The following is a 57,671-nucleotide window of genomic DNA, read 5'->3' as shown; positions in this document are numbered from 1 at the left end:
GCATAGACGGTGGCGGACCAGCGCTGCTTTGGCGACCCGAAGGTCAGGAAGCTGTTGACCAGGAAATAGGCCGGTGCCCGATAGATGCCACCATCACCAATATGCTGCGGCTGGGTCTGCGCGCCGCGGTAGCTATAATCGACATCGAACGTCATCTGATAGTCACGCAGCACACGCCATGTATAGGTTGCCGCCCCGCTCAGGGTCAGGTTGGCCAGACCCATGGAGTAGTTGTCGTAATTGGTGTTGATTGCCGACCACACGCCTGTCTGTGCGAACTGCGCGGTCGTGGCCGTACGGTTCAGTGACTGGAACTGCGTATAGACGCCATGCTGGTAACCAAAATTCTGATTCAGTGACAGCCCGTGGATCGGATGGGCTTCCACATCGAATTCCGCACCGTAGATATAGGAGCGCGGTGCATTCACATACCCCGCCAGCGCGCCAAAGGGCGGCGCAAGCACGGTGCCGACAATCTGCTGGTCGCGATAGTCGTAATAGAAACCGGCAGCATTGAATCGCAGCTTGTTCCTGAAGAACGTTGTCTTGAACCCGCCTTCATAGGTCAGGACCTGTTCGGGCTTGAAGGGTTTGATCTGCTCGGGCGTCTCGGTAATGTTGGCGCTGAACCCGCCGGGCTTGAAGCCACGGCTGAACATGACATAACCCATGATGTTGGGCCGGAACTGATACTGTGCGCCAACACGGCCCGAGAACTCATTGGCCAGCGCCCCTGCATCACCAAAATTGGTGGGTGTACCGATAATCTGCCCGGTGTTCAGGTCGTAATTCGTGCTGGTCACGTTACGGATGTGCCGGTCATCGGATTCATGGGTGATGGCGCCGATCAGGCGCAGCTTGGGCAGGATGCGGTAGGACAGTTCCACATACTGGTTAAAGGTCTGCATACCTTCGGTATAGGATGTCTTGTTGAGCGGCGTCGTGCCCGGACGGTCAGATGAATCGTACCAGAAATTCTGCGCCTGTTCGGTGCGGCTGTAATACATGCCCGCCGTCCAGTGGAAACGTGCGGACGGATTGAGGGATTCCAGTTTGACTTCCTGGGAGAACACATTGCTCTGGTTATTACGGAACATGTTGCCATAGGACTGGACAGAGTCCGTCTGGTTGGACAGTTCATGTTCATCAATGGCTTCATAGGCGCTGATCGTGCTCAAACGGCCCCAGCTGAAGTCCTTGGTAAAGCGCACGTTGGCGCCCCAGAACATGTTGTCTTCACGCGGCTTGGTGTTCTTGCCATCGATGCCGATAATCTTGGCAAAACGCGGGTCGAGGCCCCAGTTGGTCTCCATGAGATCGGATGTGATCGGAACGCCGTAGCTGTTGTACAGGTTGTGCCCCGACGCGGCTTCCGACTGGTCGGTCGTCCAGTGGCCGCCAATATCAAGATGCGTGGTGTCGTCAATGTTCCAGCGCAGTTTGGCACGCAGCGCGCCCAGGTTGGCGTTGCCGAATTTCTCGCCCGATGCGCTGTGCTGGTAACCGCCGCCCGTCATGGACTGGCCCGAGATCCGGAACAGCACGGAACGTGAAATGGGGCCGGACACAAAGCCGGTTACGCGGTTGCGATCGTAGCTGGCAATATCTTCCGTAATGCCGGCATGGAACTGCTCGGTCGGGGCGGCGGTGTTGAAGTTGATTTCACCCCCCGTCACCATCTGCCCATGGTTGTAGCCAGACGGCCCGGGGTTGACGGAAATGCTGTCCATATCGAACAGCATGCCCGATGTCATGATGCTGATGGGGTAGGCCACACCATCCACATAGGGCATGACGGAAGGTGTATTGTTCTGCGTAAAGTCCATAAGCCCGATGCCGCGCAGGGCAAAGTTGAGCCCGGCACTGCCGAAGGAAGGCTGGATGGTCAGGTTGGGGGCCACGCGCACGATATCCGTCAACTGGCGGACATTGCGGTTGACGAGTTCCTGATGGTCGATATGCGTTGCCGAATCCGCCACATGCTGCTGGCGTATGAAATGCATATGCTGCGTGGAGACATGGATGCTTTCCGGCGCGGCAGGCTTGGCATGAGGCTGCACGGCGGGATGTGCCGCCGGATTGTTGCGTGTGGTATGCGCGGAATGTGCTGAACTGGCTGTAACGTTATCGGCAGCCATGGCTGCGGTTGGAGAGGTCAGCATGACCAGGGATGTATGAAGGATCAGGCGCCGACGGCCTGACAGCGCGAAACAGGACAGCATTGTCAAAACCTATATTGTTCAGGATGTTGCATCGTTTTGTTATCAAAATTATTTAGGTAACAAGCGATTGCCTGTTTCCTTGGACGGCAGTTTCATGGACCTGACTTCTCCAGAATTATTCAATTTCCAGACCCTTCAGGATATTTCAGGCAGCCACACTCATTTTTTGTCTATGTTGGTTTCAACAAGGAAATACATACGTATATTTGCCAAGTTGCGTTACGGTATGAATTTTACACAAGGTATTTATTGCGAATAACCAGACAGAAAGAGGTATGGCGGCACGTGATGTTTTTGTCACAAACGGCGTTAGGCCCGTTACTTAAATATCTACATTCAACCGGACCGAAACAATACGAAAATGCAACAAAATGGAAATTACACGATTCTGGTGCAAAAAAGACACAAGTTATAGTTTTAGGGAATTTGCAGATACGTTATGACGAAGAAGTTCAGGATAACATTCACCATATTACCCTGAAATATTTTATATTAATTTTAAAAATAAGTGTGCGTATGCCGCCTTATGCCACTTTTTCAGGCTCCTTTACACCAACCTGCCCGGTAATGCGGGAATACCATTCGGGGCGGCGGTGGGCCTCGAAATTGAACATTTTTGTCTTGCCCTGCAGGCACAGATCCAGATCGCAATCGGCGGTGATGATTTCATCATCCAGCGTTCGGGCCTGGGCAACAATCAGGCCGTTGGGATCGACAATGCAACTGCCGCCAATCAGCCCGGAACCATCTTCATTCCCCGCTTTTGCAACAGCAACGGCCCAGCAGGCATTCATATAGGCATTGGCCTGAACGACCAGTTGTGCATGGAACGTGCGCAGTTCGGCACTTTCCCTATCGCCACCATTGGGGTCATAGGCGGCCGAGTTGTAACCGACGCACAGCAATTCCATGCCCTGAAGGGCGAGGGAACGCCAGGCTTCCGGCCAGCGGCGGTCGTTGCAGATCAGCATGCCGACAATGGCGTCCTTCCACTCAGCACCAGTACGGAAAGCGGGGAAGCCGAGATCGCCATATTCGAAATAACGCTTTTCCAACTGCTGATAGACCGCGCCCGCACGCGGTTCCACCGAACCCGGCAGGTGTATCTTGCGATATTTCCCGACAATCTGCCCATCCGGGGCAACAAGTATTGCGGTGTTGAAGTTCTGCCCCTCAGGGGTGCGTTCCCCATAGCCAACATAAAACCCGACCTTCAGTTCTGCCGCACGGTCAAACAGCGGCTGCACATCGGGGTTGGGCATTGCGGTTTCAAAATATGAATCCAGCTCTTCCCCATCCAGCAGCCAGCGCGGAAAGAAAGTCGTGAACGCCAGTTCGGGAAACACCACCAGGGCGGCCCCCTGACGCGCACCTTCTTCCAGCAGAGCAATCATACGCTGCAAAATTTCCGAACGAGATGATGATTTCTGGTTCGGTCCCATCTGAGCAGCGGCAACCCGTATAACTCGACTCATCTAGTCCTCGTGATTTCACAGTTTTCTATGTGGGAACGATTTTCTGAAAATATCATTGCCCGTTCAAAATTATTGATTCAATATTTTTTCGATAAGTTTTCCGCTCTCTCTATTCATCGGATTTATAGATGAACCTACGGCAAATCGAGATTCTGCGCGCCCTGATCCGTTATAATACAACCGTGGCGGCAGCCCAGGCACTGGGGCTGTCACAGCCGGCCATAAGCAATGCCATCAAGGTCATGGAGGATCAGGCCGGTTTTTCCCTGTTTGAACGGCACAACAACCGTCTTTACCCCACATCCGAGACCCGGCTCCTGCTGGAGGATGTGGAGGCCATCTTTGATCTGCACGAACGCTTTGAGTCCCGCATCAAGGATCTACGTGAAAGCCGTGCCGGACAGCTACGGGTGGTGGCGACGCCGCCCATTGGCCATGGCCTGCTGACCCGGACAATCGGCAGGATGCAGTTCCTGCGCCCGCGCGTGCGTACCTATTTCGATATTCGCAGGTATGAGGGCGTGCTGCTGGCCATTGAACGCCATCAGGCCGAACTGGGCTTCCTGCTGGGCTATACGGGGCATCCCGGCATTGCCAGCGAAGAACTGCTGGCGGGCGAGATGGTCTGTGTCATGCATCCGGACCATCCACTGGCCCAGCACACCGTTATTGAACCGGCTGACCTGCGCACACACCGGCTGATTGCGCTGGAACGCGGCACGAAGCTGGGCGATGGGGTCCGTAACGCGTATGAGCAGTGCAACGAACCGTTCAATTTTTCCTGTGAGGTGCGATACAGCAACTCGGCATGCGCGCTTGCTGAATCCAATGTCGGGGTCGCCATTGTTGACCCGCTGACCGCACGTTCCGGCCATTTCAATGTTGCAGTCGTGCCGTTCCGCCCGGCCATTGCTGTCAGGGCCTATGCCGTATGGTCGGATAACCGTTCCCTGTCACGACTGGGGCGTTACTTCATGGACCAGATACGCCAGAGTATCCTGAACGGCACCGACTTCACCAAGGGATGATCTGCCCACATATTAGCGGGCTTTATACCGTAAAACTGTCACCGACAGGTGAGGGAAGGGCGCAAGCCTGCGCAACTTCCATGGCTATGGCCATTCCATCCTGTTCATACAACCGGAATACGTGTCATTTCTTTATAATAACATTTGTATGATGCTACCCGTTAATCCGGCCCTTACGTGGAACGGTTATATGTCATCAGGCCGTTCTGATCCGTTACAAGCGTTGTGCCCATATCCGCCGAGAGGCGTGTAAACTGCTCGGCAATTGCGAGGGCATGCTGACCAGACGCCAGAAAGGGAACACCACGCCGGTGCAGCCCCCGGCGCTGGCCAAGACTGACGGGATGGATCTGTATGGATTTCAGCCCGCTTTCATCGAATTCACACATAGGCACGATCGTTTCCCAGAACCGTGCTTCGGCAGGGAAGCCCTTGGTGTCGTTTGCGGTGCGCTGCTGGTACACCTGTGCAGGGGTCTTTTCAAGGCTGGCGCGGAAACGCAGATAGGAATCATGCGGCAGGCGAGGCACCAGACCATTCTGGCCGATAAAATTACCAAGGCTATAGAAAATGGGCCTGTCACGATAGATTTCCAGACCCCGGAGCAGATGCGGACCATGCCCGGCAATGATATCAGCCCCGGCGTCAATCATGGCATGGGCGAATTTCCGCACAAAATCAGCCGGTATTTCTGAATCGAGCTGACCTTTTTTGTTATATCCGACCTCATGGGCGTGAATACTGACAATAACGACGTCAGCAACAAGCCGGGCCTCCCTGACCCAGCGCGCCATGTCAAGCATATCCTGCCCGTTGGGTTCCGTCGTAATCCCGACCTGCTCCCCTACCTGAAAGTTCAGGTTACCCAGAGGCAGGATGGAGGCATCCTTGGGCGGAAAGGCAAATCCAAGCTGGATCATGCGCTCACGTAATGTTTCCAGCCCAAGGGTGACCGCTACATCACGCAGCGCATCCATCTGGGAGGCCGAGATGGTGTGCATCGTTTCAAAATGCAGTCCGTTGGGACCGGGACGCCCCTGCATGCCGCTGATCTGGGCACCGGCTTCCTGCCCCTTGGCGAAGCTGGATGTGCACGAAAGCATCGCAACCGTACCCTGCGGCCGGGTGCAATAGGTTGGCCGACGTGCCTCCTCCAGACAGGTGCCGACACCAGCATAAAGCACTTCACGCGCCTCCATCGCCTCGATCGCGGCGCGCAGGCCGGAAATGCTGTAATCAAGGCTATGGTTGGTTGCGGTGGCAAACAGGTTGAAACCAGCATCGCATAATTCATCAATTACCCATGACGGCGCGCCAAAATGCGATCCGCCACTTTCCAGTGCCGGGTCCCCACGAAAATCGTTGGGCAGCACCTCCAGGTTGGTAAAGGCAACATCCGCATCCCGGATCAGATCAAACAGGGGAAGAATGGTCTGATCTTCGAGACTGTTGAGCCGACGGAGAAGAATACTGTCTCCCGTAAGAGCAATGCGCATGATGTGGAATGATCCTCTTGATGAAAGACCGTGAAACGGTTCCGTATGGGCGTCAGGCTGTCAGTTCTTTCTGTTTGCGAATATTGCCCCTGTTCAGGAAATGGGATTTCCACTTGTCACTTATGAGTAATGATAAAATTTCCCTGTTACCCGATAGGGGACAGGTTTCTTATGTAGTCTGCATAAAGATCCTGGCACTGGCGTGTGACCACCCCACGCTGGCCATTGCCGATCGTGCGGCCATCAATGCGGATAACGGGCGTTACCAGATAGGTGGCGCTGGTAACAAACACCTCCTGCGCGGCAAAAAGCTGGTCCTGGGTAATGACCTGCTCCCGGACATCCAATCCGGCCTCACGCGCCAGTTTGATGATGCGGTCACGCGTGCATCCGGGCAGCAGGCTATGTGACAGGGGACGGGTCAGGATGACCTTATCGTCCATGACGGCAAAAACATTGGAGGATGCGCCCTCGGTCACCCCCTCATCGTCATAGAAAATGGCGTCCTTGTTGCCATGCGCCATGGCGGCCTTCTTTGCCATGACCTGCGGCAGCAGCATGATGGTCTTGATATCACGCCTGAGCCAGCGAATATCGGGCACCAGATCAACGCAAATTCCTTCGGACTGGGAGATGGCACCAGGGAAATCCTTTTCCTGCGCCATGATCAGCAGGGTCGGGCGGCCCGTCGCCGTGCCCGTGAAGCTGCGCTCACCCGCGCCGGACGTAACCTGCAGATAGATAAAGCCATTGGTGACGTTATTGAGGCACACCATCTTTTCAAGGATCGCAACCAGTTCCGCACGTTCCAGCGGAACCGGGATACCGCTTTCGCGCAGCGAGCGGTCAAGCCGCTTCAGGTGACTTTCCAGATCAACCAGACGGCGTTCGACAACCAGCCAGACCTCGTAAATGCCTTCACCAAACAGGAAACCCCGGTCCATCACAGATACGCTTGCCTGATCCGGCGGCAGGTAACGACCATTTAGAAATAATGTACCCGACATGGTTGAACTCCTGTTTTTTCAGAACTTACCGTATGGGGCGCGTATCAAAAAAATTAAGATATGACCGAATGTATTTGTCATTTTTATAGTCTGGGCCAAATTCCTGCCCCGGCCCCCTGAAAGAGTACGGGACATGCAGCATATCCCCCTATAACATGATCGGTACTGATAAATAACGATTAAGGGATATGTCCGGTCTGAATGTGCTGTACGTATATGGTCCAGAATTTGCATTTCATTCCGGAACTTCCGGCGGAAGACGGCTGCGCCGACATGCTTCCTTAAATAGAAAAATATACATCATGCAACCAGGGATATTGATAATGAAAAAACGGTAGGCCGTTTGTGTGTATTTCGCGCAAAAATACAAACAACTGCTCAAGGGTAGGTCCATTCATGTCATCATTACCAAAAGAACCTGTGGTCGATTCCATACCCGACCGCGCAATCACGCTGAAGCGCCTTTACCAGAAGGTCGATATGCGGATTGTCAGTATCCTGATGCTGGCCTACCTGCTGGATTCCATAGATCGGATGAATATCGGCTTTGCCCGCCAGCAGATCTCCGAACGGATGTCCCTGACCAGCGCGGATTACGGAACGGCCGCCGGAATCTTTTTCATCGGGTACGTGCTGTTTGAAATTCCATCCAACCTTATCCTGCCGCGCGTTGGCGCACGCCGTACGTTTGCCCGCATCATGGTCCTATGGGGCCTGACATCAGCCTGCATGGGGTTCCTGCACGACAGGAACATGTTCTATATCCTGCGCTTCATGCTTGGCTTGTTTGAGGCAGGCTTTGCACCCGCCTGCATGTTCTATCTGGCCAGATGGTATCCACCCACCCGTGTGGCGACGGCCGTGTCAGTACAGCAGACCGCCGCTCCCCTGGCCGGGGTCATTTCCGGGCCCATGTCAGGCTGGATCATATCTTCCATGGATCATGTGGGGGGACTGGATGGATGGCGCTGGATGTTCTTTATAGAAGGCGTTCCCTCCATCCTTATGGGCATAGCCGTCTATTTCCTTTTGCCCGACCGCATGGAAGACGCAAAATGGCTGAATGATAGCGAACGGGCCCTGCTGAAGACGCAGTATGTTGATGTGCCCACCGCGGTCAATTACGGCAGTTTCAGACAGGTCATGGCCGACCCCAAGATATACGTGATGTCCATGGCCTATTTCTGCCTGATCTGCGGCATATATACCGTCAATTTCTGGTTGCCGAACATCATACACAATACCGGTGTGAAGTCAGAAATGCAGACTGGAATGCTGGCGGCAATCCCCTATATCTTCTGCACGATAGCAATCATTGTCTGGGCAAGGAAATCAGATCAGGCACGCGAGCGGCGCTGGCATAGTGTCGTCCCGGCTGCAAGTGGCGCCCTAGCGCTGCTGGCGATCCCGTTTTTGCACAATAACCTTCCGCTCTCCCTAGCCATGATGTCCATAACCATTTCGGTTGTCTATTCGGCCTACATCATCTTCTGGTCCGTACCGTGTGAAATGCTGAAGGGAAGGGGAGCCGCTGGCGGCTTTGCACTGATCAATACAATCGGCATGCTTGGTGGTTTCTGTAGCCCCATTATTATTGGCCATCTTACAGATTGGACCGGGAATCTGAATGCCGGCCTGCTCTGCATGAGCATGATCGTGTTTATTGGAAGCATTATTCTTTTCTTCATTGTTCCGGGCAGGAAAGATACTGAAGAAAATTCTGCTGTCAGATCGGGATACAGCGTCTGAGTATCAATGCTGATGTAGCTTCCATTCGTGATGTTGTCAGGGATCACGTGATGCATATCTGAGCACCAAAGATGTCATTCAGGTTGTCAACGAGAAAAGTTTTCTGAAAAAGGCTGTAGCCGATCGACATTCAGGATTTTCGAGATGCTGACGGCTAATCGGGACAATCAGTATCTGATGTCCGATTCAACGATCGTTCGCGCCCCTCAGAAGGATGCAAATGGAAAAGGGGGAGCAAGGACCAGACGCTGGGGCGCTCCAGAGGTGATCTGACGACCAAGATCCATAATATGCTGGCCGCCCCGCTGCACTTCATTATTACAACCGGACAGGTTGCCGATATCACCCATGCGCAGGCTCTGCTCGCGGATCAGAAGGGAGCTTCTGTTATTGTCGGCAAGACCTATGACAGCAATGCATTACGCGCCCTTGTCACTCAGATGGGCGCAGAATCTGTCATACCTTGCAATCGCACCCGCAAGATTATCATCCCGCACGATACCAGAGCCTACAAGCTGCGCAATTGTATCGAGCGGCGCTTCAACCGCCTCAAGCACTTCAGACGCTTCGCTACCCGATATGACCGACGTACCATCCATTTCCTTGGCTTTGTTCACCTCGTCTCAGCCATGATCTGGATGACCTAAATGTCGATCGGACCCTGATCTTTCAACCGTGGCATGAATGACAGCATGAGAAAAATGTTTTGACATCGCATTGTTCCGGGTGCACATAAACAGCAGTCAGGTTTCCTGAAAAGCGCGTTCATCAATGGCGGTGAACGATGCGGAAATGGCACAAACGATCACGACGACACCCGGACGGCCAACGATGGTCTCCGTGCCTGAAAAAGGCGTCTCCATCCTATCTGATGGATGGGGGCTGGATGCGATGACGTGGACAAAGGATTCCTCAAAGCCGGAAACCCGCGTACCCTTCTTGCGGCGTTCCTGTACTTCGATGTCTCGTTCATGGTGTGGGTCCTGCTTGGCCCGCTGGGAATTTCGATTGCTCACGACCTGCATCTGAATGCTGGTCAGAAGGGGCTACTGGTCGCGACCCCGGTTCTGGCGGGTGCCCTCCTGCGTGTGCTCGCTGGCGCGCTGGTCGATCACTTCGGGCCGCGCCGGGTCGCTATAGGCGCCCAGATTCTTGTGATCGCCGGGTTGCTCCTGACATGGTTGAGCGCGCCACACAGTTATGGCGCACTGTTCGGGGTAGCACTTGTGCTTGGTGTTGCCGGGGCGTCGTTTGCTATTGCGCTGCCGCTCGCCTCTGCATGGTATCCGCCACAATATCAGGGCACGGCGCTGGGCATTGCCGGGGCCGGCAATTCGGGCACGGCGCTCGCTTCGCTGTTCGCGCCCGGCCTGGCCGTGCTTTATGGCTGGGTCAATGTGCTGGGGCTGGCAACGCTACCGCTGACCGCCGTGTTGGTCGCCTTTGTGTTCCTGGCCAGTGAACCGCCGCGGCACCGATCCAGCGGGGGGCTGGTGGCCTGGCTGCCTGTCCTGCATAGCGGCGACTGCTGGATGCTGATGTTCTTTTATGGCGTGACATTCGGCGGTTTTGTGGGGCTTGCCTCGTTCCTGACCATCTATTTCAACGACCAGTACGGCCTGCCACCCGCCATTGCCGGAAGTTGCACGGCGCTGGTCGTGTTTGTCGGGTCCTTCGTACGTCCGCTGGGGGGCGCCATGGCTGACCGGATCGGGGGCGAGCGCGCCCTGAGCATCCTGTTCGCGCTTGCCGTCACCATCTTTGCCGTGATCGGCTTCGGCCTGCCTACGATCTGGCTGGCTTTCCCGGCCTTTTTCCTGGGCATGGTCGTGCTTGGTCTGGGCAATGGCGCGGTCTTCCAGCTTGTGCCCACGCGTTTTCCCAGCCGGGTCGGTATCCTGACCGGGCTGGTGGGTATGAGCGGCGGGGTGGGCGGGTTCTATCTCGCATCATCGCTGGGGGCCGCGCGGCAGGCCACGGGCTCTTACGGTCCCGGCTTCCTGGGCTTTGCCGCGGTTGCGCTGGTAGCGTTTGCCTGTGTTGGCGTGTGCCGCCGCCGCTGGGCGACTGAACGACCCCGGATATCGGCTGAAGCCGATGCGGCCACCTCTTCATAATATCAGATCAGGAACGTATCCCGTGACCTGTATTTCCGACGTGCTCCGGCCCGCTTCGCTGACGGTCGGCTTCACCACCATTCTTGCCAGCCTGTGTACCGGGCATGCAGCCCATGCCGACACTGCGCCCGCTGCGGGTGTCATGGCAACCAGTATCCGCCCGACCTCGTCCCGCCCGCCTGAAAAGGCGGCCGTCCACCGCGTGACACTGCCACACAGCCCTGACTGGGGTGTCTTCAACGCAGGCAAAGGAGCCGCAGCCGGGTTCGGCACCGTGGGTGGTTTTGGTCAGGCACGCTGGGCCGAGGACTGGAGCGACATTGTCAATACGCCGCCTGAACAGCGACGAAACGACTGGTTCAACCGCCTGAAATACATTCCCCTGACAGATAAAGGCGATATCTGGCTGTCCATTAACGGAGAAGAACGGCTGCGCTATGCTTTTGAAAGCCAGCCGCTGATGGGAACCGCAGGCAAGACCAATGCCAGCCGCATTCTGCTGCGCAGCCAGTATGGCGCTGACCTGCATCTGGGTGAGCATGTCCGCGCCTATGCCGAGTTCCTGTGGGGTGAAGCAGGGGGATCGAACTACTACGGCTACCAGACCGGGGTGCAGCGCGAACGGCTGGATCTCCAGCAGGGTATTCTGGAGATGAAAGGCAGGATGCTGGGGGCGCGGATGGGCGTGATCGGTGGTCGCCAGATCTTTCTCGATGCCCCCGTCGCCATGCAGTCCGCGCGCGACCTGACCAATGCACAGCAGTCATGGGATGGATTTCGTGGCTATGCGGTATGGAAATCCTTCCGGCTCGATCTGTTTGACTTCATGCAGACCAACAAGCTGCCGCGCAATGTCTTTGCCGATGGCACGAACTACAACGCCCGGATGTATGGTATCTATACATCGACGCCGCTGCCGAAGTTTTCGGTCATGGGGCAGAAAAGCCAGATTTTTGCCGATGTGTTCTTTATTGGCTACCTGTTCAACGGTGCCTCGGCGGCGCTCGCCACCACAACGGGTACGCAGGTCGGATCGACCCGCCGCGACAATATCGGCGCACGCGTGTGGGGGAATGTCGGTCCCTTCGATATCAGCCTGACGGGCGTGTTTCAGGGCGGCGAATTCCGTCCTGCTGACGGGGGCGCAACGCGCCCGGTACGGGCCTATGCCGTCAACGGGACACTGGGATGGACGGCAAAGGGCCTGAAGGCGAAACCATCCATCGCACTGCAGGGCGACCTGTTTTCAGGCGGGTCGTATCACAGCAGCGACGGCGCGGTCGGCACGTTTTCCACGCCCTATTTCCCGCTGCCGTATTATAATGACGTAACACTGGCCCTGACATCACAGAACCTGGTCGGCATCGGGCCGGTCATTACGGCAGCGCCACTGGCGAACCTGCATCTCAAGCTGCATGTCCCCGTTTTCTGGCGCGAAAGCACACAGGACGCGGTGTATGGCACCGGCAAGATCTATGGCTGGCGCAACGGCCTGTCGGGCGGGTTCATTGGCACCACACCCCAGACACAGCTTGCATGGAATTTTGCGCCCCACTGGACATGGACGCACGATATCGCAGGCTTCGTCGCATCGCAGGGCATGCACCGTGCGGGGGCGAAGAACGGGGCTTTCTACATGCAGACCATGGAATTCAAATTCTGACTGCCGCGCGTATGACAGGAGAAACGAACATGACCGGAACGGGAAACATCGTCATCATCGGCAACGGTATGGTTGGCCATTACTGTGCCGAACAGCTTGTAGCGCATGGTCTGCATGAGGACTGCGCGATTCATATTTTTGGTGACGAACTCCACGATGCCTATGACCGCGTACACCTGACCGAATACATGAGCGGACGCGACGCGCTGGCGCTACGCCTGCATGTGGATGATTTCCATGCCCATCACGGCCTGACCCTGCACCGTGGCGTCAGGGTGACACGTATCGACCGCGCGGCCCGGATGGTGGAAAGTGCTGAAGGCGCGCTGCCTTACGACACGCTGATCCTGGCTACCGGTTCCACGCCCTTCGTGCCGCCGGTTCCGGGCAATACGGGCACGGCGGGGCTGGTCTACCGCACGCTGGATGATCTGGACATGATCCGGGCCGCAGCAGAGGGCGCATCGCACGGCGTGGTCATTGGCGGCGGCCTGCTGGGGCTGGAGGCGGCCAACGCGCTGGCGGGGCTGGGCCTGTCCACGGCCGTTGTCGAATTCGCGCCGCGCCTCATGCCGGTGCAGCTTGATGATGATGGTGGTCAGGCCCTGAAGCAGCGGATCGAGGCACTGGGGATCGAGGTGCTTACATCCCACGCTACGCAGCAGATCACCGCAGGTGAGACACACCGCCACCGTCTTGTCTTTGCCGATGGCACATTCCTTGAAACCGATCTGGTGGTCTTTTCCGCCGGCATCCGCGCACAGGACAGGCTGGCGCGTGACTGCGGGCTTGCCATCGGGCCACGCGGCGGCGTCGTGATCGACGGGCAATGCCGTACGTCCGACCCGGCAATCTATGCAATCGGTGAATGTGCGTGCTGGAACGGGCAGGTGTTCGGACTGGTGGCACCGGGCTACACCATGGCGCGCACGCTCGCATGCACCCTGGTGGGGGAAGAAGCCGCCTTTACCGGGGCGGACATGTCCACCAAGCTCAAGCTGCTGGGGGTGGATGTCGGCTCGATCGGCGATGCACATGGCGCGACACCCGGCAGCCGGAGCTACCGCTTCATCGGGGAAGTGGACGGGTCCTACCGCCGCCTTGTGCTCTCGGCAGATGGAAGCCGTGTGCTCGGGGCCGTATTGGTGGGGGATAACGCCTATTACGACACAATCCTGCAATATGTACAGAACGCCATCAAACCCCCGGCAGATCCGGCAGTACTGATCCTGCCGCGCGGGGAGGGGGCAGACCTGCTTGGCGCTGATGCACTGCCCGATACGGCCATGATCTGCTCGTGCCACAATGTAACGAAAGGGGCGATCTGCGCTTCCATTGAGGAAGGTTGTACGGATATTGCCGCCCTGAAGCAGTCGACAAAGGCCAGCACGGGCTGTGGCGGCTGTTCAGGGCTGCTTAAAAACGTGTTCGAGACCGAACTCGAAGCGCGTGGCATTACTGTGGATCACAGCCTGTGCGAACATTTTTCCTACACGCGGCAGGAACTGTATTCCCTTGTCCGCGTGCATGGCATCCAGACTTTTGAAGACCTGATGGCCCGGTACGGCAATGGTGGACTGGGCTGCGATATCTGCAAGCCCGCTGTCGGTTCCATCCTGGCATCAGCGTGGAACAAGCCGATTACGGACCCGCTCTATATTCCGCTACAGGACACGAACGACACGTTCATGGCCAACATGCAGAAAAACGGTACCTATTCGGTCGTGCCCCGCATTGCGGGTGGCGAGATCACACCGGACAAACTGATCGTCCTGGGCCAGGTGGCAAAGAAATACGGTCTCTATACCAAGATCACTGGCGGCCAGCGTATCGATCTGTTCGGTGCGCAACTGGACCAGTTGCCCGAAATCTGGGCCGAACTGCTGGAAGCAGGGTTCGAGACCGGGCAGGCCTATGGCAAATCCACCCGGACCGTAAAATCCTGCGTGGGCAGCACATGGTGCCGCTATGGCGTGCAGGACAGCGTGGGCAAGGCGCTCGATCTGGAAAACCGTTACAAGGGCCTGCGCTCCCCGCACAAGCTCAAATTCGCCGTATCCGGCTGCACCCGCGAATGTGCAGAGGCACAGAGCAAGGATGTGGGGGTGATCGCCACCGAGAATGGCTGGAATCTGTACGTTTGCGGCAATGGCGGCATGCGCCCGCGCCATGCGGAACTGTTTGCGACCGATCTCGACGCTGAAACGCTGGTGAAATATATCGACCGCTTCCTGATGTTCTATATCCGGACGGCGGACAAGCTGCAGCGTACCTCCGTCTGGCGTGAAAACCTTGAAGGCGGACTGGATTACCTCAAGGATGTGATCATAAACGACAGCCTTGGCATCTGCGCGGAACTGGAACGGCAGATGCAGATGGTGGTGGACCACTATCACTGCGAATGGCGCGATGCGCTGACGGACCGTGAAAAACTCAAGCGGTTCCGCACCTTCGTCAATGACAGCCGCCCCGATCCGAACATCCGCACCACACCGGAGCGCGATCAGGTCCGTCCGGCCGAAAACCTGCCCGAAACCATGGCCCCGGCCGGCCCGCAGGACTGGACCGAACTGTGCGGACTTGATGATCTGGTGGCAAAATCGGGGGTGGTGGCCTGGCATGATGGCAGCCAGATTGCCCTGTTCTACCTGCCCGCAACACAGGACGCGCCTGCGCAGGTCTATGCGATCGACAACCATGACCCATTCTCGAACGCCAATGTGATCGGGCGCGGCATCATGGGCGACCTAAAGGGGCAGGTGGTGGTGGCTTCGCCGCTGTACAAGCAGCATTTCCGCCTGGAGGACGGGCAGTGTCTGGAGGACCCCACCGTCCGGCTGCGGACATGGGACGCCCGCCTGGAAAACGGCAAGGTTGCGATCCGGGCCCGATCGGCTACATCCACGCCGGAACCCGTATCGGCCTGATCCCATGGCGCGGGAGGACATCCGCACGGTCTGCCCCTATTGCGGGGTGGGCTGTGGGGTCATACTGGAAGTGGAAGACGGCCGCATTGCCAAGGTGCGGGGTGATGGTGCACATCCCGCAAATGGCGGACGCCTGTGCACCAAGGGCAGTTCGTGCGACCGGCCACTCCTGTCCGACCAGCGCCTGCGCCATGCCGCCATCCGCCCCCGGCGCGGGGAAGCGGCTGCGCCTGCGGGCATGCAGCAGGCCATCGACGCCACGGCGGCACGGCTGCGCGCCATCCTTGATGAACATGGACCCGACGCCATCGCCTTTTACGTATCGGGGCAGATGTCGCTGGAAGCACAGTACCTGATCAACAAACTGGCCAAGGGGTTTGTCCGCAGCCAGCATATCGAGTCCAATTCCCGCCTGTGCATGGCCGCGGCGGGCACTGGCTACAAGCTGTCCCTTGGTGCCGACGCGCCGCCGGGCAGCTATGAGGATTTCGACTGCACCGACCTGTTTTTCGTCATTGGCGCCAACATGGCCGACTGCCACCCGATCCTGTTCCTGCGCCTGATGGACCGCAAGCGGGCAGGGGCGCGGCTGATCGTGGTCGATCCACGCCGGACGGCCACGGCGGAAAAGGCCGACCTGTACCTACCCATCCGCCCCGGCACGGATCTGGCGCTGCTCAACGGCCTGCTCCATCTCCTGATCAAAAACGATGCGATAGACAGGGACTTCATCGCCCGGAACACAACGGGGTGGGAGGCAATGGAACCCTTTGTGGATGAATACGCCCCCCGGACCGTGGCCGAAATCACCGGCCTGCCGGTCGAGGATATCCTGACCGCCGCGCGCTGGATTGCGGAGGCCGGGGAGTGGATGAGCCTGTGGACCATGGGCCTGAACCAGAGCGTTGCCGGCACATGGAACACCAACGCGCTGTGTAACCTGCACCTTGCCACCGGTGCCATCTGCCGCCCCGGCAGCGGGCCGTTTTCACTGACCGGGCAGCCCAATGCCATGGGTGGGCGCGAAATGGGCTATATGGGGCCGGGCCTGCCGGGGCAGCGCAGCACGCTGGTGGCGGCTGATCGTGCCTTTACGGAAGAACAGTGGTCTCTCCCTCCCGGCACCCTGCGTGACGCGGGGGGCAACGGCGTAATTGCCATGTTCGAGGCAATGGAACGCGGTGACATCCGGGCATGCTGGGTCATCTGCACCAACCCCGTCGCCACCGTTGCCAATCGGCGCCATGTGGTCCGGGCGCTGGAAGCCGCCGAATGCGTGATCGTGCAGGATGCGTTCGTGGATAGCGAGACGACGCGCTTTGCCGATATCGTGCTGCCCGCCGCCCTGTGGGCCGAAGGGGACGGCGTACAGGTCAATTCCGACCGCACCATGACACTGGCCCGCAAGGCCGTCCCACCGCCGGGTGAAGCGCTGCCCGACTGGGACATCATCGCCCGCGTGGCGCGCGCCATGGGGTATGGGAAGGATTTTGCCTTCACATCCGCCGCCGAAGTGTTTGCCGAGGCCAGCCGGTTCAGCAACCCGAAAACCGGCTATGACATTGCAGGCGTCAGCCACGCGCGGCTGCGCAACGGGCCGGTGCAGTGGCCCGCGCCTGCCGGCGATACGCAGGACCGGCACCCGATCCGTTACCTGTCTCCTGACGGGACCGGCCCTGTCTTCGCCACGTCGGACGGGAAGGGGGTCTTTTTTGCCCGGCCATGGATGCGGCCCGATGAATGGCCGGACGAGGATTTTCCCTTCGTGCTGAACAGCGGCCGACTGCAGCACCAGTGGCATACGCTGACCAAGACCGGGCGCGTGGACAGCCTGAACCGCCTGAACCCCGGCCCATTTGTGGAAATTGCCCCGCCTGACGCCCATGCGCTTGGCCTGGCGCAGGATGATCGCGTAAGGATCACGTCACGGCGGGGGCAGATCATCCTGCCGGTTCAGATCTCCGCGCGGGTAAGGCCCGGAACCTGCTTTGCCCCGTTCCACTGGAATGACCGCTTCGGGCCGGACCTTACGGTCAATTCCGTCACACCAGATGCTGTTGACCCGATTTCGCTACAACCCGGCTTCAAACTCTGCGCGGTGGCGCTGGAGCAGGTAGAACAGGCTGCAGGCCGGGCCGCCGATGATGAGGAACCAGTCAGGAAAGGAGAGTCCGCCATGATGCTGCGCGCCCTTACCAGCCATCTCGGTCTGGAGCCGCCGGGGCAGTCCGTTGCCGCAACCCTGTCCGATGAGGGACGGGCATGGCTGTCCGGGTTCCTCGACGGTCTGGAAATGGCCCCGCCGGGTGCGGGTGAGGTACCCGTGCTGCCCGCATCGGCACCGCTGCCAGCACAGGCGCACGCGCGCATCAGCGGTATCCTGGCAGGCCTGTACAGCCGCATACAGCCGGGAGAGGGAACCGGGGCCTCACCCGCTGCCGCCACGCCGGGTATCAACGTATGGTGGGCATCCCAGACAGGGCGTGCGGAAGGTCTGGCGGCCACGATCGTTGGCTGGCTGCGCGAGGCAGGCCATACGGCAGAGGGAAAATGCCTTGACGCATTTGATGCGGACACACCTATTGCGGGTCCGGCGCTGTTCGTGGTGTCCACTTTCGGTGATGGCGACCCGCCAGACTGTGCTGCTCCATTCTGGAACATGCTGCGCGAACGTCAGGCCCCCATGCCCGACCTGACATTCGCCGTGCTGGCGCTGGGGGATTCCTCGTATGCCAGTTTCTGCGGCTTCGGCCGCGCGCTGGATGGACGCCTGCGGGAACTGGGGGCAACGCCATTCGTGGAACGCGTGGATTGCGAACCTGATTTTGAGGATACAGTGGAAGCATGGCGGGGCCCCATGCTGGCAGCCCTTGCGCAGATAAAAAGCGGTGGTCAGGCTGCAATGCCCGCCCCGCCCGCGCTGGTGGGTACATCATCGCCCCCGGTTTGCGGAACGCGGGAGGCCCCCGTCATGGCCCGCCTGTCCATCAACGAACGCCTGTGCGCCGCAGGCTACGACAGGGACACACGGCGCATCGGTCTGGATGTAAGCAAAACGGAACTGAACTGGGTTCCCGGGGACGCACTGGGCATATGGCCCAGCAACCCGGCAGCCCATGTGGAGTTGGCCCTGCGCGCGCTGCGCCTGCCGGAAGATACGCCCATCGTGCTGCGCGGCTGCGGAACGGTGGGGCTGCACGAAGCCCTCACACGCCATTTTGACCTGAGCCGCCCCAACCCGGCCATGCTGCAGGCACTGGGGGGCTGCGCGCCGGGTTTCCTGCCTGACCTGCTGAAAGACGCATCCCTTTCGGTCTCCGCGCAGGACATACCGGGGCTGTTCCGGCGCATGCAGCCGCGGCTTTACTCGATTGCGTCCTCGCCACAGGCATCCGGGCGGGTGGTGGAACTGACAGTAGGGGTCAGCCTTACGCCATGGCCGGGCATATGCTCGAACTGGCTGGCAGGGCTGGACAATGGGGCAGACGTGCCGGTTTTCATCCAGCCCACGACGCATTTCCGGCTACCGGCGGATGATGGTGCCGCCATGATCATGATCGGCCCCGGCACTGGCATCGCGCCATTCCGCGGGTTCCTGCAGGAACGCGCAGCGCGGCAGTCTACGGGTCGGAACTGGCTGTTTTTCGGCGAACGCCACGCGGCGGAAGGCTTCTACTATCATGATGAACTGCATGCCTTCCTGTCCGACGGGGTGCTGACGCGCCTCGATACTGCCTTTTCACGCGATCAGTCCGAGCGGGTGTACGTGCAGGACCGGATGGAAGCCGCAGGGAGCGAATTGTGGGACTGGCTGCGCGATGGGGCCTATGTCTATGTATGCGGGGATGCGACCCGTATGGCGCGGGATGTCGATGCGGCACTACGCCGGATTGTTGCCCGTCACGGCGACCTGTCATCCGGCGATGCAGATGCATTCGTAAGTAACCTCACTCGTGAAGGCCGCTATCTGCGTGATGTCTACTGATGCGTGAGGACATGGCTCCCGGTACGCGCCTGAGAGTACTGGTCGCGGACGAAAATCCCCGCCGGGGCCATGCCCTGTCGGAGACACTGCACGCCGATGCGTCGCTGGATGTCCTGACCGTTCCCCCCGGCACGGCGCTGGTCGATGCCGTGCGGGCCTGTCGGCCCGATGTCGTGCTGGTCGACATGAACAGGGCCGACCGTGACGCACTGGACAGCATTCGTGCCCTGTCCTGTTCGGCGCAGGAACGGCCGGTCGCCCTGTTTGTGGATGAGGACGATGTTGAACTGATGGAAACGGCCTTCGATACGGGCATATGTTCCTACAACGTGCTTGAGGCGCTGCCCCGGGATGTCAAGCCACTGCTGCGTGCCGCCATCGCGCTGTATGCCCGCTTCCGCCGTACTCGCGACGAACTGACTGAAGCGCAGCGTGTCCTTGCCGAGCGGAAGATTATCGATCAGGCCAAGAGATGTTTCATGAAAAATGAAAAAACCAGCGAAGCGCAGGCCTATAGATGGCTCCAGCGCCGGGCCATGCAGACATCGCGTCGCATTGCGGCTGTTGCCGGGGAGTATCTGGCATCGCAGAAAAAGGATGAGACACCATGAATACACCGTTACGGATTGGCGTGCTGAAGCTGGCTGACAGCGCACCGGTAATCATGGGGCGGCAGCAGGGTATTTTTGCCCGTCATGGTCTGGAAATCGAGATCGTCGTTTCTCCATCCTGGGCCAACATCGCCGATGGTCTGGCATGGAACCGGCTGGATGCCGCCGTCATTTTCGCGCCGCTGGCCATGATGACCGCGCTCGGGCGGCGCGGGCATGATACGGGGCTACGTGCGCTGGGCCGGATCAGCCGGGGTGGCAATACGATCATGCTGCGCGGTGTCAACCCGGTGGAAGGGGCGTGGAATGCCGGCTCCCACGGGCGGCAGGCCTTTGACCAGTGGTCCACGACCATCGGGCGGAAGCCGCGTCTCGCCATCGTGCATATGTATTCCACCCATCTCCTCATCCTCCGGCGTTTCCTCAAGATGATTGACGTCAGCATGGAGGACGAAATCGACCTGTCCGTCATGCCCCCGACCGACATGATCCATGCGCTGGCGGAAAACGCGATTGATGGCGGCTGTGTCGGGCCGCCATGGGGCACCGAGGCGGAACAACTCGGGCTTGCCTTTCGCGTGGGCGGATCAGCCACTGTCCTGCCCGGTCATGTCGAAAAGATCATTGTCGCATCGGGAAAACTGCTGGCATGCGATGCGACGGTCCGCCGCATGTCGCACGCCCTGCGGGATGCGATTGCATTCTGCCAGCAGCCGGACCACCGTGCGGATATTGCGCGCGTGCTGGCAACCCCCGTTGCGGAAGGCGGGCTGGCACTCCCCCTTGCGGCGACGGACGCCATCCTGCCCGGTGGGGATGCCCGCGAATGCGTGACCTTTGCGGGGGGCTGCCTGCTGCCGTCTGACCTTGACTGGATCATAAACGATATGACGGCGCTGGGATGGGTGGACACTGCCGAACACCAGATGCTCATGCGCTGGATCGGTCCCATGCCCGCCGATCCTTCTTCTGCCTGCGCACGGTCTCAGTGAACCGCGCAGGGGAGGGGAACCATGCTGTTCAATTTCGAAATGGATTTTGCCCTGTCGTTACGCTGCGTTCCTATGATCGTACGCATGAAACTGGACCTGTGCGGCGTAAAACTCAGCCTGCGCCAGTGGAGCCGTTTCACCCCGCACGACAGGCAGGCCCTGGTGAACCGTCCCGCCACCACGCCACCGGAACAGGCGGCGTACCAGTCGTTCCTCCTACACCTGATCAGGACCCGGGCAGGGGAAGAGCCAAAACTACTTCCACCCGCCCGAACCGAACCATGGCAACTGGCTGGTGGCGTGCCCGATGCGATCAGGCTGAAAGCGCAATCCTGTAGGGTAGAGGCACCCACGCCCGAACAATGGGGACATCTGTCGGCCCTACAGCGCTTCGCGCTCCTTAAGCTTACCAGGCCCGGACACGAAAATCAGAATTTTGAACCGGCCCTGCGGGAATTTCTCGTTGAAATGCATGATTAAGGCAACGAACTCGAAATATTCATTTTATGATATTCAGATTTAAATAGATTTCATGTCGTAATATACTAAATACTTTCAGAATATGAGACCGACAAAGGAAAAATAAAGGAAACGTGGCAGACTGTTTCGACAGGACTTTTTCTACCTACGCCATAGCGCGTTGCCCGCCGCCTGAAGGGAGTCCTGTTATTGGAGAGGCGGCCAGAACGCTTCTCATGCCGTCCAGCAGGTCCGCAATTACGCACGCGCCCTGGAGCAATACCTTCCCCTGACCCATATTGAGGAGCCGCCATGTTCCACCTACCAGTTACCAGTCACGCTGGCGCTACATCAGGCGGTCAGGCGATGGTAGATATGGAGTATAGGAATGAATATGCGATTGTACCGTGTGGTGCTCTCCGTTGCTATGATCTCTTCAATGACATCGCCTGCAAAAGCTGCCAGTTTGACCGAACAGGCACGAGATGCATTCCAACCCGTGATGAAGGAATACGACATACCCGGCCTTATTGTCGGCATCACCCGAAACGGCAAACATGACTTTTATGCCGCTGGAGTAGCATCACGAGCCGATAACCGCCTTGTGACGCCTGACACTCTGTTTGAGCTTGGCTCAATGAGTAAAATTTTCAATGTGACGCTTGCAGCATTGGCAGAGGATCGCGGTAAACTCAGCCTCGATGACACTGTGGCACATCATGTCTGTGCGGACACCTGCTCAATAGGTGACCGACTGACCCTCATGGATCTGGCAACGCACCATTCGGGAGGACTGCCCTTGCAGGTGCCAGACAGCATAACCGACGTCAATGGACTGGTTAGTTGGCTGAAGAACTGGCGCCCGCTGCAACCGGGAACACGAAGCTATTCCAACATCAGCATCGGAATGCTCGGCTACATCACTGGTAAGGCCATGGGCTCGGACTATAAGCAGGTCGTGCAAAACGTGCTTTTTTCCTGCGTTCGGGCTACGGCATACGTGGATTGATGTGCCACCGAGCGAAATGGCTCACTACGCCTGGGGATACGACCGAAAGACCAATGCACCAATCCGCATGAACCCTGGCGTTTTGGCCGAGGAAGCCTATGGCGTAAAATCGAGCGCCAGCGACATACTTAAGGTTCTCGACGTGGAAATGGGGTGCGGGAAAGCCTCGGAAGAATTGCATAAGGCAGTCACCAGAACCCATGAAGGGCAGTACACAACAGCATTTTTCACGCAGGATATGATATGGGAACAGTACGACTGGCCTGCCAGCTTACAGAAGATAACACTGGGCAATGGCTATGATTTCATTATGAAACCACAGCCAGAAAAGAAGTTGAGCCCGGCCCTTGCCCCACAGAAAAATGTTCTCCTGAACAAGACCGGCTCGACGAACGGGTTTGGTGGCTATATTGCGATGCTACCCAGTAAAAATATCGGCATAGTTGTCCTGGCCAACAAAAATCATCCGAATGAAGCCCGGGTGAAGGCGGTCTATTCGCTCATCGAGTCACTGAACTCCGAGCCATAGCCTCAACTGGCGAAGACGTCTGAGGTCGAAAGAAACTGCCGAAAAACCGGACATTCCGTTGGCCCCCGTGACTGTCATTCCATATGACGAGCTATTTCAACACTTATCAATGTCATTGAGAAAGTGACGGCTATCTTCGGCTGGCCGCACCTAATGTCCATGTTCGGCAGGAAGAAGCGGGGTGATCAATCTGATAGATCGCCGTGCGCCCTGTCCACTTCACCGTATCTACAGCTTCAGGGCGCTGGTGAATCAGATTTCAGGCCAGACTTACGGCGGCCAGAAAGGATAGGGGCGTGAGCGTACAGGGTTACAGTGCTGATCCAATGAACGTCGAGCAATTCCCATACAGGATCCAGACATGGAAATCTTCCTTCTTTCTGCCGGAAAGCGAACAGTCTGAAGAACATCCATATCAGGCCAGCATCACTTGCCTGAAAGGGGAGGCTCCGATAGATAGAAGATAATAACTGTTCGCAACTCATCCTCATGAAATGAGTCTGGCGGAACACCAGGAAGACGGACGGTCAGGATCATGAACATCCGGCCGAAGGGATACGGGCGTCATGTCGAGCAACCTTTTCATACTGAATAATATCTTCGCAGCCGAACGTAATGCCTTGACCCGTCTGTTCCAGAAAATGAACCGGACCATGGCAGCAGAAGATCTGCTGCAGATGCTCTGGCTGCGTATCCAGCGCGTGGGTGACAATCCGCCAATCCATAACGGACGGGCCTATCTGTACCGCCTTGCGTCCAATCTGGCGGTCGATCAGGGGCGCGCTAATGCCCGTATCGAACGCCTACAGGCTGAAGCGCGGTTGATCCTGTATGGAGATGAAAGCACGCCGGATGTGGAACGGGCGTTTCTGGCGCGTGAGGAACTGGAACGCGTCATGGCCGCAGCCGAACGCCTGTCGGAACCGACGCGCACCATTTTCTGGCTCAACCGCATGAAGGATGTGCCGTTGCGCGATGTGGCGGTCATGCTGGGGATTTCGCGTACGACCGTCGAAAAGCATATAAAGCGTGCAATCACCCTGTTGGGAGATGCGCGTAACAGTCAGGATATTTCCCGTTACGGATAAGGGGATGCGGGGCTTCGGAATGTCCCTGTCCCGCCGGGTCGGCCATAAACCCTTCCGAAAGCAGATATGACTGGTTTTAACGTATGTCTGATCGCACAACGACACAGGAAGCCCGGCACTGGATCGCCCGGCTGACGTCGGGTGATATTACCGAACCCGAAATGGCGGCTTACAGGCGCTGGGTTGTGGATGTGCATCATCATGCAGTCTTTCAGCACGAACTGCAATTATGGCGTAGCCTTGACCAGATCGGGAAGCAACTTGCTCCGCACCAGCCTGTCGCACAGCAGGTTGCAATGCGGCGGCGACGCAGGCGTGATGTTCTTGCCGCATCGGGAGGACTGGCTGCGGCTGTCTGTCTGGCTGTTTTTCTGCTTGGTCCTGGCCTATGGATGCGGCTGCATGCCGATTACTGGACCGGGCATGAAATACGTGCCTTCACGCTGGCAGATGGCACACGGGCAGTACTGGATGCCGATGCCGCCGTCGCGGTGCATTACGGGGTCAGAACGCGCACGATTGAACTGCTGCGCGGTCGCGCATGGTTTGATGTACGCCATGATCCGACCCGTCCCTTCCGGGTCGAAGTCGCAGGCAGCGTGACTGAGGACATTGGCACTGCGTTTGAAATTGATCCCCATGCGGATGGTAAAATCGAGACGACCGTGGAAAGCGGGATGGTGCGTGTTTCCGCGCGTAAAGGGGGACAGTCCATTACCCTGACGGCGGGGCAGCGTGCGGTGTGGCAGGGCACCACGGGCCAGATCACCCGGCAGGGGGAGGTGCCCGCGGACACGGTGGCGTCATGGCGGGACGGTCAGCTTATGCTGACGGCGGTGCCCGTACGCATGGCGGTTTCAACCATTGCCCGGTACCGGTCGGGCATGACGCTGGTGGTGGACCATCTGGATGACCTACCTCCTGTCACGGCATTGGTGGATGTGCGCAGACCCGACGATGCGCTGAGTGCGCTGGCGGCCGGAGCGCGTCTCAGACTGTATCATCTGCCCGGCAATATCGTGCTGGTGCGGCGAAGTGGCTGAAAAAAATGCATAAGGGGGGTTAGGCAGACCGTTCGTAGAAACGTCTTAAGAATGCAGGTGTTAATAACGACTCGCATTTGCATACATATCCGTCGTTTTCATGAAGGGTTTTCACTTGTCGCATATCGCTCCGGCGGGACGTCGCATTACAATCCCCATGGCATTGGCGCTGGGCACTGCGCTTTCAACTGTTGGCGGGCCATCCGCGCTGGCACAGCAGGTACAGGTGGCCAGGGCAGGTGTCCTGCACCTTGAAATCGCGCGACAGCCGTTGGGAACTGCATTGCGGAATTTTTCACGCAGGACCGGCGTGCAGGTGGTCTATACCTCATCGATTGAATCCGGCATCGTCTCGCCCGGTGTCAGCGGGGATTATGACCCCATGACCGCGCTCGGCCATCTTCTGTCCGGCACCGGTGTTACATTTCGCCAGACGGGAACAAACAGTATCACGCTTGCGCTTTCGGCCGCTCCCATTACGCTGGTGCCTGTGCGGGTGGAGGGGACCGCTGCACCACATGGACCAGTCGGCCCCCTCAATGCCGAACAGATAACGGTCATCGGGACACCGCCGCGTTTTCTGGCCCACGCGTCCCATGCCGGCACGAAAACGGACACGCCTCTGATCGAAATTCCGCAAAGCATATCCGTCATCACCCGCGGCCAGCTTGATGCCCGAAATGTGCAGACCCTGTCGGATGCAGTCAGCTATAGCCCCGGCGTGCGCACCAATGTGTACGGTTTTTCTCCGCGACAGGACCAGTTCATCATCCGTGGTTTTGACGCGACTTCTTATGGCGAGTTCCGCGACGGGTTGCGCCAGCCGGTGGCAGGTTCCCTGCTGAGCTTCCGGACCGAACCCTTTGGGCTGGATTCACTCAGCGTCATCAATGGCCCGGCTTCGGCCACCTATGGCACATCAGGTATTGGGGGGCTAGTTGATCTGATATCCAAGCGGCCCACCAGCCAGCGCATCAACGAAGTGCAGTTTCAGGTGGGCAATTACGCCCGCTATCAGGGCAATTTCGATTTCGGCGGCGCGCTGCCTTCCGACAGGCGCTTTACCTATCGTCTGACCGGTGTGTTCCGCGATAGTGATACCCAGATGCAGGCCGTGAAAGACAACCGGATCTATATTGCGCCTGCCTTCACCTTCCGCCCAGATGACAAAACACGGCTGACCGTGCTGACCGCCTTCCAGAAGGATCGCACCGGCGGTACGATGTTCAATTACCAGACCACGGAAGGCGAACTGACCAATATCCGTTACGCGGACCCGCGGTGGAACAACTTTGATTCCACAACCTATCGGCTGGGGTATGAATTTGAACATCGTTTTACGGATTTCTTCGCCATACAGCAGAATTTTCGTTACGCGCATGGGGATGGCAATGCGCAGTACCTCTATCTGACCGGCCTTTCGGATGATGGTGCCAGTGCAACGCGGCGCGCAGGACAGGTGCGCGAGCAGCTGAACTCCGTCGGACTGGACAATCAGGCCAAATTCGATGTCCGTTCCGGGCCGGTGGCGCATAAAATTCTATTCGGCGTGGATTATCTGTTTACCGATTACCGCACCAGCTATGCCGATGGGGCAGCACCGTCCCTTAATCTGATAACGCAGAATTATGGCACGCAAGCCATACCGCAGCCATCAGTCTATTCCATTGCCCATTCTGGCCAGACGCAGGCCGGTGTTTATCTGCAGGACCAAATCCGTTATAATCGCTGGCTGCTGACGTTAAGTGGCCGCCATGATTGGGTGTCCACCAATAGCGGCAACTATTACAGCCATACGACACAGAAGCAGAACGATCAGGCCTTTAGTGGCAGGGTTGGACTGACCTATGTATCTGCCATTGGTCTGGCGCCATATGCATCCTATTCCACGGTGTTCAACCCGACCATTGGTCAGACGAAGGAAGGAGCGGCATTCCGCCCGATTACCGGAAACCAGTATGAAGTCGGAATGAAATACCAGACGCCTGACAAAAGGATATTAGTTACGGGCGCTGCGTTTGACATTCACCAGAATCACGGGCTGACAACGGACCCGAGTGATGCAACTGGTACCTACCAGATCCAGCGTGGCAAAATACGCTCCCGCGGGTTCGAGGTCTCAGCAACAGGGGATATGGGGCAGGGATTCAGCTTCAATGCTTCCTATACTTATCTGGACATGGTAGAACAGTCAGGTGCTGCTTCCGTTGTGGGAAAGATACCATCAGGCATCCCCCGCAATACGGCCAATGGCTGGCTGGACCATACATTCCAGACGGGACCATTCAGGGGACTGGGAACGGGCTTTGGCATCCGTTACATCGGATCAAGCTATCGGGGCGACACCAATGCAACGGGCAGGAATAAGTCCCAGTTCCTGATGGATGCAGCGCTGCGCTACAGGTTTGAAGCCATCGCGCCGGAACTAAAGGGGCTGCAGTTTTCTGTGAACCTGAACAATCTGGCCAACCGGCAAATCATTACATGCCAGTCCGACTTCTGTTACCAGAATATGCATCGCTCGGTAATCGGCAGTATCCGATATAACTGGTAGCATAGCTTGCATTGTCATATCCATTCTTCCTGAATTCAGGTCGTTTATCCATCATTCTCCTATGTTCGTTAACTGTCAGATATCTCCATCAAAACAGGCACATAGTCCGGCAAACACAGCGCATCATGCAAAGCCTATTTGGTATCATCAAGCACGCCGACCGTTTCGCTCCACGTGATTTCGGTAAGGATAGTTGCGACAGCAGGCGTTCGGTTCTGCATGTCTTGATCTACCTGTTACCAGATAGAATGGTACGGACAGGCAGTTTCCGCCTCATCTCAGACGTGCAAGTTGCTTAGATTTCTCTCCGCATAGCGGTCATAAATTCAAAACAAAACTCAAGCGCTGGCTTTCTAGATAAAATCAGGAAAAAGCATAAAATAAAAAGTTGATTCTGTTATAAATGATATTCAGATAATCGGGAATTCATAAAAGATGCCTATTCTATCGATTTTTATTATGCTATTTCGCCCACCCACCATTTTGTTTCCCACAATTTTATTGCGATAGATGCATTGCTTATAATCTGATCATCGGAATCAATATAGAAATTTAAAACAAGATCACCATCACCGGCAATCCTTCCCCCAAGAATATCTGCAAGACCTTCTTGAATATGTATAAAATTCACATATTTTTTTTGTCCATCCGGGAGACTTACTTCTACGGTATTGTCATCACTATTATAGTTCCGAATGAGATATCGTAAGGTACTGCGGACGCGGGGGTCTTGAATTTCATCACACATAACAAGGAATCCTGCGCAGAAACAATACGGACAGTCACATCAACCATCCAACTGACATAATCTTGAAGATATTAAATGGACAAGTCAATTGTCGGGGGTAAAATAGGTTGCGCGTCATTTACCTTTTTTCTCTGCCTCCCAAGCAGTTGAATAAACTATCCTAAGGTTCTTCACAGTAATAATATTGAAGTATTATACATTCACAACCGACCATCAAAATATTTTCCAAAACTTCTGTCTGTATTCAATAATCTCTCTTGAAATTATTAGCAATGTCCGCCAACTCATAATTTTAATCCAAAGCAGACCTTATGCTTTCCCCCCTTACCGATATTTTTCTACCGGGAAAGGGGGAGAGCGTGCTGACTTGGGTGTAGTTGTGAAAGTCAGAGGGCTGCGCGGATTTTCGTGACGGGTTGAGAGGACGGGAGAGAGTCTCCTGTCCGCCCGTCATGGAGTTTTTCGCCATGGCGACCGCCATTCCCAAAATCACTCTGAGTTCGTCCCGTGACGTCCCGTTCAACCGGCTGGTGCTGTCCCAGGCCAACGTAAGGCGTGTGAAGTCCGGCCTGTCGATCGAGGAACTGGCCCGCGACATCGAGCGCCGCGGTCTGCTGCAGAGCCTGAACGTCCGCCCCGTTCTTGACGGCGAAGGGACCGAGACCGGTACCTATGAAGTGCCTGCTGGCGGACGACGCTTTCGGGCGCTCGAATTGCTGGTGAAGCAGAAGAAACTGGCGAAGACGGCGCCCGTGCCCTGCGTCGTACGTGAGGCCGGATCGACCATTCTCGCCGAGGATGATTCTCTGGCCGAAAACGTCCAGCGCGTGGCCCTGCACCCGCTGGATCAGTTTCGTGCCTTCCGTGACATGCTGGAAAAAGGCATGTCCGAGGAGGAAATCGCCGCAGCGTTCTTTGTAGCGCCGGCCGTGGTCAAACAGCGCCTGCGGTTGATGACCGTGTCCGACAAGCTGCTTGAGATCTACGAGCAGGACGGCATGAAGCTGGAACAGCTGATGGCCTTTTCCATCAGCGATGACCATGCCCGCCAGGAACAGGTCTGGGACATCGTGTCCCAGAGCCATAACCGTGAACCCTACGTCATCCGCCGCATGCTGACAGAAAAGACCGTGCGGGCTTCGGACGCCCGTGCCCGTTTCGTAGGGCTGGAGGCCTATATCGTAGCGGGTGGCCACGTCATGCGCGACCTGTTCGAGGCCGATGACGGCGGCTGGCTGCAGGATCCGGGTATAGTGGACCGACTGGTCATGGAAAAGCTGCAGGAGGCGGCTGAACAGGTCCGCGCCGAGGGCTGGAAGTGGGTCGAAACCGCCCTGTCATTTCCATGGGGCCACACACGGCAGTTCGCTGAGATCGACGGCACGGAAATGCCGCTAACCGATGAAGAGACAGCCCGTCTCGAAGCCCTGCGTGTCGAGCAGGAAACCATTGAGGGGGAATACGCCCAGGCCGATGAATATCCGGATGAGGTGGACGCACGGCTGGGCGAGATCGAGCAGGCCATTCTTGCCCTGGAAGAACGGCCTCTGGCGTTTGATCCCGTCGACATAGCGCGGGCAGGGGCCTTCGTCAGCCTCGATAGTGATGGCACGCTGCAGGTGGAACGGGGCTTCGTGCTGCCCGAGGATATGCCGGCCGAGCCCGAAGAGACCGATGATGCCGATGGATACGATCATGCTGGGTATGATGGGCGGGACCACGATAGCACAGGCCATGGTTACCAGGAGGGGGAGGGCGACAACATCGCTCCCGACGTTGACCCCGAAGAGGAAGACGGGATCAAACCACTGTCTGACCGGCTGCTCACCGAACTGACGGCCTGGCGCACGCTCGCCCTGCGGGACGCGTTTGCCAGCAACCCGCACATTGCCCTGACCGAACTGCTGCATACCTTGGTGCGTGATGTGTACTGGCAGACACCAGGCGCGGATTGCCTGGAAGCCTATGTCCGGGAAATCCCGTTGCCGGTCCATTCGCCCGACATGCCGGGCAGCCTTCCAGCCCACGCGCTGCGCCAGCGCAACGAGGGCTGGAAGCATGATCTGCCCGATGACGAGGATGCGCTGTGGCGCTGGATCGACGGGCTGGACGATACCAGCCGCATGGCACTGCTGGCGCACTGCCTGTCCTTCGGGGTCAATGCGCTCTACGAGCGTATGCCCGCCTATGGTGCGGTGTCCCAGCGCAGCGTCACCGAGCGTCTGAAGCGGGCAGACCGTCTGGCATCGGCCCTCAGCCTCGATCTGGTCGAGGCGGGCTGGCAGCCCACGGTCGAGAACTATCTCGGGCGCGTCACCAAGGCCCGCATCCTGCAGGCGGTGCGGGAAGCACGCGGTGACGAGGCGGCTGACCGTATTGCCCACCTGAAGAAGCCCGACATGGCGCGCGAGGCCGAGCGGCTGCTCGATGGTTCGGGCTGGCTGCCCGAGGCGTTGCGGACCGTAGGACTCGCCGATCAGGCACAGGTTGAAACAGTGACGGCAGGTGAGAATATGGAGGCCATCGCTGCCGAATAGCGCAATGGATTTTTGGAATGGTGAGACAGCGGCTTCCGGTGCCCGGAAGCCGCTTTTTTCATGTCCGGTGCCCCGGAAAGAGGGAGAGGTCGGCTTCGCCTTCTGTGCCGAATAACCGGCATAGAGGAGAGTTTTCCATGACCACAACCACCATCCTGCCCCCTGCGTCCCGTGGCGCCGCGTCCGGCGGCTTCCGGATCGATCCTTCGCGTGGGGAGCGCAGCGCCCGCGTCTCGTCCGAATGGTTCTCGCGGCCCGATGACGAGCGCTACCTGTCCCTGTCTGACCTGCATGCCGCCACACTGGCGCGGGCGGATCGGGCCACCGCTCGTACGGTGGAAAGCCGCGCCATCCGCGTCGAGGCGTCCCGCGACAATGCCGAGCGCCTGACCCTGACCGTACCAGGGCAAAATGGCCCGATCGCCCCCACACACTGGTCGTTCGGCCAGATGTGCAGCTTAGTTGGTGCCCCGTCTTCCTATCTGCGCAATCTCCCGGCTCCGCTGGCGGCGATCAACCTGCAGCACGGCCTGCTGTCGCACCGCGCCGAACTGGTGAAAATGCTGGAGACCGAAAACGGCCGCGTCGAACTGCGCGCCGTGACCGGTCCCGATTACGGCCGCATCTGGGACCATGAACTGGTCGGCGCGGTGCGGAAGATCGCTGGCGATGGCACAGGCGATACCAACTGGAAGGTGCCGGGTGTGATCGACTGGGCCACCATGACCCACAATCCCTATGTCGACATCACGAAGGAAACCACGACGCTCTACGCATCGGATCGCGATGTCTTCCTGTTCCTGGTCGACGACACGCACCCGATCGAAGCCGGGCGTCTGCCCAATGGCGATCCTGACCTCTATTTCCGGGGCTTCTATGCCTGGAATTCGGAAGTTGGCAGCAAGAGCCTCGGCATTGCGTCATTCTATCTGCGTGGGGTGTGTCAAAACCGCCTTTTGTGGGGCGTCGAAAACTTCGAACAGATCACGATCCGGCATAGCAAGTTCGCCGCTTCGCGCTTCGTGCATCAGGCCACTCCAGCCCTGCGGAACTTCGCCACAACCAGCCCGGCCTCGTTCGTCTCCGGCATTCAGGCTTCGCGTCGGGCGCTGGTGGCAAAAACTGATGAGGACCGCGAAAGTTTCCTGCGTCGTCGCGGGTTCTCGAAACCGGAAACCACGAAGATCATCGAGACGGTGCTGCACGAGGAGGGATGCAAGCCCGAAAGCGTGTTCGACTTCGTGCAGGGGATAACGGCGCTGGCGCGGACGAAGACCAACCAGGATACACGGCTGGATCTGGAGGGCAGGGCACGCAAGCTGATGGAAAAAGTGATCTGACACGTTCCGAGATGAACCATGTGGTTTCACCAGGCCCGGCCCGGCGCCGGGCTTCTGCGTTTTCATGGAGACAGACCATGGCGGACTTCTTTACGCATTTCTCGTGCGTTCTTGACGTCGGCTCCGCACGCAACGCCGCCCGCGCGATGACGATCTATCTGGATCTGCTGGCCGAGTACCAGATCGATGACGCAGGGGGGATACCGTTTGCCGTCTCGGTAGAACCTGCCCATGGAGCGGGCAGGCTGTGGATTCGGGACGATAGGACGGGTGATCCCGCCCAGGTGGTCGTCTTTGTCCTGCGCTGCGCCCATAAATTCCGGCTCACTGGCCGCTGGGGCTTTCAATGGGCCAATACCTGCACACGCCCGCGCGTGAACGCCTTCGGAGGCGGTGCGCACGTCATTGATCTGGGAAGCAGGGAGACGGTGGCATGGATTGCTACTTACGGATGGCTGGAGGATACCATTGCCGGAAAAACGTAAAAGCGGATCAGGGGGCGCTGACCGACAGCGTGCCAACCTTGGTGGCCGCGCGCATGAAACGCCTGTCGAATGTCGCAAAACCGCTGCAGCCCTTTGCCGCGGCAAGATGGAGCGCGTCCGCAAAGTCCATGCCCGCTTCCGCCCAATCGAAGGCCTGGGCCACAAGCATCGCATCCTCGACCGTGACCGTGGGCAGGCCCGCAAAGGCGCGCAGGGCCGGGATCACCCTGTTCTTCGGCATGTCATACACCCCGCGCAGAACCCATTCGGTTTCCAGCACGACGGTGCGTGGCACGAAGACCAACTCCCCGTTGACCACCGCACGCGCCTTTTCGGCCTGTTTCGGATCATCGCCCGTCAGGTAGCGGACGATGATGTTAGTATCGACCGCGCGCATGGCGTTTCCTGATTTCCGCGTCCAGACCTGCCTGCATCTCATCAATCGATTTCGGGCCGCCTGTGGGCGGGAGGCTGCCAAATACATCTTCGGGCCGGGTGGCCGCGAAAGCTTCCTGCAGCGGACGAAGCAGGACGCCGCGTTCGGTGTTTTCAACCACCAGCCGTGTTCCGGCGGGCCAGTGCAACTGTTCGCGCAGCGCCTTGGGCAGGATCACCTGCCCCTTGGTCGAGACGGTTGTGGTGAGGGGATCGGCTGGCATCACCTGTCTCCATTGTAAGACAGGTGTAAGATAAGGATCGCCCCCGCCAGATGCAAGCCGATCCTTCCCAAGGGACGTTTATTTCCCGCCGTTCAACGCGTCCTTGAGCGCCTTGGCCGGGGTAAAGCCCAGCTTGCGTGAAGCCGCGATCTGGATCGTGGCACCCGTCGCCGGATTACGGCCTTCCCGGGCTGGTACATCCCTGACCTTGAACTTGCCGAAGTTCGGCAGGGTCACTTCCTCGCCCCTGATCGCAGCCTGGGTCATGGCCTCGACCACTGCGTCGATGACCTTGCGGGTATCGGCATTGCTCAGGTCAGCCTCGGCGGCCACGATCTCGACGAGATCCGAAACCTTCATGATGATGTCCTTTCTAGCGGCAAAAATGCGGTCTTCTGATCACCCGTTATGGCCAAAATCAGGCATGGCACAAGCAACAGACTGTCGCAGGCTGGCTGACGGCCACCGGTTGACAGGGAACAACCGTCCATTTTTTAGCCCATGGCCGCCGGTTTTTACATTCAGAAGCCAATACGCTTCCATCCTGCGTGGCCTCGCGGAAACTGGGTAACGCAGTCCCTTTCAACCATGATGTTCTCAGGAGGCATGATGCACCAGCACGATGCGGTCGACCTTGCCCGCCGTCTTGCCGGGCAGGCCGAAGCAGTCTGTCGGCATTATCTGCCTGCGGGACGCAGGCAGGGTAATTACTGGCTGGTTGGCGACGCGCGTAACACCCCGGGTCGCTCCATGTTTGTCCGGCTACAGGGCAGCGCAGAGGGAAAAGGCGCGGCTGGTAAATGGACTGATGCCGCCAGCGCCGAACATGGCGACCTGCTTGACATCATCCGCGAGGCGCGGGGCCTGACAGACTTCCGGGACGTGGCGGATGAAGCGCGCCATTTCCTGAGCCTGCCGCCGGCACATCTTTCATCGCGGCCTTCTCCGGGCAGCTCGTCTTCCTTTTCCCGTAATGGTGACGCGACAGGGTCAACGGAGGCGGCCCGTCGGCTATTTGCCATGAGCAGGCCGATTACGGGCACAATCGTGGAAACGTATCTGCGTAAACGCGGCATTACGGAACTGCACGAAACCGCTTCCCTGCGTTTTCATCCGCGCTGCTACTATCGGACAGATGATGGCGGTTCCACCCAAACATGGCCTGCCCTGATTGCTGCAGTCACGGATCTGGACGGCAGGCTGACCGGTGTGCATCGCACATGGCTGTCACCAGACGGGGAGGGCAAAGCGCCAGTCAAAACGCCACGACGGGCGATGGGACAACTGCTGGGCCATGCGGTCCGTTTTGGCGCGGCATCCGGCGTCATGGCTATGGGTGAAGGGATCGAGACGGTGCTATCGATCAGCATGGTCTTGCCGGAACTGCCCATGGCGGCCTGCCTGTCATCCGCCCACCTCGCGGCCTCCGCATTCCCGGCCTTGCTCAGGCGTCTTTATGTTATCCGTGATGACGACCCGGCAGGCGACCATACGGCGAAAGCCTTGTGCCAGCGGGCACAGGCTGTCGGGATCGAGGCGATCGTGCTTTCGCCCCGGCTCGCAGATTTCAACGATGATCTCCGCCATCTTGGTCGAGGTGCGCTCCGGTCGGTCCTGCGTCCGCAGCTTGCTCCGCAGGACGTGGCACCTCTCATGGACGGGACGGTCTGATAACCGTTCGGTAGCGCTACAGGCCGGAATCCTCATCATCTCGCATGGTCAGGTCAAGGCTTCCCCGTTTGGCAGGGCGCGCCCATGGCCTTCCAGAAGGGGAGCGGGCGACAGCCGGGCCGGGCCTGCAATGCCCGGTGGCAACTATTTTCCGTCGCGCGGCCAGCCGCGCTTTACATCGCGAAACAAAATAGCCGCCACCGGTCATCCTCCGCGTTGCTCCGGCCGCGCGAGCGCGGTTCCGGCCTGTCCCGACCGCCGCAATTCGCCCCCGGGAAGGCCGCGATGGGCGCGGCCGACTGAAACCGGAGAGACCCCTCATGACCTGCACGCAGGATGACAGCTTCGAACCCGCCCACGCATCGTCACCGACAGATCATGTCCTTACTGAGCTCCAGCTCTACGGCTATCGCCCTTTCGAAGACGAACCCGACGCCAGGCCGTTACCGGAAGCCAGCACCATTGGCGGCGCAGTGGCCGATATCTTTGACGCCATGGTGGCGACGCTGAGTGAAACCCGTCTGGAACCCGACCTTGAAACCCTGCTCTGGTCCATGGTCAATGTCTTCCACCGCACGGTGACGCAGGTCGATCGTGAACTGGACCGGAACGAACAGGCGCAGAAGCAGGCGCAGCGGGAGCAGGATGGGAGCGAGATCCGCTCGGTCGAACTCGAACGCATGCTGGCCGAGGGCCAGACCCTGATCGAACGACGCAATGCCTACGAGATCTTCCGCGATCATGCTGCCGATCTCTTTGAACGCCATACCGGTTCGTCCTGGCGCCCCGGACACGGCTCGCTGGTCAGTCGCCCCACCATGACCGCCACGATGGTCGACAGCAGGGATTTCCTGCATGCCCGTCGCAGGGCTGACACCGAACTTCTGGTCCCTCCAGGTCCGAAAGTGGCCATTACCGGTGGCCTGGACTTCAATGACCACCAGTTGATCTGGGACCGTCTCGATCGGGTGCGCGGTCGGCATCCTGACATGGTCCTGCTGCATGGAGGCTCACCCCGGGGTGCCGAACTGATTGCGGCCCGCTGGGCTGAACACCGCAAGGTCACACAGATCGTCTTCAAGCCCGACTGGTCCAGACACGCCAAGGCGGCGCCCTTCCGGCGTAACGATGCCATGCTGAACGTCATGCCGATCGGTGTCCTCGTTTTTCCGGGCACCGGCATTCAGGAAAACCTTGCTGACAAGGCCAGAAAACTCGGAATTCCGGTCTGGAAATTCGGCAGCGGTGGCGTGTAGGCGCCATCGTTTCCATAGCCGCATGACGGTTCCGTATCAGGACCTGTCATGCGGCCATACAGTCGGAATCATTAAATAAAACTTCGTAACGGATATCGGGACGGACAGCCCGATAATGTTCTGGCACCTTCCTGATGACTGTTGAAACCGAATGCTTCCCATCCGCCAGCTTCCCGCATCCCTCTGCCTGTTACTGCCTCTCGCGCTGGGGGCCTGCCATGGACAGGGCCATGATCATGACACCACCTGTCGAAGGGGGCCGCCACCGGGAGGACGCCCCGATATGGGGGGCGGATTTCATGGTGGCATGACAGAGGGTTTCGGGGGCGGCTTTGGTCCCGGCGGCGGTATGTCGGACATGATGCCGGGGGGTGGACCCGGCGGCATGATGGGCGGGGGCATGGGCGGCGATGGGCCGCCCGATGATGACTTCGGGAGCCACAGGAGGCTTCCACCGGATATGGACCGCTCTGCCACCCGCTGCAGTCCGCCGCCACCCCGCCCACGCGAAGGGCAGAGACAGGGCGGAACACCACCTACAAACGTGCACGAAGACGTGGATGTATCAAAAATTCAGATCGGCGGATCGGATTGAATGGCGTGTACGGTATCCCGTTTCATGGCGATCCTTTGCTGTTTCTGCTGTCTCTCCGGATGTGCCGAGCACCGGCAACCCCTAGACGATGATGGCCTGCCCGTTACCGACGGATCAGAAACCGGCGGTCCACCAGGAGGCAGCCGGGGCGGTCCGGGCGGTGGAGGAGGAGGCATCTGGTCGGATGTGCTGCATACCGCCATGCAGACCGGCATGGGGTTCCTGCATCATTAGGGACGGATCCGCATGGCGCGAACATGACCTGCATCGCGCCATGTTTTCAACGTAACGGCCGCCGCCGAGTTCGGCTATAGTTTCGCTGCGTCAAGGTGGCAGACGCGATCGTTCAGCCGTGTCCAGCGGAGATCGCACCATGTTTGTTGTCGCACCCTTCCTCTGCGTCGCCAGCGTCGGCCTTCTGTGCTGGCTGGTCTTCACCCTTGCCATCTATGCTTTGCCTTTCGCCATTGGCGTGGTCGCCTTCCTGCATGCCATCCACGCCGGGAGTGGTGCGGTCGGCGCCATCGTGACAGGAGTCCTGGCAGGCGTTGCGACACTGCTCGCGAGCCAGATGGCGTTTGCGCTGGTTGCAGTCGTCTGGTTCAGGATGATACTGGCACTGATCTTCGCCATACCGGCAGCACTTGCCGGTTACGACACGACGCTGGGACTGGCGCAGACCGGCCTGTCCTCCGGCGTCTGGGCACACCTGTTTGCCATAACAGGCGCCGCCTTCGTCGGGGGCACGGCATGGGTCCGTATGTGGGCGTTTGTCCCGGCCGATGCACAGGATCAGGATATGGACAGGCGCAGTTCCCGTTCGCACCCCGGGTAACAGGCGCGTCCAGACCAGGCTGTATTTCCCTCGATTCATCACGCGTTCCTGAAACAGGATCGAAGGGGAAGGGCGTCAGAGCGTCAATCGACCGCCCGTGGGACAGTGATGCGCATGGGCTTGCCGGAATGCTGCCGAAAGGCAGATTCGTTATCCCGGCATACCCAAACCTCAGTCGCAGCCTGATGTCATCAGCATGGCAGGTCAGGGGCAGGCATGCGGTTCTTCGTCGGGATCCGTAAGCGCGGGTGATACCCACACCCTGGCTTGAGCATCGGCCGACCATGAAGGAACAGCCAGTAAGGCCACGTCTTCTTCCGGGAATGCTGTCAGGCAGCGACCATCACGTCCTCTTCATTGGCTGATCTGCCCGAAGGACAGCTGCGCCTCGATCGCCCTTGGGCAACGGCACGTCGCAACTTTCTTCCCCTGGGGCTGCGCCCCATTCCTCGCGAGACAAGAAAGTTCCGCCGTTGCCGTCCTCCGCGATGCTGCGGTCCGCAAGCGGATGCCCGGTCGATCGCCTTCGGGCGGACGATCGCCATCGAGGCCGCGGTGGTCGCCGCCCGATAACAGCAGGAGAAGTCACATGGCCAACATCGGTTCCTTCAAGAAGGTCGGCAACGAAATCCAGGGCGAAATCGCCACCCTGTCCCTCCAGACGAAGAATGTCCGCATCGTGCCGGAAGCCAACCGCGCCAACGACAACGCACCCAGCTACCGGGTCTTCGTGGGCCGGGCCGAAATCGGAGCCGCCTGGTCGAAGCGCTCCGGCGAGGGACGCGACTACCTGTCCCTCAAGCTCGACGACCCAAGCTTCAACGCCCCGATCTTCGCCAATCTGTTCCGGGACGAAGACGGCGAGGGATACAGCCTGATCTGGACCCGGCCCCGCCGGCCAAACGGGGACTGATCCCACCTAATACCCCGCCCGGTTGTCCGGGCGGGGTTCCTCCCACCAGACGGACCCAGCCCGTGCCCCCGACAAAGGCGGCACCTTATGACATCGGACTTGAACGGCTCCAAAGCGACTAATATAGTCGTATTTCTGGTGCGGGCCGTCAGTCTGTCGGATGTGATCATGGATGATCACTGGCCGACAAGTCCGGGCGGCACGGGCCCTGCTGAACTGGACGCAGGAAGAGCTTGCCACGCACGCCCTTGTAGCGCTGACTGCCCTCAAGCGGCTTGAGTCCGAGCGCGGCCTGACCGTTCATGAGAGCACTGCGGATCAGGTCCGTCGCGCACTGGAAACAGCAGGGATCCTCTTCATCACATCCGACAGGGGCCATGGCGTCATGTTTCTTAACGGGACTTCCGATCCAGTGGCAGGGCAGACTGTCCGTCATCGTCCCCGCAACCGCTCCTGAGTAACCTGCCATGGACAAGCCGCCACGCGACCCTGCGGTTGCTGATGTCGCCCCTGAAGCCACCTATCTGACCGGGTATGACGAGCAGCACCTGATCACCTATCTGCGGCTACTGGATGCAGAAGCAGACCAGGCCGACTGGCAGGATGTTGCCCGCCTGGTCCTGCACCGTGATCCCGCGGTCGATCCGGAGCGTACCCGGCAGTGCTGGATGAGCCATCTTGCCCGGGCACACTGGATGACGTCTCATGGTTTCCGTCATCTCCTGCGTGGCGGTGCCCCCAACTGACCCTTGGCCCGTTGCATGAACCGCAACGGGTCTTGCGGTGCGCAGGGATAGCGCGAACGGTCATCTGAGGACATAATCGGGCGGGGCGAATGCTCGCCCTGTTACCCCCGTTCTGCATCGGAGATGACGCCATGAGCCGCGCCAACTGGCGATCGGCAGGCGCGTACGAGAGCCTGCGGTCACTCAACGCCCCTGCCTTTGCCCTGCAGTTTCTGTGCCGTAATTCAGATTTCCAGCACGACCGGCGCAGGCTTCAACTTGCGACACAGGCAGGAACGCTGCATCCCGATGAAGCCGAGGCCTTCGCCCGGCACTGGGGGTTGCGATTTCGACCCTGCGGATCATGCGGAAGTGCCGTCATCTGCGGTTTGGACGGCGCGCGCGTTTCCGGGCGTGACGGTTCTGACCACGATGCCGGTGGACCTGACTGACGACCGCTTGGGTTTTCGGTCAACTCTGCCGGAGGCGACACAGGCAGTCGGAAACACCGAAACTGTCATTCATCTGGCTGGAACAACATTGCACGTCCTGGCTCTTGCTCCAGAGAGCAACGGGAGGGCAGTTCTTCTGCCCTTTGATCGCCTGTTTGAAATCCGTATTGCCGCTGCCCTGCGACTGTGGCGTGCCGCCATGGGGCAGAGGGCCGGACGTGATCCCACCATACTGTCGCCAGCGCGCCGGGAACGCCTGATTCTTGCCCTGCGTTTTCTGGATGGAAGCGGGGCAGGGGCCAGTCGTCGCGAGATGGCACCAGTCCTGTTCCGGCGGGAAGCCGTTTCTGCACGGGACTGGATCGGGCATGACCTGCAGGCACGCATGGATCGTCTGGCCCGGCTTGCCAATTCCATGAGACAGAGGAATTATCGTCGTCTGTTGCTGCATCCGTTTCGGGAACGGATATGAATAGTAAAACAGTTTTATTGTCTATCGGCATATGAAACATATGGGGGAGCCATCATCACTACGCGGGGCATACTTTATATGCCGTCAATGTAATCGCAAATTTACCGTGGGAAGTCTTTATGTGTGATGAAAATGCGGACGCGTTAATCGAAATCGGCTTTAGAGATGTCGGGAAATGGGAACTTACGTCCAGTGATAGAAAACTTGATTACATTCTGGATGGTTTCCACGCCAAAGAAAACGGGATTCTGCTTGAAAGCAAAAACTCGCTTTATGCTTTCGTTCATAACGAGTACATTCTGTATATAGGGAAAACAGCTGGGACAATTCAGAAGCGCTTTCGGGGATATAAGAATCCGCATCAAAGGCAACGGACCAACTGGCGCTGTAACGAAAAAATCCGGGACCTGTTAAACCAAGGGCAAGACGTTCGGATATATGTGTTTGCCACTACATCCTCCCATCTTATGCATCTTTGCTACAGTACATTCAGCATCAACATTGCCGCTGGATTGGAAGATGCACTTATTGAAAAGTTTAATCCTCCATGGAATGGCCGCGATAAACAGGGGACGATCACTGAAACCGAAGAACGTGAGATCGAGGAGTTAGGAGAAGAGGACATAGATGTAAGCTCTCCCGTCGATAAGCTCCCATCTCAGGGAACGGCCCGCTTTGAAATCAAGCTCGGCGACACTTATTATAAGAAGGGATGGATCAATCCAGGAGTCGAAGCCAGTCGGGAATTAGGGGATCACGATGAACATATTCGGATATATCTCGGTAACCGAGATAGTAAGCCCGTAATTTCTTTGATTGATCGGAAAGCTAATTCTTCCGGAGCTGTTCGTATCCGGGTCAATTGTAAACCCATAGCAAAATGGTTTCAGAACCATTTCAAAATGGAAGACTGTGTTCAGGCTATCGTTTTGGATCGGAACGACATTCTACTTACACATTACTAGCCATTAGCTGATCCAATATCATCATATCCTGATTTTTTCATGTTGCCGGGTCTAAACATAGGCTTTCCCTCAGCCTTCCTATTTTACCATGCGCGAAGCGAACCGCGTCAAGGACGCGCGGTCCCCCCAATTTTGTCTGGCGCACCCATGTCGGGCGCGTCAGACAAAATCGGCTCCCCCACACGCCGGCAAGCCGGTCGCCTGCGGCGATCCCTGACCCGGTCCACCCGGGCATGAGCCGTCTGTCCTGTCTTCGAAAAACGAAAGGAGCAGGACAATGATCACACTCAACGATACCATCCACGCACTGCGTAACGAACTGACCAGCTGTCACCTGAGCCGCCGCGAGCGCCGACAGGTCGAGCGGGAACTCAGGGAAGCGCTCGCACGCCGTGATGCCGAGGCCCCCGTCTGACGGGGGCTTCTCTTTCCAGTTTTTTGGTCAGCCCGCATTGCCGCTGACAAAAACCTGTGACTTTCGTTCCTGATCCCGGACGATCACACCCGGACAGAACGCGCATTATCGCCAGCCTTACCCTGTCCAGTTGCGATCTCGCACCTCCACGAGATCGCAGCTGGTCCCGATACAGGCCGTTTTGTCACGCTGTTCCCCACAGGCCGCACCTGTCCCGCGACCTGCGATAGCTACAGGGAGCCGTCCGATGACATCCAGTTCCGACGTCACCATGCCACCGCGCTACCTGCGCACACCCGACGCCTCGAAATTTGTCGGTCTGTCCATCCGCACACTCGAAAAACACCGGATCTACGGCACCGGTCCCCGCTATTCGAAGCTGGGCGGCCGCGTTGTCTATCGGGTGGATGAACTGCAGGCCTGGGTGGACAGTGCTGCCCGCGCCCATACATCCGATACCACGGCACGCGTCATTCCGGCTGCCGCACGACGGAGTCCGATGATCCCGCCGTCTCCCGTGCGACGGGAGGAGCGCTGATGGACGCCCCGCTTCCGCTGCGCTCCGAGCGAGCGAGCCTGCACCTGTTCCGTACGCTGCCCGGTGACATGGCGCCACGGGACATGCAGGATCTCATGGCTTTTCCCTTTTTCAGCCTGGCCAAGTCGCCCCGCATCGTTCCGATCGATTTTGAGGCTGGCGGCGTCACCATTCGGGTGGAAGCGTCGGCGGAACACGGCCTCGCCACGATCTGGGATGCAGACATCCTGATCTGGGCCGCGAGCCATATTGTCGAAGCCCGGGATGCAGGGCGTCGGATATCGCGTCGCATGGTCGCAAGCCCCCACGAAATCCTGCGTTTCATCGGCCGGGGCACAAGTATCCGCGACTATAACCGGCTGCGGGCCGCGCTCAACCGCCTTCAGGCGACCTCCATCATGACATCCCTGCGTCAGTCCGCCGAAAAACGCCTGCACCGGTTCTCATGGATCAACGAATGGGCCGCACGCACCGATAGCGGGGGGCAGAGCGATGGGGTCGAACTGGTGCTCCCGGACTGGCTTTATGCGGCCCTGCTCAATGACGCGCTTGTGCTGACGATTGACCGGGCCTATTTCTCCCTGACAGGCGGGCTGGAGCGCTGGCTCTACCGCGTCGTGCGCAAGCATGGTGGCCATCAGCGACGCGGCTGGCGCTTCGAATTCCGGCATCTGTACGAAAAATCGGCCAGCCTGTCGTCCTTCACCCGGTTCAGCCTCGAACTGCGTCAGATGGCACGCCGCCAGCCCCTTCCGGGATACCGGTTATCGGTGGAACGCAACCGCGACGGGATCGAAATTCTGGTGTTCGCCCGCGCCAGGTTATCCACACCCTCCTGTGGACTTCCTGTGAATCCGCTCGTGCCATCATGTGTGGATAAGCACGTGCCATCACGTCATCGGGACACGTGCTATCATGCATCGAAAACGCCGAATCAGGACGTAAAAACTGGTGGTTACGGCACCCTTAACTTAGACTCTAACTTAAAAGAATCTAACTTTGTTGATGTTGCTGGCGCCCCAGGCCTGTGGATAAGTCAGGAGGGCACGCCATGATCGTGGCCTTCCTCAACCAGAAGGGTGGCGTCGGCAAGACCACCCTGGCACTGCATCTTGCCGGGCAGTGGGCGCGGGAAGGGCGACGCGTGACGGTCATCGACGCCGACCCGCAGGGTTCGGCGCTGGACTGGTCGGAACAGCGTGCCCGTGAAGGCCTGCCCCGGCTGTTCGGGGTCATCGGGCTGGCACGCGACACGCTGCACCGGGAAGCACCCGAACTGGCCCATGAGGTGGATCACGTCGTCATCGACGGGCCGCCCAGGGTTGCAGGCCTGCTGCGTTCGGCCCTGCTTGCGACCGATCTCGTGCTGATCCCGGTCCAGCCCTCCCCGTTCGATGGCTGGGCTTCGGCGGAGATGCTGCGCCTGCTCTCCGAGGCACGGCTGTTCCGTCCGACGCTTCTGGCCCGCTTCGTGCTCAACCGCTGTGGGGCGGGGACCACCATCGCCCGCGAAACCGGTCTGGCGCTCGCCGATCACGATCCACCCGTGCTGGCGACACGGATCGGGCAGCGTGTCGCCTTCGCCGATACGGCGCGCACTGGACGCCTGGTCATGGACTGGCGCCCGCGTGGGATAGCTGCCCGCGAGATTGCCGCCCTGTGCTGCGATGTGGGGAGGCAGGTATCATGACTCTCCCGACGTCGTTGAGACTGTTTCCCGGCCTTCTGCGTGGCGCTTTGCGCATGGTTGGCTGGCGCCATTCCCTCGCCCAGGACGCAGGGGACGGCCCTGACGGATTTCATGGCCCATGAGCATCCCCGCCCGCAAAGGTCCGTTTGCGGCCCGGCCCGGCGACGCGGATCGCTGGATCCGTGCGCCCCGGACCGGTCCGGCCGCGCCGGTCCATACCGCCCGGCTGACCATCGATGTCACCCCGGCCCTGCGCGCGCGCATCAAGGTGGTGGCCTTCCGGCGCGGCATCACCGTTGCCGACATGCTGCGCGCATGCCTCGAACGTGAATTCCCCGACTCCCCCGGAGAAGACCGATGATCCACTCCCAACACGATACCACGGCCCATGTCGAACTGACTTGGGTCGAGAAGCGGATCGAGCACTGGATCCGTTTTGGTCGCGCCGCGCACGAGCAGATCCTTGACCGTCGGCGCCGTATCCTGAGCTTCCCGCCTGACAGCGTCTTCGGCTTCGTGCGCTGGGCGTCGAATGACTATGGCACCGTCGTCTCCCGCCTCGACATCGTGCGCGTCCCGCTGCCCGGCGAGGGCTGCGACCGTGTGCCGTTCGTGTCGCCGGGTGGCCATCTTCTCCTGCGGGTGAGCGGCTGGCCACATGTCCGCAGGGTGCTGCAGGTCGTGGATGCGATCGAGGCCATGGGGCTGGATGCAGCCACCGTGTGCCCCGATCACTGGCGCCATGTCCATAACCGCATGGCGGCCGGACAGGTGGCCCGCCCCTACACGCCCGAGCGTCATGCGGCATGGCTCCAGCGGCGGAGTGTCACGTCATGACCCGGTTCGGTGCATTCTTCTCCACGTATTTTGCCTGTCTTGGCATTGGCCTGTCATCTGCCTTCCATCCGACACCGTGGCTGCTCTGGAACGCCACGGCCAGCACGCCGGTGGGCCTCTACCGGCTGCATGCCGCAAGCGCGCTTCATGTGGGAGATCTGGTGGCGATCCACCTGCCTGACGGCATTGCCGATCAACTGGCCCGGGGCGGATACCTGCCGCGTGGCGTGCCGCTGCTCAAGCCGGTCGCAGCCCTGCCGGGGCAGACGGTATGCCGGACAGAAAACACGATTTCGGTCGACGGCGTCACACGTGGCACGGCTCTTGTCCGCGATCATCTCGGTCGCCCGCTACCGGTCTGGCGGGGGTGCCAGACTGTCTGGCCCGGTCAGGTGTTTGTCATGAATCCTGACATGCCGACCAGCCTGGATGGCCGGTATTTTGGTCTCCTGCCTGCTACCAGCGTGCTCGGTCGCGCCACACCTGTCTGGACGCGGTCCGCTTCCCTCCTTGCACAACCCTTTTCCCGTGGAGCGTGACATGCCCCAGATCGGAACCTTTACGCGCACGGCGGACGGCTTTGCCGGACGCCTGCGTACGCTCGCCCTTGATGCCGAACTGACCTTTGTCCCGGCAGCGCCATCGGATGCCAGGCATGCACCCGATTACCGCATCCATCTTGGGGAAGCTGGCAACGGCATGGAGATCGGCGCGGGCTGGAAACGCACCGGCGAGAAGGCAGGAGACTACATCTCCATCGTTCTTGATGATCCCCTTCTGCCGCAGCCGATTCACGCCAACCTGTTCCAGTCCGACCGGCAGGGGCGTGTCTTCCATCTGGTCTGGAACCGTCCGGTGGCACGTCATGACCGGACGTGACAGGCCCATGCGGCGACACTGGTGGACCCTGTCAGCCGCTATCCTGACGGCAGGGACACCGCATGCAGCCTGTGCCGATCCCTATGCCGGTTTTGTAACGGAGGCGGCAACGAAAGTGCAGATGCCCGTGACATGGATCAGCGCAGTGCTGCAGGCGGAAAGCGCAGGCAATGTCCATGCCGTGTCCGACCGGGGCGCAATGGGCCTGATGCAGGTCATGCCCGTAACGTGGTCGTCTCTGCGCATCGATCTGGGTCTGGGCCAAGACCCGTTCGACCCGCATGACAACATCCTGGCGGGCGCGGCCTATCTGCGGCAGATGCATGACCGCTACGGTGATGCGGGGTTTCTGGCAGCCTATAATGCTGGTCCGGCACGCTATGAAGACCATCTCCTGACCGGCCGCCCGCTGCCTGACGAGACGCTGCATTACGTCGCATCCGTCCGCAATCTTGCAGGCGGAGTGCACGGGGCGGACATGCCAATACACGCGGCAATAACCCCGTCATGGCAGGTTTCTTCCCTCTTTCCGGCCCTTCGCTCCACTGATGCCGTGCAGGCCAGTCCGCTTTCCGACGGTGTGCCGGTCGCCGCATGGTCTGGCCTCGCACCGCAGGCGCCGGGACTCTTTGTGCGCCCGGCTGCTTCAGGAGACCATCCATGACCGGCGGTTCAGGCGATCGGGCGCTGGCAGGCTGCGGGACAGGTCAGGCTGGGGGGCAGGGGGTTTGCAGGGGAAGGAGGAAGGGATGGCAAGTTAAAAGCACCGCCCTTGCGGGGGTGCAAATGGTTGAGGGGGTTAAGGAATTTGTCAGTTCTGATGGTAGGGTGGCTGGCATGCCGGCCTGTTCCTGCCCTGTTATCAATGCGTTGCGTGCCAGCCTCCCATGAGCGCTGGTGACGATGATCTCCGGGTCCGGCCCGGCCGGATCCAGCATGGCAACCAGGGCGGCGGCCGTCCGAAATCCTTTGTCGGTGAGGTCACGCGCGCGGCCAGAAAGGCCGGTCATGTCGGTCGACGCTTTGGCGGCGGCGGCCGGCGGGGTGGCCGCGGCGGCGGTTCGCATCTCGCCCGCGGCCGCCGCGCCGCCCTGTCCACGCGCCTGCGCAGTAACGCCCGGCGCGTTGTGGTCAAGGCACGGGTGGTCCGCCAGCGCGGCGCGCGGTTCCGCTCGGCACCACTCGCCCGCCACATCGCCTATCTGCGCCGTGAAGGGGTAACGAAAGATGGCGCGAAGGCGCATCTGTTCGATGCCGGCACGGAGGAGGCCGATGGAAAGGCGTTTGCCGAACGCTGTGCCGATGACCGGCATCATTTCCGTTTCATCGTCTCGCCAGAAGATGCCGCCCGCATGGAGGACCTGAAGGGCTTTGTCCGTGACCTGATGGCGGACATGGAGCGAGACCTGGGCACGCGGCTGGACTGGGTTGGCGTCGATCACTGGAATACCGACAATCCGCATGTCCATATCCTTGTCCGGGGCGTGGCCAATGATGGCAGGGATCTTGTCATTGACCGGGATTATATCAGTCGGGGTCTGCGCGACCGGGCGGCCGGGCGGGTCACGCTGGAACTCGGCCCACGCAGCGAACATGAAATCCGCACTGCCCTGGAAAACGAGATCGGCGCTGATCGCTGGACCAGCCTTGATCGCGCCCTGCAGGATGTCTGCGACGAAGGCGGCGGTGTGGCCGACCTGCGTCCTGGTGCCGGGGGAGAGGATCCCCAGTTGCGCCGACTGCTGGTCGGACGGGCGACCCGGCTTGAAAGTCTTGGCCTGGCCGAGAAGGTCGGCGTGGCCCAATGGACTCTGAAGCCCGGTATGGAAGCGACCCTGCGGGATCTTGCCACACGGGGCGACATCATCACGACAATGCATCGCGCCATGGCGCGTGAGGGAGATGCGCCCGACGTGGGTGGCTTCGCCATTCATGGCGAACAGGTGCACGATCCGGTCATCGGGAAACTGGTCGAGCGCGGGCTGGATGATGAACTGAAAGGATCAGGTTATGCCGTGATCGCTGGTATTGATGGACGGACCCATCATATCAGGTTTCCGGAACTGGACCTTACCGGGGATGGAAAGGCCGGTGCCATTGTCGAAACCCGGTCCTGGCAGGACGGGAAGGGAAACGCGCGCCTCTCGCTGGCCACCCGGTCGGACCTCACCCTTGCAGAGCAGGTGACGGCGCCGGGTGCCACATGGCTGGACCGCCAGTTGGTTGCGCGTGACCCGCCACTCGCCCATGCAGGTTTCGGGGCTGAGGCGCGCGAGGCGATGCAGCAGCGGGCAGAGCGCCTGGTAGCCGAAGGGCTGGCCCGTCAGCAGGGGCAGCGGCTGGTGTTTGCCCGCAATCTGATCGATACCCTTCGCCAGCGCGACCTGGATCAGGCGGCCAGCCGCATCGCGGCCGAGACCGGACTGATCCGTCATACGGGAAAGGAAGGAGACACGGTGGCTGGTATTTACCGCCAGCGTGTCAATCTCTCATCAGGGCGCTTTGCCATGGTCGATGACGGGCTAGGTTTCCAGCTCGTGCCCTGGCGGCCAGCGCTGGAGCAGAAACTGGGCCAGCATGTCAGTGGTACACTGTCACCCGGTGGCAGCGTTGACTGGACGTTTGGCCGCAGGCGGGGTCTTGGCATCTAGGTCGGAAGCGGGGGAACGGACCTCTGGTTCGGCTTCGGTGATGATCCGTAGGAGATTTTCAGGGATTGGTTCACGAACGACGTCATTGAACAGGGCACGCAGACCGGTCTTCAACCAGTGGTTGAACGGCGCATTGTCATCCGCAATAGACATGTCGTTCGTCATTAGCCCTGCAATCCGTCATTCCGTGCCTCTTATCAACGATAAGGGAATGTTTTCGTTGCGGATATGAACTGGGTGTGAGTCGGGCCTGAGTCGCTCTTCTCGCATGGCATGTGGTCATGTGGGCGTTCTCTGACGGCCGAACCGTCCTGTTTCTGTCCGTTTCCGTCCCTTCGCTTCTGAGCACGCGGATAAATCTTGATCGGTGCAGGGAATGGTCGAATTCACTTCTCCATGAGCGCTACAAGAATTCTGTGGAGTTCCGTATTGGCTGTCACCTTTGTCGTGCTGGCCTCAATGTGGGCCGCCACGCAGTGGACAGCATGGCGACTGGGCTATCAGGCCCAGCTTGGTGCGCCCTGGTTCATGCTGGCAGGGTGGCGAGTTTATTATCCTCCCACGTTTTTCTGGTGGTGGTTTGTTTTTGACGCCTATGCCCCGGATATTTTCCAGACGGGCGGCTATATCGCAGCTTCTGGCGGCATCGTTGCGGTGATAGTCGCCATCGGCATGGCGGTGTGGCGCGCGAGGGAGAAGAAACGGGCCACGACCTACGGTTCAGCCCACTGGGCCGATGCGCGTGACATGCGCCATGCCGGCCTGATCGATAATGACGGCGTCGTGCTGGGCCAGATGGCGGAACGCCGTTATCTGCGTCACGATGGGCCGGAGCATGTCCTGTGTTTTGCGCCAACGCGTTCGGGCAAAGGTGTGGGGCTGGTCGTGCCAACGCTGCTGACCTGGCCGGGATCGGCTATAGTGCATGACATCAAGGGAGAAAACTGGCAGCTGACCGCAGGCTGGCGCGCACGGTTCGGTCGCGCGGTCCTGTTCGATCCCACAAACATGGCAAGTCATGCTTACAACCCGCTTCTGGAGGTTCGGCGCGGTGAGTGGGAAGTGCGCGATGTGCAGAACATCGCCGATGTGCTGGTTGACCCGGAAGGTGCGCTGGAAAAGCGTAACCACTGGGAGAAGACCAGTCACGCGCTGCTGGTCGGCGCCATCCTGCATGTCCTGTATGCCGAGACCGACAAGACGCTGGCTGGCGTTGCCAATGTCCTGTCCGACCCGCGACGCTCGATCGAAGCGACACTGCGGATCATGATGACAACACCCCATCTCGGGAAAAAAGGGGTGCACCCTGTCGTTGCCAGTTCCGCCCGCGAATTGCTGAACAAGTCCGATAACGAGCGTTCCGGCGTCCTGTCCACCGCCATGTCATTCCTAGGCCTGTACCGGGATCCGGTCGTGGCGCATGTCACGAGGCGCTGTGACTGGCGGATCGTAGATCTGGTCACGGGGCCGCATCCGGTCACACTGTATCTGGTTGTCCCGCCATCCGACATCAGTCGCACCAAGCCGCTTGTCCGGCTCGTGCTCAACCAGATTGGCCGAAGGCTGACGGAAGAACTGAGCGGAGCCAGGCATCGGCAACGCCTGCTGCTCATGCTGGATGAATTCCCGGCCCTGGGGCGGCTGGACTTTTTTGAGAGCGCTCTGGCTTTTATGGCAGGATACGGGATCAAGAGTTTCCTGATCGCCCAGAGCCTGAACCAGATCGAGAAGGCATACGGCCAGAACAATTCCATTCTGGATAACTGCCATGTACGGGTCAGCTTCGCGACCAATGACGAACGCACCGCCAAGCGTGTGTCTGACGCCCTTGGCACCGCCACGGAAATCCGCGATGCGAAAAACTATGCCGGGCACAGGCTCTCGCCTTGGTTGGGGCATCTCATGGTGACTCGTCATGAAACCGCCCGGCCTCTGCTGACACCGGGGGAAATCATGCAGTTGCCCGACCATGAGGAACTGGTCATGGTGTCCGGATGCCCGCCCATCCGGGCACGCAAGGCACGATATTTCGAGGATCCTGAACTGGCCCGACGTGTCAGCACGCCGCCAACGCCTGTTAGGGAACAGGCGATCGAAGGCCCGGAAAAGCCGATTCAACCCGGGGACTGGGCCGACGCCATTCAGCCGGTTGCACCTCAAGGCAGCGGTGGAAGCGATGACGATGCAGCCAATGCCGGGATCCGACGTGAACGGGAATTGCCCGAACATGAGGAAATCGTCCCGGAACCCCGGCGGCCGGTGCATGAATTTGAACCACCCGATGAAACCGAAGATGAGCGGGTCGTCAAAAATACCGTGCTGCGGCAGCGCGGTTTCGCGCGACAGGTTTCGCTCGATCCGGGCGATCATATGGGACTCTGATGGTTGTGCGCGGCAAATATACTTTCCGGCTTCCGCCCGATCTCGTGGATCGCATCGCCGAATATGCCACGCGACGGCGTGTGACCCAGGCAGCGGTCGTCGAGGCGGCGCTCGCGTCCTTCCTGTCGCCCGACGGTCCGGATCGCCTGGAAAGTGCCCTGTCCCGTAGGCTGGATCACATGACGCGTGAGATCGAGCGGCTGGATCGCCACATCACGATCACCAACGAGACGCTGGCCGTGTTCGTGCGTTTCTGGCTTACCAGCACGCCGCCATTACCCGATGGGGCCATGGCAGCCGCGCGGGCGAAGGGTAGGGAACGCTATGACGGATTTGTCGAGGCTGTCGGCCGCCGTCTGGCAGGCAGTCATGGCTTTGCTGAGGAACTGTTGCATTCAACTGATTCCGTAAATCATCCGCCGTCGCCATAGGCTTCGTGACATGACGACCAACTTATCGCAGCGCATGCCTATATGTTAGGCGCGGTGCTCGTGACCACTGCTCTTAGCGAATTGCATAGAATGCCTGAGACTTAAAGTTAAGAACTGGTCATAGCAACAAGGGGAACGTGACTGGACACTCCCTGTATTCTCAATGTGTTTTTTGAATTGCGCATAGACCATGACACGCACCGTTACCAAAAAAACAGTGTGCCTGCGGACTGGTCCGCTCACGCCCTCATTTTGGACGATAGATAAAGCGCTTCATTGCCTTCAAAGCAGACATTACGCCGACGATGTTATTTTTCCTCTCATTCTTCTTTTTCGAAATCGTTTTCGATGATGAGCAATATTTTCTTTTGATGGAGGTGGACCGTATACTGGAGTGGAAAGTTCTTTACCATGCAGATCTGAGTATATGCTGCCTTTCAATTCATTACAGATCTCTATCTTTTTGCCTTCTTCATTTATCGTAAATAATAGGGAGTCAAATAGCGCATGAATATCTGCACGAAGTAATATTCCATTATCTGAGGAGAAATCATCTGCCCCCTTGTAGATTTTGATATGCGCAGCTTCAAGTGCTTCTCGTGTATCACAGCCAGTGACAGCACATTTGCCGCCATAATTCATTCGTATTCTGGCTGAAAATTCTAACTGCCCTTGTCTCTGAGAAATTTCAGCTAACTTGGTGATCCTTTTTATCTCGGCTCGAGCATCGGTATCAAACTTCTGTTCATTTTTTTTTGTGCCGAGACTTGTGTATCTAATGACTGGAGTGCCGTCTTTTTTGTGCGTCCAATCAACGATTTTACTTTCAGCTTTAGAAACAGGCGTCTCGAAAATAATCCCCGGTGTGAGAGTGTTCTTTAAATGCGTCATCAAATCTTTATTTTTTGTTTCAATTAAATATTTTGTAGCTTTGATAGTCGTGATCGGCTTAATTTTAATAACGTCGATCAGTCCGCTTTTACTAACATACCAAGAAGATGGGATTTTTCATGAAAATTCATACATTTATGATTTGTTGTTAGTGGTTCACCGTTCTTGAGGACCGAAAATAACTGCCGAACCCATGGGATTTCAATCCGATCTTTTCTGGCCATTCTCTCCTCCTCCATGTCCATCATCCCCATGTCCGCTTGACGATCATCTGTTCTAATAGCGGACCTACCGTTCCCCCCAAAGGCGACATTTAATAACTGCCTACCGCGGAGCATTTACCATCTTTAGGGCGTTGTCAGGTAAGGGGCGCTGCAATTGTAGTGCTTCGTCCAAGGGCGCCTGCATCCACAGATCCAGTTCTTCCTGCCGGGTCAGGACGACCGGCATGGCTTTCGGATGAATGGCACCGACCTCCCGATTGGCTGTGGTGGTCAGGAAGCCGAACAGGTCATTCGTCGTCTCGCCATCCGCCAGTTTCCGCACTGATGTCCACTGGCACCAGATCCCTGCAAAAAAAGCCAGCGGCGCCCCATCGCTGCGGGCAAACCAGACGGGCCTGCTGGTGTCATCCGGCAGGCGCTCCGGTTCGGAAAAAGACGTGAGCGGCACCAGGCAGCGATGCGCCACACCTTCCCAGCGCTTCCACCAGGCCGAGGTGGGATTGCGGATATTGGTCACACCCCGATCGACCCTATGACCTTTCAGGTAGCCCGGCGGGGTCGGCATGCCCCAGCGTGCCATGAGCAGTTCCCGCCCATCCGGCGCGTTCCGCACGATGGGCGCCATGGTGTTGGGCCAGATCTCGGGCAGGGGCCGGAGATTGCCGGTGCGGTCGGTCATGACCCGGGCCGCCTCCTGGATCGCCTGCTGGCTGCCGGTCATCGCATAGAGGTTGCACATCACGCCTTCCTTTCACGAGTCCGGATATGGGTGTCCTGCCGGGCAGTATCCACCCTGCAGGAAGGGGATGGCCGGACTGTTCCTGATAAACCCCTGCAATCCAGACAGTTTTCATCAAGCCTGGACCGTGTGGCAGCCCTGCGTCCGCGTCCGGATCACAGCCGCTTTTCCAGAATGGGTTGACATTCGTCACCGTACCAGAACAAATAATGAACACAATCACTGATTTCGTGCCAGAAACACCCGAATGGACTGTCCGACCCCATGCCCGCACCCCAACCCCATCCTGCGCTGGAGGCGCTGAGAGCTCAGGTCAGCCGCCTTGAAGGCCAGGGCCGACGCAGACGAGGGGTGCTTCCCTTCGGCGTGCCCGAGATTGACGGTCGCCTGCCGGATGGCGGCCTGGCGCTGGGCGCGCTGCATGAGGTGGCCGGCGGCGGCCATGACGCCCTGAATGCTGCAGCATCCGGCCTGTTTTCTGCCGGGATCGCAGCGCGGACACGGGGCAAGGTGCTCTGGATCGCCACCCGTCAGGACCTGTATGCCCCCGCGTTGCAGCAGGTTGGCCTGTCGGCGCGACGGACCATTTACGTCGCGGCCAGTTCGGACGTCGATGTCCTGGCCTGTTTCGAGGAAGCACTGCGCCATCAGGGTCTGGGCGCGGTCGTGGCCGAGGTGGCCCGCCTGTCCATGACAGCGTCACGCCGCCTGCAGCTGGCGGCCGAGACATCCGGCGCGCTGGGCATCGTCATACGGCGCTGGCGGCGGCAGACGGATGCGGCCGATTTTGGCCAGCCCACGGCTTCAGTCACCCGGTGGCGGGTATCCGTCCTGCCATCCGTGCCGCTGCCGGTCCCCGGCGTTGGCCGGTCCCGCTGGCTGCTGGAACTCATCCGTGCCCGCGCGGGCGAATGCGCCGATTTCGAAGTGGAGGCCTGTGATGCCAAAGGGAGACTGGCACCGTGTCGTCTCACTCTACCTGCCGCTCTGGCCGACAGACCGGCTCAGGAAGCGGCTGGGCACCGACGCGCCCGCGCCTGACCGCCCACTGGCGCTGGCCGGGCGGGAAGGGCGGCGACGGGTCATCCTGTCGGTCGATCTCGCTGCCCGCAGGCTGGGCCTGCGTCCGGGCACGCCTGTCGCGAAAGCGCAGGCGCTCCATCCCGATCTGCTTATCATGGATGCCGACCCGGACGGTGACCGGGCAGGGCTGGAGCGGCTGGCCCTGTGGTTCCAGCACCGCATCGCCCCCATCGTGGCCCCCGATCCGCCAGACGGCATCGTGCTGGATACGACCGGTGCGGATCACCTGCATGGGGGTGAGGCCGCCATGCTGGAGAACATGGTCACCCGCCTGAAGGAGTCCGGGATCACGGCCCGGGCCGCGATTGCCGATACATGGGGCGCCGCCCATGCGCTGGCCCGCTATGGCCGGGGACGCATCACCATCGTGCCGCACGGTGAAACGGCGGCAGCGATTGCCGATCTGCCCATCGAATCCCTACGCCTGCCAGCCGATCTCATCGATGACCTCCATGGGCTGGGCGTATCACGCATCGGCCCGCTGGCCGGCATGCCGCGCGCACCGCTGGCCCTGCGCTTCGGTCCGGATGTCGCCCGCAGGCTGGACCAGGCTTTCGGACGACAGGCAGAAGCCATTGTTCCGGTCCGGCTGCAGACGCCGGTGCAGGTCAGCCAGAACTTTGCCGAACCGATCAGTGCCGCGGAGACCATAGCCCGTTACATCACCAAACTCGTGCCGCCCCTGTGCGCCGGGCTGGAGGAACGCGAGCAGGGCGTGCGCCGCCTCGACCTGCTGCTGCACCGGATGGACAGCCGCATCGAGGCCGTTCGTGTGGCCACGGCCATGCCGGTGCGGGACGTCAGACGCCTGACCCGTCTGCTCTGTGACAGGATCGAGACCATCGATCCGGGCTTCGGGATCGAGCGCATGGTGCTGACCGCGTCACTGGCCGAGCCGATCCTGCACCGCCAGGGTGTATCCGCCCTGATCAAGGAGGAAGAGGCTGATGTCTCCGACCTGATCGACACCCTTGCCAACCGTGTCGGCACGCAGGCCCTGTATCGCTTCGCCCCGGTGGAAAGCGACGTGCCCGAGCGGGCCGTCTGCCGCGTGCCTGCCCTCGCACCCGAGGACGCAAGGGACTGGCCGGATCACTGGCCGCGCCCCACGCGCCTGCTGCCCCGTCCCGAGCCGATCCAGACCATGGCGGTGTTGCCCGACCATCCGCCGGTCTTCTTCATCTGGCGCGGCATCCGCCGCCGGATCAGATGCGCTGATGGCCCTGAGCGCGTGTTTGGCGAATGGTGGAAAGGGGATGCCGAACTGACCACCGTGCGGGACTATTTCCGGGTGGAAGATACCAGCGGCGAGACATTCTGGATTTACCGGACCGGGGATGGCGAACATGGCGAGACCGGCTCACAGGGCTGGTTCCTGCATGGTCTCTTTGAATGAGCGTGCAGTACGCCGAACTGCAGGTGACGAGTTATTTCTCGTTCCTGCGCGGCGCGTCCTCACCGATTGAACTGTTCGAGCAGGCGAAGACCCTTGGCATTGAAGCGCTGGGCATCTGCGACCGTAATTCGCTGGCGGGCATGGTACAGGCCCATGTCGCGGCCAAAGAGACGGGCATTCGCCTGGTCGTGGGCTGCCGTCTTGACCTTGCCGATTTCGCGCCCGTGCTGGTCTATCCGACGGACCGGGCCGCCTATGGCCGGTTGTGCCGGCTGCTGAGCCTTGGCAAGGCCCGGGCCGGGAAGGGGAAGTGTCATCTGCTCTGGGAGGATCTGGTGGCATGGGGCGAGGGCCTCCTTGTCATCCTGCTCCCGGATACGGCGGATGATGCCTGCGCCCTGCATCTGCGCAAGCTGAAGGACGCCTTTGCCGACCGGGCCTATATGGCGCTGACCCTGCGGCGCCGGCCCAATGACCAGATGCGGCTGTATGAACTGGCGAACCTGGCCCATCAGGCGCGGGTGCCAGCGGTCGTGACCAATGACGTGCTGTTCCACACCCATGATCGGCGCATCCTGCAGGATGTGGTGACCTGTATCCGCGACCACACCACCATCGACGAGGCCGGGTTCGCGCGGGAGCGCCATGCGGACCGCTACCTCAAGCCGCCTGCAGAAATGGCGCGACTGTTCAGCCGCTATTCCAAAGCGGTGGCCCGGACCATGGAGATCGTGGAGCGCTGCCGCTTCAGCCTTGATGACCTGGCCTATCAGTATCCCGATGAGGTCTCCGTCCCGGGCCAGTCGCCGCAGCAGGCGCTCGAAGCCCTGACCTGGGAAGGGGCGGCAACGGCCTATCCCGAAGGGATTCCGCCCGAGGTCAGGAAAACCCTCAGCCATGAACTCGCCCTGATCGGGCGCATGGATTACGCGCCGTATTTCCTCACTGTGCACAGCATCGTCCGTTACGCCCGATCGCAGGGCATCCTGTGCCAGGGGCGGGGATCGGCGGCCAATTCCGCTGTCTGCTACGTGCTCGGCATTACCGCCATCGATCCGGCACGGACGTCGCTGCTGTTTGAACGCTTCGTCTCCGAAGAGCGCCGCGAACCGCCCGATATCGACGTGGATTTCGAACACGCGCGCCGGGAGCAGGTCATCCAGTGGATTTACGGCCATTATGGTCGTAACCACGCTGCCCTTACGGCGGTGGTCACGCGTTATCGTGCGAAGGGGGCGCTGCGCGATGTCGGCAAGGTCATGGGTCTGCCCGAAGACCTGATTCGCACCCTGTCCGGCCAGATCTGGGGCTGGGGGCGCAAGCTGGATAAGGACGCGCTGAATGAGACAGGGATCGACCTGTCCGACCGGCGCATCCGGCTGACGCTGGATCTGGCGCGCTGCCTGATCGGCGTGCCGCGTCACCTGTCGCAGCATCCTGGCGGGTTTGTGCTGACCCATGACCGGCTGGATGAACTGGTGCCGATCGAGCCGGCAGCCATGGACGCTCGCCAGATCATCGAATGGGACAAGGACGATATCGACGTCCTGAAATTCATGAAGGTGGATGTCCTGGCACTCGGCATGCTGACCTGCATGAAGAAGGGGCTGGACCTTCTGGCCGACCACAAGGGGCAGCATTACACGCTGCAGACCATCCCGGCCGAGGACCCGCGAACTTACGCCATGATCCGGAAGGCCGACACGATCGGGGTGTTCCAGATCGAGAGCCGGGCGCAGATGTCCATGCTGCCGCGTCTCAGGCCCCGGGTGTTCTATGATCTGGTGATCGAGGTGGCCATTGTCCGACCTGGCCCCATACAGATGGGGTGGACGGCCTCCATGCGACATCAATGTGCCATGATGAGGTCGGAAGACCATTCAGAGGAGACCGCCCGGATGAAAGTTA

The 57,671-nt window shown here is 59.4% G+C and carries 52 protein-coding genes and 1 pseudogene (1 of these 53 running past the window's edge); 42 read left to right on the top strand and 11 right to left on the bottom strand.

What is annotated here, in order from left to right:
- Nucleotides 1-2,222, bottom strand: the 5' portion of a protein-coding gene (locus tag DY926_RS00670) for a TonB-dependent receptor (RefSeq protein WP_116701608.1). The gene continues 115 nt to the left of window position 1, outside the view; the window shows 2,222 of its 2,337 coding nt (coding positions 1-2,222); it begins with the start codon at nucleotides 2,220-2,222; its stop codon lies beyond the left edge, outside the window.
- 524 nt (nucleotides 2,223-2,746) lie between these two features.
- Nucleotides 2,747-3,697: an N-carbamoyl-D-amino-acid hydrolase gene (locus DY926_RS00665; protein ID WP_116701607.1), complete on the bottom strand. Its 951-nt coding sequence runs from the start codon at nucleotides 3,695-3,697 to the stop codon at nucleotides 2,747-2,749.
- A gap of 128 nt (nucleotides 3,698-3,825) precedes the next feature.
- On the opposite strand from DY926_RS00665, the gene DY926_RS00660 reads away from it, so the two are divergent.
- Nucleotides 3,826-4,725, top strand: coding sequence for a LysR substrate-binding domain-containing protein (locus DY926_RS00660; RefSeq protein ID WP_116701606.1), 900 nt, complete (start codon nucleotides 3,826-3,828; stop codon nucleotides 4,723-4,725).
- A gap of 173 nt (nucleotides 4,726-4,898) precedes the next feature.
- Here DY926_RS00660 and DY926_RS00655 read toward each other — a convergent pair whose 3' ends face one another.
- The gene (locus DY926_RS00655; RefSeq protein WP_116701605.1) at nucleotides 4,899-6,221 is read right to left on the bottom strand and encodes a CapA family protein; all 1,323 of its coding nucleotides are present in this window, start codon (nucleotides 6,219-6,221) and stop codon (nucleotides 4,899-4,901) included.
- 146 nt (nucleotides 6,222-6,367) lie between these two features.
- Nucleotides 6,368-7,228 (bottom strand): aminotransferase class IV, encoded by an 861-nt coding sequence (locus DY926_RS00650; protein ID WP_116701604.1) that lies wholly within the window; start codon nucleotides 7,226-7,228, stop codon nucleotides 6,368-6,370.
- A 396-nt stretch (nucleotides 7,229-7,624) separates the two neighbouring features.
- Between DY926_RS00650 and DY926_RS00645 the strand changes: the two genes are divergently transcribed.
- The 14 genes from DY926_RS00645 to DY926_RS00585 all read left to right on the top strand — a co-directional run bounded on the left by DY926_RS00645 (nucleotide 7,625) and on the right by DY926_RS00585 (nucleotide 27,954).
- Nucleotides 7,625-8,977, top strand: a complete 1,353-nt coding sequence (locus tag DY926_RS00645) for an MFS transporter (RefSeq protein WP_116701603.1) — start codon at nucleotides 7,625-7,627, stop codon at nucleotides 8,975-8,977.
- Between the two features lie 248 nt (nucleotides 8,978-9,225).
- Nucleotides 9,226-9,624 carry an IS5 family transposase gene (locus tag DY926_RS00640; RefSeq protein WP_241502976.1) on the top strand — a complete coding sequence of 133 codons (399 nt, stop codon included), beginning with the start codon at nucleotides 9,226-9,228 and terminating at the stop codon, nucleotides 9,622-9,624.
- A 249-nt stretch (nucleotides 9,625-9,873) separates the two neighbouring features.
- On the top strand, nucleotides 9,874-11,094 hold the full coding sequence (locus tag DY926_RS00635; protein WP_116701620.1) for a nitrate/nitrite transporter: 1,221 nt from the start codon (nucleotides 9,874-9,876) through the stop codon (nucleotides 11,092-11,094).
- 22 nt (nucleotides 11,095-11,116) lie between these two features.
- The gene (locus tag DY926_RS00630; protein ID WP_116701601.1) at nucleotides 11,117-12,757 is read left to right on the top strand and encodes an alginate export family protein; all 1,641 of its coding nucleotides are present in this window, start codon (nucleotides 11,117-11,119) and stop codon (nucleotides 12,755-12,757) included.
- 29 nt (nucleotides 12,758-12,786) lie between these two features.
- Nucleotides 12,787-15,684 (top strand): nitrite reductase large subunit NirB, encoded by a 2,898-nt coding sequence (nirB, locus tag DY926_RS00625; RefSeq protein ID WP_116701600.1) that lies wholly within the window; start codon nucleotides 12,787-12,789, stop codon nucleotides 15,682-15,684.
- 4 nt (nucleotides 15,685-15,688) lie between these two features.
- Nucleotides 15,689-19,669 (top strand): bifunctional nitrate reductase/sulfite reductase flavoprotein subunit alpha, encoded by a 3,981-nt coding sequence (locus DY926_RS00620; protein ID WP_116701599.1) that lies wholly within the window; start codon nucleotides 15,689-15,691, stop codon nucleotides 19,667-19,669.
- Nucleotides 19,669-20,280, top strand: coding sequence for an ANTAR domain-containing response regulator (locus DY926_RS00615; RefSeq protein ID WP_116701598.1), 612 nt, complete (start codon nucleotides 19,669-19,671; stop codon nucleotides 20,278-20,280). The genes DY926_RS00620 and DY926_RS00615 overlap by 1 nt, the downstream gene beginning before the upstream one ends.
- A complete protein-coding gene (locus DY926_RS00610) occupies nucleotides 20,277-21,272 on the top strand; it encodes an ABC transporter substrate-binding protein (protein WP_116701597.1) in 996 nt (331 codons plus the stop codon). The genes DY926_RS00615 and DY926_RS00610 overlap by 4 nt, the downstream gene beginning before the upstream one ends.
- 21 nt (nucleotides 21,273-21,293) lie before the next feature.
- Nucleotides 21,294-21,752 (top strand): nitrate reductase associated protein, encoded by a 459-nt coding sequence (locus DY926_RS00605; protein WP_116701596.1) that lies wholly within the window; start codon nucleotides 21,294-21,296, stop codon nucleotides 21,750-21,752.
- A gap of 367 nt (nucleotides 21,753-22,119) precedes the next feature.
- The gene (locus DY926_RS17755) at nucleotides 22,120-22,740 is read left to right on the top strand and encodes a serine hydrolase (protein WP_241502971.1); all 621 of its coding nucleotides are present in this window, start codon (nucleotides 22,120-22,122) and stop codon (nucleotides 22,738-22,740) included.
- Between the two features lie 16 nt (nucleotides 22,741-22,756).
- On the top strand, nucleotides 22,757-23,269 hold the full coding sequence (locus DY926_RS17750; protein WP_408886018.1) for a serine hydrolase: 513 nt from the start codon (nucleotides 22,757-22,759) through the stop codon (nucleotides 23,267-23,269).
- Between the two features lie 566 nt (nucleotides 23,270-23,835).
- Nucleotides 23,836-24,357, top strand: a complete 522-nt coding sequence (locus DY926_RS00595) for an RNA polymerase sigma factor (RefSeq protein ID WP_116701595.1) — start codon at nucleotides 23,836-23,838, stop codon at nucleotides 24,355-24,357.
- Between the two features lie 83 nt (nucleotides 24,358-24,440).
- A complete protein-coding gene (locus tag DY926_RS00590) occupies nucleotides 24,441-25,400 on the top strand; it encodes a FecR family protein (protein ID WP_116701594.1) in 960 nt (319 codons plus the stop codon).
- A 115-nt stretch (nucleotides 25,401-25,515) separates the two neighbouring features.
- On the top strand, nucleotides 25,516-27,954 hold the full coding sequence (locus DY926_RS00585) for a TonB-dependent siderophore receptor (RefSeq protein WP_241502970.1): 2,439 nt from the start codon (nucleotides 25,516-25,518) through the stop codon (nucleotides 27,952-27,954).
- Nucleotides 27,955-28,411: 457 nt separating this feature from the next.
- On the opposite strand, the gene DY926_RS16965 is transcribed toward DY926_RS00585, so the two are convergent.
- Nucleotides 28,412-28,702 (bottom strand): hypothetical protein, encoded by a 291-nt coding sequence (locus DY926_RS16965; RefSeq protein WP_148707725.1) that lies wholly within the window; start codon nucleotides 28,700-28,702, stop codon nucleotides 28,412-28,414.
- A gap of 467 nt (nucleotides 28,703-29,169) precedes the next feature.
- Here DY926_RS16965 and DY926_RS00580 point away from each other — a divergent pair, with 467 nt between their 5' ends.
- The 3 genes from DY926_RS00580 to DY926_RS00570 all read left to right on the top strand — a co-directional run bounded on the left by DY926_RS00580 (nucleotide 29,170) and on the right by DY926_RS00570 (nucleotide 33,064).
- A complete protein-coding gene (locus DY926_RS00580; RefSeq protein ID WP_116701619.1) occupies nucleotides 29,170-31,239 on the top strand; it encodes a ParB/RepB/Spo0J family partition protein in 2,070 nt (689 codons plus the stop codon).
- Between the two features lie 137 nt (nucleotides 31,240-31,376).
- The gene (locus tag DY926_RS00575) at nucleotides 31,377-32,579 is read left to right on the top strand and encodes a DUF932 domain-containing protein (RefSeq protein WP_116701592.1); all 1,203 of its coding nucleotides are present in this window, start codon (nucleotides 31,377-31,379) and stop codon (nucleotides 32,577-32,579) included.
- Between the two features lie 77 nt (nucleotides 32,580-32,656).
- Nucleotides 32,657-33,064 (top strand): hypothetical protein, encoded by a 408-nt coding sequence (locus DY926_RS00570; RefSeq protein WP_010510542.1) that lies wholly within the window; start codon nucleotides 32,657-32,659, stop codon nucleotides 33,062-33,064.
- A 7-nt stretch (nucleotides 33,065-33,071) separates the two neighbouring features.
- On the opposite strand, the gene DY926_RS00565 is transcribed toward DY926_RS00570, so the two are convergent.
- The 3 genes from DY926_RS00565 to DY926_RS00555 form a co-directional block, all read right to left on the bottom strand.
- Nucleotides 33,072-33,461 (bottom strand): type II toxin-antitoxin system VapC family toxin, encoded by a 390-nt coding sequence (locus DY926_RS00565; protein WP_116701591.1) that lies wholly within the window; start codon nucleotides 33,459-33,461, stop codon nucleotides 33,072-33,074.
- Nucleotides 33,442-33,723: an AbrB/MazE/SpoVT family DNA-binding domain-containing protein gene (locus tag DY926_RS00560; protein ID WP_039999970.1), complete on the bottom strand. Its 282-nt coding sequence runs from the start codon at nucleotides 33,721-33,723 to the stop codon at nucleotides 33,442-33,444. Before DY926_RS00560 ends, DY926_RS00565 begins: the two co-directional genes overlap by 20 nt.
- 78 nt (nucleotides 33,724-33,801) lie before the next feature.
- Nucleotides 33,802-34,083: an HU family DNA-binding protein gene (locus DY926_RS00555; RefSeq protein ID WP_116701590.1), complete on the bottom strand. Its 282-nt coding sequence runs from the start codon at nucleotides 34,081-34,083 to the stop codon at nucleotides 33,802-33,804.
- A gap of 249 nt (nucleotides 34,084-34,332) precedes the next feature.
- Here DY926_RS00555 and DY926_RS00550 point away from each other — a divergent pair, with 249 nt between their 5' ends.
- Complete coding sequence (locus tag DY926_RS00550) at nucleotides 34,333-35,394, top strand: DUF7146 domain-containing protein (RefSeq protein ID WP_116701618.1); 1,062 nt, start codon at nucleotides 34,333-34,335, stop codon at nucleotides 35,392-35,394.
- Between the two features lie 320 nt (nucleotides 35,395-35,714).
- Entirely contained in the window at nucleotides 35,715-36,650 is a 936-nt protein-coding gene (locus DY926_RS00545) for a DUF2493 domain-containing protein (RefSeq protein WP_116701589.1), read from the top strand.
- A gap of 190 nt (nucleotides 36,651-36,840) precedes the next feature.
- Here DY926_RS00545 and DY926_RS17190 read toward each other — a convergent pair whose 3' ends face one another.
- Nucleotides 36,841-37,092, bottom strand: coding sequence for a hypothetical protein (locus DY926_RS17190; RefSeq protein WP_158551894.1), 252 nt, complete (start codon nucleotides 37,090-37,092; stop codon nucleotides 36,841-36,843).
- A 526-nt stretch (nucleotides 37,093-37,618) separates the two neighbouring features.
- Between DY926_RS17190 and DY926_RS00530 the strand changes: the two genes are divergently transcribed.
- The 19 genes and pseudogenes from DY926_RS00530 to DY926_RS00435 all read left to right on the top strand — a co-directional run bounded on the left by DY926_RS00530 (nucleotide 37,619) and on the right by DY926_RS00435 (nucleotide 51,430).
- Nucleotides 37,619-38,080: a hypothetical protein gene (locus tag DY926_RS00530; protein WP_116701586.1), complete on the top strand. Its 462-nt coding sequence runs from the start codon at nucleotides 37,619-37,621 to the stop codon at nucleotides 38,078-38,080.
- A gap of 589 nt (nucleotides 38,081-38,669) precedes the next feature.
- Entirely contained in the window at nucleotides 38,670-38,993 is a 324-nt protein-coding gene (locus DY926_RS00520; RefSeq protein ID WP_010510531.1) for a DUF736 domain-containing protein, read from the top strand.
- Between the two features lie 172 nt (nucleotides 38,994-39,165).
- Entirely contained in the window at nucleotides 39,166-39,450 is a 285-nt protein-coding gene (locus tag DY926_RS00515; RefSeq protein WP_116701585.1) for a helix-turn-helix domain-containing protein, read from the top strand.
- 10 nt (nucleotides 39,451-39,460) lie between these two features.
- A complete protein-coding gene (locus tag DY926_RS00510) occupies nucleotides 39,461-39,739 on the top strand; it encodes a DNA -binding domain-containing protein (RefSeq protein ID WP_116701584.1) in 279 nt (92 codons plus the stop codon).
- Between the two features lie 89 nt (nucleotides 39,740-39,828).
- A pseudogene (locus DY926_RS17745) lies at nucleotides 39,829-40,011 on the top strand (transcriptional regulator domain-containing protein); the annotation flags it as partial.
- A 16-nt stretch (nucleotides 40,012-40,027) separates the two neighbouring features.
- Nucleotides 40,028-40,642, top strand: coding sequence for a DUF2285 domain-containing protein (locus DY926_RS00500; protein WP_241502969.1), 615 nt, complete (start codon nucleotides 40,028-40,030; stop codon nucleotides 40,640-40,642).
- A 119-nt stretch (nucleotides 40,643-40,761) separates the two neighbouring features.
- Nucleotides 40,762-41,607, top strand: coding sequence for a GIY-YIG nuclease family protein (locus tag DY926_RS16960; protein WP_148707724.1), 846 nt, complete (start codon nucleotides 40,762-40,764; stop codon nucleotides 41,605-41,607).
- A 277-nt stretch (nucleotides 41,608-41,884) separates the two neighbouring features.
- On the top strand, nucleotides 41,885-42,022 hold the full coding sequence (locus DY926_RS17465; RefSeq protein ID WP_010510524.1) for a hypothetical protein: 138 nt from the start codon (nucleotides 41,885-41,887) through the stop codon (nucleotides 42,020-42,022).
- Nucleotides 42,023-42,269: 247 nt separating this feature from the next.
- Nucleotides 42,270-42,560 carry a helix-turn-helix transcriptional regulator gene (locus DY926_RS00490; RefSeq protein ID WP_010510522.1) on the top strand — a complete coding sequence of 97 codons (291 nt, stop codon included), beginning with the start codon at nucleotides 42,270-42,272 and terminating at the stop codon, nucleotides 42,558-42,560.
- On the top strand, nucleotides 42,560-43,615 hold the full coding sequence (locus DY926_RS00485; RefSeq protein WP_116701582.1) for a replication initiator protein A: 1,056 nt from the start codon (nucleotides 42,560-42,562) through the stop codon (nucleotides 43,613-43,615). Before DY926_RS00490 ends, DY926_RS00485 begins: the two co-directional genes overlap by 1 nt.
- Nucleotides 43,612-44,250 carry a ParA family partition ATPase gene (parA, locus tag DY926_RS00480; RefSeq protein ID WP_116701581.1) on the top strand — a complete coding sequence of 213 codons (639 nt, stop codon included), beginning with the start codon at nucleotides 43,612-43,614 and terminating at the stop codon, nucleotides 44,248-44,250. Before DY926_RS00485 ends, parA begins: the two co-directional genes overlap by 4 nt.
- A gap of 118 nt (nucleotides 44,251-44,368) precedes the next feature.
- The gene (locus DY926_RS00475) at nucleotides 44,369-44,611 is read left to right on the top strand and encodes a hypothetical protein (RefSeq protein WP_116701580.1); all 243 of its coding nucleotides are present in this window, start codon (nucleotides 44,369-44,371) and stop codon (nucleotides 44,609-44,611) included.
- Nucleotides 44,608-45,087 carry a DUF2840 domain-containing protein gene (locus DY926_RS00470; protein ID WP_087607725.1) on the top strand — a complete coding sequence of 160 codons (480 nt, stop codon included), beginning with the start codon at nucleotides 44,608-44,610 and terminating at the stop codon, nucleotides 45,085-45,087. The genes DY926_RS00475 and DY926_RS00470 overlap by 4 nt, the downstream gene beginning before the upstream one ends.
- Complete coding sequence (locus DY926_RS00465) at nucleotides 45,084-45,626, top strand: S26 family signal peptidase (RefSeq protein WP_116701579.1); 543 nt, start codon at nucleotides 45,084-45,086, stop codon at nucleotides 45,624-45,626. The genes DY926_RS00470 and DY926_RS00465 overlap by 4 nt, the downstream gene beginning before the upstream one ends.
- 1 nt (nucleotide 45,627) lies before the next feature.
- Nucleotides 45,628-45,966 (top strand): DUF736 domain-containing protein, encoded by a 339-nt coding sequence (locus tag DY926_RS00460; RefSeq protein ID WP_116701578.1) that lies wholly within the window; start codon nucleotides 45,628-45,630, stop codon nucleotides 45,964-45,966.
- Entirely contained in the window at nucleotides 45,953-46,630 is a 678-nt protein-coding gene (locus tag DY926_RS00455; RefSeq protein ID WP_116701577.1) for a lytic transglycosylase domain-containing protein, read from the top strand. The genes DY926_RS00460 and DY926_RS00455 overlap by 14 nt, the downstream gene beginning before the upstream one ends.
- Before the next feature lie 223 nt (nucleotides 46,631-46,853).
- Nucleotides 46,854-48,617, top strand: a complete 1,764-nt coding sequence (locus DY926_RS00450; protein ID WP_116701576.1) for a relaxase/mobilization nuclease domain-containing protein — start codon at nucleotides 46,854-46,856, stop codon at nucleotides 48,615-48,617.
- Between the two features lie 396 nt (nucleotides 48,618-49,013).
- The gene (locus DY926_RS00440) at nucleotides 49,014-50,999 is read left to right on the top strand and encodes a conjugal transfer protein TraG (protein ID WP_116701574.1); all 1,986 of its coding nucleotides are present in this window, start codon (nucleotides 49,014-49,016) and stop codon (nucleotides 50,997-50,999) included.
- Nucleotides 50,999-51,430: a ribbon-helix-helix domain-containing protein gene (locus tag DY926_RS00435; protein WP_196778552.1), complete on the top strand. Its 432-nt coding sequence runs from the start codon at nucleotides 50,999-51,001 to the stop codon at nucleotides 51,428-51,430. Before DY926_RS00440 ends, DY926_RS00435 begins: the two co-directional genes overlap by 1 nt.
- 294 nt (nucleotides 51,431-51,724) lie before the next feature.
- On the opposite strand, the gene DY926_RS00430 is transcribed toward DY926_RS00435, so the two are convergent.
- Entirely contained in the window at nucleotides 51,725-52,321 is a 597-nt protein-coding gene (locus DY926_RS00430) for an HNH endonuclease (protein ID WP_116701573.1), read from the bottom strand.
- Between the two features lie 324 nt (nucleotides 52,322-52,645).
- Entirely contained in the window at nucleotides 52,646-53,284 is a 639-nt protein-coding gene (locus tag DY926_RS00425) for an SOS response-associated peptidase (RefSeq protein WP_116701572.1), read from the bottom strand.
- Between the two features lie 264 nt (nucleotides 53,285-53,548).
- On the opposite strand from DY926_RS00425, the gene DY926_RS00420 reads away from it, so the two are divergent.
- The 3 genes from DY926_RS00420 to DY926_RS00410 all read left to right on the top strand — a co-directional run.
- On the top strand, nucleotides 53,549-54,325 hold the full coding sequence (locus DY926_RS00420) for an ImuA family protein (protein WP_116701571.1): 777 nt from the start codon (nucleotides 53,549-53,551) through the stop codon (nucleotides 54,323-54,325).
- On the top strand, nucleotides 54,225-55,763 hold the full coding sequence (locus tag DY926_RS00415) for a Y-family DNA polymerase (protein ID WP_274541786.1): 1,539 nt from the start codon (nucleotides 54,225-54,227) through the stop codon (nucleotides 55,761-55,763). Before DY926_RS00420 ends, DY926_RS00415 begins: the two co-directional genes overlap by 101 nt.
- A partial coding sequence (locus DY926_RS00410; RefSeq protein ID WP_241502968.1) for a PHP domain-containing protein occupies nucleotides 55,760-57,671 on the top strand: 1,912 nt, incomplete at its 3' end. The genes DY926_RS00415 and DY926_RS00410, both read left to right, overlap by 4 nt.

This window comes from Komagataeibacter melaceti, from assembly GCF_003403295.1.
Classification (GTDB): domain Bacteria; phylum Pseudomonadota; class Alphaproteobacteria; order Acetobacterales; family Acetobacteraceae; genus Komagataeibacter; species Komagataeibacter melaceti.
Note: the sequence above shows the minus strand (reverse complement) of the source record. Positions and strands in the feature narration are given on the sequence as shown.

Excerpts from the sequence above, each read along its gene's own strand:
- DY926_RS00665 (WP_116701607.1), bottom strand. The coding sequence starts at position 3,697 with ATGAGTCGAGTTATACGGGTTGCCGCTGCTCAGATGGGACCGAACCAG.
- DY926_RS00660 (WP_116701606.1), top strand. The coding sequence starts at position 3,826 with ATGAACCTACGGCAAATCGAGATTCTGCGCGCCCTGATCCGTTATAAT.
- DY926_RS00655 (WP_116701605.1), bottom strand. The coding sequence starts at position 6,221 with ATGCGCATTGCTCTTACGGGAGACAGTATTCTTCTCCGTCGGCTCAAC.
- DY926_RS00650 (WP_116701604.1), bottom strand. The coding sequence starts at position 7,228 with ATGTCGGGTACATTATTTCTAAATGGTCGTTACCTGCCGCCGGATCAG.
- DY926_RS00645 (WP_116701603.1), top strand. The coding sequence starts at position 7,625 with ATGTCATCATTACCAAAAGAACCTGTGGTCGATTCCATACCCGACCGC.
- nirB (WP_116701600.1), top strand. The coding sequence starts at position 12,787 with ATGACCGGAACGGGAAACATCGTCATCATCGGCAACGGTATGGTTGGC.
- DY926_RS00620 (WP_116701599.1), top strand. The coding sequence starts at position 15,689 with ATGGCGCGGGAGGACATCCGCACGGTCTGCCCCTATTGCGGGGTGGGC.
- DY926_RS00615 (WP_116701598.1), top strand. The coding sequence starts at position 19,669 with ATGCGTGAGGACATGGCTCCCGGTACGCGCCTGAGAGTACTGGTCGCG.
- DY926_RS00610 (WP_116701597.1), top strand. The coding sequence starts at position 20,277 with ATGAATACACCGTTACGGATTGGCGTGCTGAAGCTGGCTGACAGCGCA.
- DY926_RS00605 (WP_116701596.1), top strand. The coding sequence starts at position 21,294 with ATGCTGTTCAATTTCGAAATGGATTTTGCCCTGTCGTTACGCTGCGTT.
- DY926_RS17755 (WP_241502971.1), top strand. The coding sequence starts at position 22,120 with ATGAATATGCGATTGTACCGTGTGGTGCTCTCCGTTGCTATGATCTCT.
- DY926_RS17750 (WP_408886018.1), top strand. The coding sequence starts at position 22,757 with ATGGCTCACTACGCCTGGGGATACGACCGAAAGACCAATGCACCAATC.
- DY926_RS00595 (WP_116701595.1), top strand. The coding sequence starts at position 23,836 with ATGTCGAGCAACCTTTTCATACTGAATAATATCTTCGCAGCCGAACGT.
- DY926_RS00590 (WP_116701594.1), top strand. The coding sequence starts at position 24,441 with ATGTCTGATCGCACAACGACACAGGAAGCCCGGCACTGGATCGCCCGG.
- DY926_RS16965 (WP_148707725.1), bottom strand. The coding sequence starts at position 28,702 with ATGTGTGATGAAATTCAAGACCCCCGCGTCCGCAGTACCTTACGATAT.
- DY926_RS00580 (WP_116701619.1), top strand. The coding sequence starts at position 29,170 with ATGGCGACCGCCATTCCCAAAATCACTCTGAGTTCGTCCCGTGACGTC.
- DY926_RS00575 (WP_116701592.1), top strand. The coding sequence starts at position 31,377 with ATGACCACAACCACCATCCTGCCCCCTGCGTCCCGTGGCGCCGCGTCC.
- DY926_RS00570 (WP_010510542.1), top strand. The coding sequence starts at position 32,657 with ATGGCGGACTTCTTTACGCATTTCTCGTGCGTTCTTGACGTCGGCTCC.
- DY926_RS00565 (WP_116701591.1), bottom strand. The coding sequence starts at position 33,461 with ATGCGCGCGGTCGATACTAACATCATCGTCCGCTACCTGACGGGCGAT.
- DY926_RS00560 (WP_039999970.1), bottom strand. The coding sequence starts at position 33,723 with ATGCCAGCCGATCCCCTCACCACAACCGTCTCGACCAAGGGGCAGGTG.
- DY926_RS00555 (WP_116701590.1), bottom strand. The coding sequence starts at position 34,083 with ATGAAGGTTTCGGATCTCGTCGAGATCGTGGCCGCCGAGGCTGACCTG.
- DY926_RS00550 (WP_116701618.1), top strand. The coding sequence starts at position 34,333 with ATGCACCAGCACGATGCGGTCGACCTTGCCCGCCGTCTTGCCGGGCAG.
- DY926_RS00545 (WP_116701589.1), top strand. The coding sequence starts at position 35,715 with ATGACCTGCACGCAGGATGACAGCTTCGAACCCGCCCACGCATCGTCA.
- DY926_RS00530 (WP_116701586.1), top strand. The coding sequence starts at position 37,619 with ATGTTTGTTGTCGCACCCTTCCTCTGCGTCGCCAGCGTCGGCCTTCTG.
- DY926_RS00520 (WP_010510531.1), top strand. The coding sequence starts at position 38,670 with ATGGCCAACATCGGTTCCTTCAAGAAGGTCGGCAACGAAATCCAGGGC.
- DY926_RS00515 (WP_116701585.1), top strand. The coding sequence starts at position 39,166 with ATGATCACTGGCCGACAAGTCCGGGCGGCACGGGCCCTGCTGAACTGG.
- DY926_RS00510 (WP_116701584.1), top strand. The coding sequence starts at position 39,461 with ATGGACAAGCCGCCACGCGACCCTGCGGTTGCTGATGTCGCCCCTGAA.
- DY926_RS00500 (WP_241502969.1), top strand. The coding sequence starts at position 40,028 with ATGAAGCCGAGGCCTTCGCCCGGCACTGGGGGTTGCGATTTCGACCCT.
- DY926_RS16960 (WP_148707724.1), top strand. The coding sequence starts at position 40,762 with ATGTGTGATGAAAATGCGGACGCGTTAATCGAAATCGGCTTTAGAGAT.
- DY926_RS17465 (WP_010510524.1), top strand. The coding sequence starts at position 41,885 with ATGATCACACTCAACGATACCATCCACGCACTGCGTAACGAACTGACC.
- DY926_RS00490 (WP_010510522.1), top strand. The coding sequence starts at position 42,270 with ATGACATCCAGTTCCGACGTCACCATGCCACCGCGCTACCTGCGCACA.
- DY926_RS00485 (WP_116701582.1), top strand. The coding sequence starts at position 42,560 with ATGGACGCCCCGCTTCCGCTGCGCTCCGAGCGAGCGAGCCTGCACCTG.
- parA (WP_116701581.1), top strand. The coding sequence starts at position 43,612 with ATGATCGTGGCCTTCCTCAACCAGAAGGGTGGCGTCGGCAAGACCACC.
- DY926_RS00475 (WP_116701580.1), top strand. The coding sequence starts at position 44,369 with ATGAGCATCCCCGCCCGCAAAGGTCCGTTTGCGGCCCGGCCCGGCGAC.
- DY926_RS00470 (WP_087607725.1), top strand. The coding sequence starts at position 44,608 with ATGATCCACTCCCAACACGATACCACGGCCCATGTCGAACTGACTTGG.
- DY926_RS00465 (WP_116701579.1), top strand. The coding sequence starts at position 45,084 with ATGACCCGGTTCGGTGCATTCTTCTCCACGTATTTTGCCTGTCTTGGC.
- DY926_RS00460 (WP_116701578.1), top strand. The coding sequence starts at position 45,628 with ATGCCCCAGATCGGAACCTTTACGCGCACGGCGGACGGCTTTGCCGGA.
- DY926_RS00455 (WP_116701577.1), top strand. The coding sequence starts at position 45,953 with ATGACCGGACGTGACAGGCCCATGCGGCGACACTGGTGGACCCTGTCA.
- DY926_RS00450 (WP_116701576.1), top strand. The coding sequence starts at position 46,854 with ATGAGCGCTGGTGACGATGATCTCCGGGTCCGGCCCGGCCGGATCCAG.
- DY926_RS00440 (WP_116701574.1), top strand. The coding sequence starts at position 49,014 with ATGAGCGCTACAAGAATTCTGTGGAGTTCCGTATTGGCTGTCACCTTT.
- DY926_RS00435 (WP_196778552.1), top strand. The coding sequence starts at position 50,999 with ATGGTTGTGCGCGGCAAATATACTTTCCGGCTTCCGCCCGATCTCGTG.
- DY926_RS00430 (WP_116701573.1), bottom strand. The coding sequence starts at position 52,321 with ATGACGCATTTAAAGAACACTCTCACACCGGGGATTATTTTCGAGACG.
- DY926_RS00425 (WP_116701572.1), bottom strand. The coding sequence starts at position 53,284 with ATGTGCAACCTCTATGCGATGACCGGCAGCCAGCAGGCGATCCAGGAG.
- DY926_RS00420 (WP_116701571.1), top strand. The coding sequence starts at position 53,549 with ATGCCCGCACCCCAACCCCATCCTGCGCTGGAGGCGCTGAGAGCTCAG.
- DY926_RS00415 (WP_274541786.1), top strand. The coding sequence starts at position 54,225 with ATGCCAAAGGGAGACTGGCACCGTGTCGTCTCACTCTACCTGCCGCTC.